The sequence below is a fragment of the Micromonospora andamanensis genome, from assembly GCF_016863495.1.
Classification (GTDB): Bacteria; Actinomycetota; Actinomycetes; order Mycobacteriales; family Micromonosporaceae; genus Micromonospora; species Micromonospora andamanensis.
On sequence record NZ_BOOZ01000007.1, the window covers coordinates 115,344 to 172,764 of the forward strand.

Annotated in this window: 52 protein-coding genes (2 of these 52 only partly in view); 23 read left to right on the forward strand and 29 right to left on the reverse strand. The window is 71.7% G+C overall.

Annotated elements, in window-relative coordinates:
• From Van01_RS08885 to Van01_RS08910, 6 genes are all read right to left on the reverse strand, one after another.
• Positions 1–113 carry the 5' end (the start) of a hypothetical protein gene (locus Van01_RS08885; RefSeq protein ID WP_204003591.1) on the reverse strand. It extends 520 nt beyond the left edge of the window, so the window shows 113 of its 633 coding nt (coding positions 1–113); the start codon lies at positions 111–113; its stop codon lies beyond the left edge, outside the window.
• Between the two features lie 119 nt (positions 114–232).
• Positions 233–829, reverse strand: coding sequence for a hypothetical protein (locus Van01_RS08890; protein ID WP_204003593.1), 597 nt, complete (start codon positions 827–829; stop codon positions 233–235).
• On the reverse strand, positions 826–1,332 hold the full coding sequence (locus tag Van01_RS08895) for a sigma factor-like helix-turn-helix DNA-binding protein (RefSeq protein WP_204003603.1): 507 nt from the start codon (positions 1,330–1,332) through the stop codon (positions 826–828). The genes Van01_RS08890 and Van01_RS08895 overlap by 4 nt, the downstream gene beginning before the upstream one ends.
• 337 nt (positions 1,333–1,669) lie before the next feature.
• Complete coding sequence (gene purD, locus Van01_RS08900) at positions 1,670–2,920, reverse strand: phosphoribosylamine--glycine ligase (protein ID WP_204003608.1); 1,251 nt, start codon at positions 2,918–2,920, stop codon at positions 1,670–1,672.
• 85 nt (positions 2,921–3,005) lie between these two features.
• On the reverse strand, positions 3,006–3,944 hold the full coding sequence (locus tag Van01_RS08905; protein ID WP_204003610.1) for a type IV toxin-antitoxin system AbiEi family antitoxin domain-containing protein: 939 nt from the start codon (positions 3,942–3,944) through the stop codon (positions 3,006–3,008).
• 194 nt (positions 3,945–4,138) lie between these two features.
• Positions 4,139–5,428, reverse strand: a complete 1,290-nt coding sequence (locus Van01_RS08910; protein ID WP_204003613.1) for an adenylosuccinate synthase — start codon at positions 5,426–5,428, stop codon at positions 4,139–4,141.
• Positions 5,429–5,553: 125 nt separating this feature from the next.
• Between Van01_RS08910 and Van01_RS08915 the strand changes: the two genes are divergently transcribed.
• The gene (locus tag Van01_RS08915) at positions 5,554–6,552 is read left to right on the forward strand and encodes a diacylglycerol kinase family protein (protein WP_204003616.1); all 999 of its coding nucleotides are present in this window, start codon (positions 5,554–5,556) and stop codon (positions 6,550–6,552) included.
• Positions 6,553–6,628: 76 nt separating this feature from the next.
• Complete coding sequence (locus tag Van01_RS08920; protein ID WP_204003619.1) at positions 6,629–8,632, forward strand: MinD/ParA family ATP-binding protein; 2,004 nt, start codon at positions 6,629–6,631, stop codon at positions 8,630–8,632.
• Between the two features lie 63 nt (positions 8,633–8,695).
• Here Van01_RS08920 and Van01_RS08925 read toward each other — a convergent pair whose 3' ends face one another.
• Positions 8,696–9,124 carry a DUF3151 domain-containing protein gene (locus Van01_RS08925; protein WP_204003623.1) on the reverse strand — a complete coding sequence of 143 codons (429 nt, stop codon included), beginning with the start codon at positions 9,122–9,124 and terminating at the stop codon, positions 8,696–8,698.
• A 251-nt stretch (positions 9,125–9,375) separates the two neighbouring features.
• On the opposite strand from Van01_RS08925, the gene Van01_RS08930 reads away from it, so the two are divergent.
• Positions 9,376–10,623, forward strand: coding sequence for an LOG family protein (locus tag Van01_RS08930; protein WP_204003626.1), 1,248 nt, complete (start codon positions 9,376–9,378; stop codon positions 10,621–10,623).
• A gap of 57 nt (positions 10,624–10,680) precedes the next feature.
• Here the strand turns inward: Van01_RS08930 and fbaA are convergent, their stop codons facing one another.
• Together fbaA and Van01_RS08940 are read right to left on the reverse strand one after the other, a co-directional pair.
• A complete protein-coding gene (gene fbaA, locus Van01_RS08935; protein ID WP_099848177.1) occupies positions 10,681–11,706 on the reverse strand; it encodes a class II fructose-bisphosphate aldolase in 1,026 nt (341 codons plus the stop codon).
• A 223-nt stretch (positions 11,707–11,929) separates the two neighbouring features.
• The gene (locus Van01_RS08940; protein ID WP_239098954.1) at positions 11,930–12,313 is read right to left on the reverse strand and encodes a phage holin family protein; all 384 of its coding nucleotides are present in this window, start codon (positions 12,311–12,313) and stop codon (positions 11,930–11,932) included.
• Positions 12,314–12,481: 168 nt separating this feature from the next.
• Here Van01_RS08940 and Van01_RS08945 point away from each other — a divergent pair, with 168 nt between their 5' ends.
• The 5 genes from Van01_RS08945 to Van01_RS08965 all read left to right on the forward strand — a co-directional run bounded on the left by Van01_RS08945 (position 12,482) and on the right by Van01_RS08965 (position 19,725).
• Positions 12,482–12,694 carry a hypothetical protein gene (locus tag Van01_RS08945; RefSeq protein WP_204003631.1) on the forward strand — a complete coding sequence of 71 codons (213 nt, stop codon included), beginning with the start codon at positions 12,482–12,484 and terminating at the stop codon, positions 12,692–12,694.
• Positions 12,695–12,807: 113 nt separating this feature from the next.
• Positions 12,808–14,382 carry an LPXTG cell wall anchor domain-containing protein gene (locus Van01_RS08950; protein ID WP_204003634.1) on the forward strand — a complete coding sequence of 525 codons (1,575 nt, stop codon included), beginning with the start codon at positions 12,808–12,810 and terminating at the stop codon, positions 14,380–14,382.
• 355 nt (positions 14,383–14,737) lie between these two features.
• On the forward strand, positions 14,738–16,171 hold the full coding sequence (locus Van01_RS08955; RefSeq protein ID WP_204003645.1) for a 3' terminal RNA ribose 2'-O-methyltransferase Hen1: 1,434 nt from the start codon (positions 14,738–14,740) through the stop codon (positions 16,169–16,171).
• Positions 16,168–18,693 carry a polynucleotide kinase-phosphatase gene (locus Van01_RS08960; RefSeq protein ID WP_204003657.1) on the forward strand — a complete coding sequence of 842 codons (2,526 nt, stop codon included), beginning with the start codon at positions 16,168–16,170 and terminating at the stop codon, positions 18,691–18,693. Before Van01_RS08955 ends, Van01_RS08960 begins: the two co-directional genes overlap by 4 nt.
• A 96-nt stretch (positions 18,694–18,789) precedes the next feature.
• Positions 18,790–19,725 (forward strand): DUF368 domain-containing protein, encoded by a 936-nt coding sequence (locus tag Van01_RS08965; protein ID WP_204003658.1) that lies wholly within the window; start codon positions 18,790–18,792, stop codon positions 19,723–19,725.
• 53 nt (positions 19,726–19,778) lie between these two features.
• Here the strand turns inward: Van01_RS08965 and Van01_RS08970 are convergent, their stop codons facing one another.
• The 9 genes from Van01_RS08970 to clpB form a co-directional block, all read right to left on the reverse strand.
• Positions 19,779–20,156 carry an ArsR/SmtB family transcription factor gene (locus Van01_RS08970; protein WP_007454255.1) on the reverse strand — a complete coding sequence of 126 codons (378 nt, stop codon included), beginning with the start codon at positions 20,154–20,156 and terminating at the stop codon, positions 19,779–19,781.
• Between the two features lie 57 nt (positions 20,157–20,213).
• Positions 20,214–20,744 (reverse strand): orotate phosphoribosyltransferase, encoded by a 531-nt coding sequence (locus Van01_RS08975; RefSeq protein WP_204003659.1) that lies wholly within the window; start codon positions 20,742–20,744, stop codon positions 20,214–20,216.
• Between the two features lie 167 nt (positions 20,745–20,911).
• The gene (locus tag Van01_RS08980) at positions 20,912–21,730 is read right to left on the reverse strand and encodes an SDR family NAD(P)-dependent oxidoreductase (RefSeq protein WP_373306227.1); all 819 of its coding nucleotides are present in this window, start codon (positions 21,728–21,730) and stop codon (positions 20,912–20,914) included.
• Positions 21,730–22,419: a hypothetical protein gene (locus Van01_RS08985; RefSeq protein WP_204003661.1), complete on the reverse strand. Its 690-nt coding sequence runs from the start codon at positions 22,417–22,419 to the stop codon at positions 21,730–21,732. The genes Van01_RS08980 and Van01_RS08985 overlap by 1 nt, the downstream gene beginning before the upstream one ends.
• 154 nt (positions 22,420–22,573) lie before the next feature.
• A complete protein-coding gene (locus tag Van01_RS08990; protein WP_239098955.1) occupies positions 22,574–23,344 on the reverse strand; it encodes a hypothetical protein in 771 nt (256 codons plus the stop codon).
• Positions 23,345–23,475: 131 nt separating this feature from the next.
• Positions 23,476–24,078 (reverse strand): DUF4178 domain-containing protein, encoded by a 603-nt coding sequence (locus Van01_RS08995; protein ID WP_204003662.1) that lies wholly within the window; start codon positions 24,076–24,078, stop codon positions 23,476–23,478.
• Between the two features lie 73 nt (positions 24,079–24,151).
• Complete coding sequence (locus tag Van01_RS09000) at positions 24,152–25,273, reverse strand: hypothetical protein (protein ID WP_204003664.1); 1,122 nt, start codon at positions 25,271–25,273, stop codon at positions 24,152–24,154.
• A 69-nt stretch (positions 25,274–25,342) separates the two neighbouring features.
• Positions 25,343–25,723, reverse strand: a complete 381-nt coding sequence (locus Van01_RS09005; RefSeq protein WP_204003666.1) for a hypothetical protein — start codon at positions 25,721–25,723, stop codon at positions 25,343–25,345.
• A gap of 68 nt (positions 25,724–25,791) precedes the next feature.
• Positions 25,792–28,383: an ATP-dependent chaperone ClpB gene (gene clpB / locus Van01_RS09010; protein WP_204003669.1), complete on the reverse strand. Its 2,592-nt coding sequence runs from the start codon at positions 28,381–28,383 to the stop codon at positions 25,792–25,794.
• Positions 28,384–28,569: 186 nt separating this feature from the next.
• On the opposite strand from clpB, the gene Van01_RS09015 reads away from it, so the two are divergent.
• Positions 28,570–29,646 carry a Fic family protein gene (locus tag Van01_RS09015; protein ID WP_204003683.1) on the forward strand — a complete coding sequence of 359 codons (1,077 nt, stop codon included), beginning with the start codon at positions 28,570–28,572 and terminating at the stop codon, positions 29,644–29,646.
• Here the strand turns inward: Van01_RS09015 and Van01_RS09020 are convergent.
• Positions 29,627–30,760 (reverse strand): glycoside hydrolase family protein, encoded by a 1,134-nt coding sequence (locus tag Van01_RS09020; protein ID WP_204003686.1) that lies wholly within the window; start codon positions 30,758–30,760, stop codon positions 29,627–29,629. The two genes, Van01_RS09015 and Van01_RS09020, sit on opposite strands and share 20 nt — an antisense overlap.
• Before the next feature lie 31 nt (positions 30,761–30,791).
• Here Van01_RS09020 and Van01_RS09025 point away from each other — a divergent pair, with 31 nt between their 5' ends.
• From Van01_RS09025 to Van01_RS09035, 3 genes are all read left to right on the forward strand, one after another.
• A complete protein-coding gene (locus Van01_RS09025) occupies positions 30,792–31,292 on the forward strand; it encodes a cation:proton antiporter regulatory subunit (protein ID WP_099848204.1) in 501 nt (166 codons plus the stop codon).
• Positions 31,293–31,299: 7 nt separating this feature from the next.
• Positions 31,300–32,511: a cation:proton antiporter gene (locus tag Van01_RS09030; protein ID WP_204003689.1), complete on the forward strand. Its 1,212-nt coding sequence runs from the start codon at positions 31,300–31,302 to the stop codon at positions 32,509–32,511.
• Positions 32,512–32,683: 172 nt separating this feature from the next.
• Positions 32,684–33,112, forward strand: a complete 429-nt coding sequence (locus Van01_RS09035; RefSeq protein WP_093403754.1) for a hypothetical protein — start codon at positions 32,684–32,686, stop codon at positions 33,110–33,112.
• A gap of 55 nt (positions 33,113–33,167) precedes the next feature.
• Here the strand turns inward: Van01_RS09035 and Van01_RS09040 are convergent, their stop codons facing one another.
• The 5 genes from Van01_RS09040 to dnaK form a co-directional block, all read right to left on the reverse strand.
• On the reverse strand, positions 33,168–33,404 hold the full coding sequence (locus Van01_RS09040) for a hypothetical protein (protein ID WP_204003692.1): 237 nt from the start codon (positions 33,402–33,404) through the stop codon (positions 33,168–33,170).
• Between the two features lie 178 nt (positions 33,405–33,582).
• Positions 33,583–34,020: a heat shock protein transcriptional repressor HspR gene (locus Van01_RS09045; RefSeq protein WP_099848212.1), complete on the reverse strand. Its 438-nt coding sequence runs from the start codon at positions 34,018–34,020 to the stop codon at positions 33,583–33,585.
• Positions 34,021–34,047: 27 nt separating this feature from the next.
• The gene (gene dnaJ / locus Van01_RS09050) at positions 34,048–35,223 is read right to left on the reverse strand and encodes a molecular chaperone DnaJ (protein WP_204003695.1); all 1,176 of its coding nucleotides are present in this window, start codon (positions 35,221–35,223) and stop codon (positions 34,048–34,050) included.
• An 85-nt stretch (positions 35,224–35,308) separates the two neighbouring features.
• Positions 35,309–36,070 carry a nucleotide exchange factor GrpE gene (grpE, locus tag Van01_RS09055; protein WP_099848216.1) on the reverse strand — a complete coding sequence of 254 codons (762 nt, stop codon included), beginning with the start codon at positions 36,068–36,070 and terminating at the stop codon, positions 35,309–35,311.
• 46 nt (positions 36,071–36,116) lie between these two features.
• A complete protein-coding gene (dnaK, locus tag Van01_RS09060; protein ID WP_204003708.1) occupies positions 36,117–37,994 on the reverse strand; it encodes a molecular chaperone DnaK in 1,878 nt (625 codons plus the stop codon).
• A gap of 220 nt (positions 37,995–38,214) precedes the next feature.
• Here dnaK and Van01_RS09065 point away from each other — a divergent pair, with 220 nt between their 5' ends.
• The 3 genes from Van01_RS09065 to Van01_RS09075 are packed head-to-tail and all read left to right on the forward strand — an operon-like array spanning position 38,215 to position 43,034.
• Positions 38,215–40,080: a GTPase domain-containing protein gene (locus Van01_RS09065; RefSeq protein ID WP_239098956.1), complete on the forward strand. Its 1,866-nt coding sequence runs from the start codon at positions 38,215–38,217 to the stop codon at positions 40,078–40,080.
• A 5-nt stretch (positions 40,081–40,085) separates the two neighbouring features.
• The gene (locus Van01_RS09070) at positions 40,086–41,762 is read left to right on the forward strand and encodes a GTPase (protein WP_204003715.1); all 1,677 of its coding nucleotides are present in this window, start codon (positions 40,086–40,088) and stop codon (positions 41,760–41,762) included.
• Positions 41,763–41,813: 51 nt separating this feature from the next.
• Positions 41,814–43,034 carry a hypothetical protein gene (locus Van01_RS09075; protein WP_204003716.1) on the forward strand — a complete coding sequence of 407 codons (1,221 nt, stop codon included), beginning with the start codon at positions 41,814–41,816 and terminating at the stop codon, positions 43,032–43,034.
• An 8-nt stretch (positions 43,035–43,042) separates the two neighbouring features.
• Here Van01_RS09075 and Van01_RS09080 read toward each other — a convergent pair whose 3' ends face one another.
• Entirely contained in the window at positions 43,043–43,960 is a 918-nt protein-coding gene (locus tag Van01_RS09080) for a hypothetical protein (protein WP_204003717.1), read from the reverse strand.
• 521 nt (positions 43,961–44,481) lie between these two features.
• Between Van01_RS09080 and pdhA the strand changes: the two genes are divergently transcribed.
• The 6 genes from pdhA (at position 44,482) to Van01_RS09110 (ending at position 53,416) form a co-directional block, all read left to right on the forward strand.
• Positions 44,482–45,657, forward strand: coding sequence for a pyruvate dehydrogenase (acetyl-transferring) E1 component subunit alpha (gene pdhA / locus Van01_RS09085; protein WP_204003718.1), 1,176 nt, complete (start codon positions 44,482–44,484; stop codon positions 45,655–45,657).
• Entirely contained in the window at positions 45,657–46,646 is a 990-nt protein-coding gene (locus Van01_RS09090; protein ID WP_204003719.1) for an alpha-ketoacid dehydrogenase subunit beta, read from the forward strand. The genes pdhA and Van01_RS09090 overlap by 1 nt, the downstream gene beginning before the upstream one ends.
• A 5-nt stretch (positions 46,647–46,651) precedes the next feature.
• Positions 46,652–48,154: a dihydrolipoamide acetyltransferase family protein gene (locus Van01_RS09095; RefSeq protein ID WP_204004461.1), complete on the forward strand. Its 1,503-nt coding sequence runs from the start codon at positions 46,652–46,654 to the stop codon at positions 48,152–48,154.
• 219 nt (positions 48,155–48,373) lie between these two features.
• A complete protein-coding gene (locus Van01_RS09100) occupies positions 48,374–48,511 on the forward strand; it encodes a hypothetical protein (RefSeq protein WP_165437957.1) in 138 nt (45 codons plus the stop codon).
• A gap of 343 nt (positions 48,512–48,854) precedes the next feature.
• Positions 48,855–51,338, forward strand: a complete 2,484-nt coding sequence (locus Van01_RS09105) for an LppU/SCO3897 family protein (protein WP_204003722.1) — start codon at positions 48,855–48,857, stop codon at positions 51,336–51,338.
• 242 nt (positions 51,339–51,580) lie between these two features.
• Complete coding sequence (locus Van01_RS09110) at positions 51,581–53,416, forward strand: NHL domain-containing thioredoxin family protein (RefSeq protein ID WP_204003725.1); 1,836 nt, start codon at positions 51,581–51,583, stop codon at positions 53,414–53,416.
• 10 nt (positions 53,417–53,426) lie between these two features.
• Here the strand turns inward: Van01_RS09110 and Van01_RS09115 are convergent, their stop codons facing one another.
• The 3 genes from Van01_RS09115 to Van01_RS09125 are packed head-to-tail and all read right to left on the reverse strand — an operon-like array spanning position 53,427 to position 55,697.
• Positions 53,427–54,176, reverse strand: coding sequence for a LamB/YcsF family protein (locus Van01_RS09115; protein WP_204003728.1), 750 nt, complete (start codon positions 54,174–54,176; stop codon positions 53,427–53,429).
• Entirely contained in the window at positions 54,160–55,017 is an 858-nt protein-coding gene (locus tag Van01_RS09120; RefSeq protein WP_204003731.1) for a 5-oxoprolinase subunit C family protein, read from the reverse strand. The genes Van01_RS09115 and Van01_RS09120 overlap by 17 nt, the downstream gene beginning before the upstream one ends.
• Positions 55,014–55,697: a 5-oxoprolinase subunit B family protein gene (locus Van01_RS09125; RefSeq protein ID WP_204003733.1), complete on the reverse strand. Its 684-nt coding sequence runs from the start codon at positions 55,695–55,697 to the stop codon at positions 55,014–55,016. The genes Van01_RS09120 and Van01_RS09125 overlap by 4 nt, the downstream gene beginning before the upstream one ends.
• Before the next feature lie 107 nt (positions 55,698–55,804).
• Between Van01_RS09125 and trhA the strand changes: the two genes are divergently transcribed.
• A complete protein-coding gene (gene trhA, locus Van01_RS09130) occupies positions 55,805–56,482 on the forward strand; it encodes a PAQR family membrane homeostasis protein TrhA (protein WP_204003745.1) in 678 nt (225 codons plus the stop codon).
• A gap of 62 nt (positions 56,483–56,544) precedes the next feature.
• On the opposite strand, the gene Van01_RS09135 is transcribed toward trhA, so the two are convergent.
• Positions 56,545–56,832 (reverse strand): DUF6458 family protein, encoded by a 288-nt coding sequence (locus tag Van01_RS09135; RefSeq protein WP_204003748.1) that lies wholly within the window; start codon positions 56,830–56,832, stop codon positions 56,545–56,547.
• Between the two features lie 117 nt (positions 56,833–56,949).
• Here Van01_RS09135 and Van01_RS09140 point away from each other — a divergent pair, with 117 nt between their 5' ends.
• Positions 56,950–57,421 carry the 5' portion of a SixA phosphatase family protein gene (locus Van01_RS09140; RefSeq protein WP_204003751.1) on the forward strand. Its footprint extends 68 nt past the window's final position, so 472 of the gene's 540 nt are visible here — the first part of the coding sequence; its start codon is at positions 56,950–56,952; the stop codon falls past the right edge of the window.

Sequence of the window (57,421 nt, forward strand, 5' to 3'; positions counted from 1 at the left end):
CCGAGATCCAGCACGCCTGTCAATACCAGCAGCCAGTAACCGACGACGACAACCAGGAGGAAGCTGAACAGCACCGTCGGGAAGCTGAGCGCCGCGCCGAGAAAGTTGGTCACCGCGTCCTCCTCCCCGTCCCGGTGGGTCCTGACCAGCCACCGGCACGATGATCGTGACACGGGGTGTCAACGACCGGCGGTGGCCGATCGGCTGATCCAGGCGGCCTGACCGGTCAAGGTCAACGGAGATTGGCTTCGATGAGCGCGTCAAGCGTCGACGACCGGATTTCAGCCTCGGCCGCCGTGACCGCCATGAACCAGCTGCGCCCGTCCGGCGCCCAGGCCGAGAGGTACGCCGTGGAGGTGGCCGGTTCATCCGTGGCCAGCACCTCAGCGCGGGTCGACACGGTCACCTCACGGGGCGTACCGGGCAGGCCCAGCGGCGCCTCGAAGTCGAACACCACCACCAGCCGGGCCACCGGGCCGGTCCCCTCGTACGCCGACCGGGTGCCCGTCGGCACCACCTCCGGCCGAGCCATCCGCAACACCGCCTCGGTGGCGTCGACAGGTCGCAGATCGGGCGGCAGGCCCCGCAGCTCGGGCACGACCGGGCTGGCAGGTGGCCCGGCGACGGGAGGTGACGGTGTGCCGTGCCGGGCGGTCGCGGCCATGAAGACCGCCAACCCGACAACCGCGCACGAGGCGAGCGCGGCGGTGGTGGCCCGTACCTTCCGGCGGCGACGCAGGCGGGCCCGCACCGCCGGCACCGGGTCCCGGGCGGGCGGACCAGGGTCGGCGGTCCAGATCTCCCGCAGCGCGTCCCGGATGTCGGTCATCCCGCCACCTCCGATTCCGCGCGTACCCGGGTGGGCGGCAAACCGGCCCGTACGGTGCCGAGGGCGCGGTCGCGCAGCGATCGGACGGTCGCCGGTCGACGCCCGACCGCTGCCGCTATCGACTCGTCGTCCAGGTCGTCGAGATAGGTCATGACCAGCACCACCCGCTGCAACGGAGGAAGCCCGGCGAGCAGTCCGCGCAGTTGACTGTCGTCCTCCCGGCCCACCTCGCCGCCAGCCACCACCGGCGCGGTTGCCGCGACCTGCCGGGCCCGGCGGAGGATCGCCCGCAGCGGGCTCGTGTGCAGTCGGACCATCGTGACCTTGGCGTACCCGAGTGGGCCACGCCCGTCCAAGAGGCGATCCCAGGCGGTGGCCATCCGCACGTAGGTCTGCAGGAGGAGTTCCTCGGCGTGATCCGGATCGGCGGTGACCGCACGTGCGTACCGACGCAGCACCGGTGCGGAATCGCGTACGAACGTCTCGAACTCGTAAGCGTCCATCCCACCTCCTCACCGGTAAATAACGCCACCACCGGTGCGCCGAGTTGCAGTGCCGCCCCCGCGGTTTCGCCGACGGGCGGTACGACTCGCGACAGTGCGGGGATGAGCACCATCAGTGCCGAGTCGACAGTCCTGGCGGTCTGCCTTCTCGACCTGGGCAGACGGTAGCAACGTTCAGGCCCGGTCCATCACCCCGAGAGGCATACGCGTCAATGTCGGCATGCGCCCCCTATGGCGCACAGCACGGCCACCCCGCCGAATCGTGGTGAAGCAACACCAAAGTGGACAGTCGGCCGGGGTGCCGCCAGCGGCCGGAGAGCGTCCCCCGTGGACCTGGTCAGACGGGCAGGGCGATCTGGCCGTCGATCGCGGCGGCGGCGATGTCCCGCCGGTGATGCGAACCGGACAGGGTGATGCCGCGTACCACCTGGTAGGCGGCGTCCCGGGCGGCGGCCAGGTCCGGGCCGGTGGCCGTACCGCAGAGGACCCGACCGCCAGCGGAGAGCAGGGCGCCGTCGGCGGCCCGGCGGGCGGTGCCGGCGTGGATCACGCCCGGCTGCTCCCCCCCGGTGATCACGTCACCGGTACGTGGACCGGCCGGATAGCCCTCGGCCGCGACCACCACCGTCACGGCGGCACCGGAACGCCAGCGCAGCGGCGGATGGTCGGCCAGCGTGCCGGTGGCTGCGGCGTGCAGCAGCCCACCCAGCGGCGTCTCCAGCAGCGCGAGCACCACCTGGGTCTCGGGATCGCCGAAGCGGGCGTTGAACTCGATCACCCGAGGGCCGTCGGCGGTGATCGCCAGCCCGACGTAGAGCAGGCCGGAGAAGGGTGCACCCCGGCGGCGCATCTCGGTGAGCGTGGGGTGCACCACGTCACGCATGACCTCGTCCACCAGATCGGCAGGCGCCCACGGCAACGGCGCGTACGCCCCCATGCCGCCGGTGTTCGGACCGCTGTCGCCGTCACCGACCCGCTTGAAGTCCTGCGCCGGCAGCAAGGGCACCGCCGTCTCGCCGTCGGTCACCACGAACAGCGAGACCTCGGGACCGGCGAGATACTCCTCGATCACCACCCGGCCGCACTCGCGCGCGTGCGCCTCGGCAGTGGCGCGATCGTCGGTGACCACCACGCCCTTGCCGGCGGCGAGCCCGTCGTTCTTCACCACGTACGGCGGGTCGAACCGGTCCAGCGCGGCGGCCGTGCTCGCCTCGTCGGAGCAGGTGTACGCGCGTGCCGTGGGGACGCCTGCGGCGGTCATCACCTCCTTGGCGAAGGTCTTGGAGCCTTCCAGCCCGGCCGCCTCGGCCGACGGCCCGAAGACCGCGATGCCCTTGGCCCGGACCGCGTCGGCCACCCCGGCAACAAGCGGTGCCTCCGGCCCGACCACGACCAGGTCCGCGCCCACCTCGACGGCGAGCCCCGCCACCGCCACCGGATCGACCGGATCGACAGCCCGCAGCTCAGCCACCGCCGCGATCCCCGGATTACCGGGCGCCGCGATCAGCGCCTCAACGGACGGATCATCGGCCAACCCCAGCGCGAGCGCATGCTCCCGCCCTCCACCACCAAGCAAAAGAACCCGCACGCCGAGCAATCCTACCGACCCCCATTCTCAACCCCGTTGATCATGAAGTTATTGCTCCCGACACGCCGTAGGGCGGGCAACAACTTCATGATCGGTCACGACTGACGGCTACCTGCATCGCTTGTCGAACGGTCCAGGGGATGTAGTCGGGGTGGAGTGTGTCGGCCCAGGTGAAGCGAAGGACCGCCCAGCCTGCGTTGAGCAGCCGGTTCTGCCTACGGCGGTCAGCGAAGACAGCACCGGGGACATCGTGTGCCCCCTTCCCGTCGGCCTCCGCGATGATCCGGTGCCGCCGCCAACCCAGGTCACCGATGGCCAGCAGATAACCATCGTGGTCTCGTACTTCCATCTGGAGGACATCGGGCGGGACCCTGCCGTCAACACACCGCAACCGGGTACGCGTCTCCAGCGGAGACTGTGCCCGGCAATCCGCCTCGGTCAGGTAACCACGGGCCGCCACCGCCCCGCGCCGTCCCCGGATGAGGCGATGAACGTCTGACAGATCCGCATCTCTGACCAATCCCCGGTTCAGCGCTGAGTCGACGAGGCACACCGCCGGATAGCGGGTCAGCCTCAGGATGAGATCGGCGACGGTGCGTACCGGCTTCGTGGCGGGGATCCCGTTGACCGCCCCGATCTCTGTCGGCTTGATCGCGAGTTGGTGCAGCGTGACCCGAGGATCGGTCGGTCTCGTCGGTCTCGCGGCGACACCCGGAACCGAAACATGGATCTCTTCCGACCTGCGGACCCCTGCGATGTCGTGCAACTCGGCGGCCGTCGCCAGCACCGCGGCGGCATCGGGGCCGAATGACGCCACCGCCGCCCTGATCCGCGCCCGACGTGGCACTCCCTCGTGCAGCTCAGCATCCACCAGGTAGACACCTCTGGCGACCACGCGCCACCGGCCCGCACGGCAGAGACGCTGCACCTCGTGCACTGTCAGACCGGCGGCACGCGCCTGAGCCAGCGTGATCACCGAGTCCTGTGTGGCCGCCACCCGTCGCACCACAGTCAACGCATCCACCCAACTGACTGTCCCGGGCCGCGGTGATCGACTAAACCCCCTGTGGAAAACCAACCCCCACCTGTGGATAACTCCACCGACCCGAAGCGTTGATCATGAAGTTATTGCTCCGGACACGCCGTAGGGGTGACAACAACTTCATGATCAACGCGGGAGGTCAGGGGGGTGGGGGTGGGTGGGTGGGGGGTGGGGGTTTAGGGGAGGAGGGGGTGGCGGGTTACGTTTTCTTCGCGGCCGGGGCCTACGCCTACGACGCTGACGCGGGTGCCGCAGAGTTGTTCGATGCGGGCGATGTAGCTGCGGGCGTTCTCGGGGAGATCGTCCTCGGTGCGCGCCTTGGTGATGTCCTCCCACCAGCCGGGGTGCTCTTCGTAGACCGGAACGGCGTGGTGGAAGTCGGTCTGGGTCATCGGCATGTCGTCGACCCGCTTGCCGTTGATCTCGTAGCCGACGCAGATGGGCACGGTGGGCAGACCGGTGAGCACGTCCAGCTTGGTGATCACCAGATCGGTGACACCGTTGAGGCGGCAGGCGTACCGGGCGACGACCGCGTCGAACCAGCCGCACCGGCGCTCCCGGCCGGTGGTGGTGCCGTACTCGTGGCCGACCTTGCGCAGGTGCTGGCCGTTGTCGTCGAACAGCTCGGTCGGGAACGGTCCGGAACCGACCCGCGTGGTGTACGCCTTGCTCACCGCGATCACCTTCGTGATCGCGGTCGGCGGGATGCCGGTGCCCACGCACGCCCCGCCGGCCGTCGGGTTCGACGAGGTGACGAAGGGGTAGGTGCCGTGGTCCATGTCGAGCATGGTGGCCTGGGCACCCTCCAGCAGCACCGTGTCGCCACGGTCCAGGGCGTCCCAGAGCATCGCCCGGGTCTCCGCGATGTACGGCCGCAGCCGCTCCGCGTACTCCAGGTACTCCTCGATTGTGGCGTCGAGGTCGATCGCCTTGCGGTTGTAGACCTTGAACAGCACCTGGTTCTTCTCGCGCAGTGCGAGCTCCAGCTTCTTGCGCAGGATGCCCGGGTCGAGCAGATCCTGCACCCGGATGCCCATCCGGGCGACCTTGTCGCCGTACGCGGGGCCGATGCCGCGTCCCGTGGTGCCGATCCGCGAGCTGCCGAGGTAACGCTCGACCACCCGGTCCAGGGCCCGGTGGTGCGGCATGATCAGATGCGCGTCGCCGGAGATCCGCAGCCGGGACACGTCGACACCCCGCTCGGCCAGACCGTCGATCTCGCTGAGCAGCACCTTCGGGTCGACCACCACGCCGTTGCCGATGACGATCACGGCGTTCGGGGAGAGCGCGCCCGACGGCATCAGGTGCAGCGCGTACTTCTGCCCGTCCGGGGTGATCACGGTGTGGCCCGCGTTGTTGCCACCCGAGAAGCGGACGACGTAGTCGACCCGCTCACCCAGCTGGTCGGTAACCTTGCCCTTGCCCTCGTCGCCCCACTGAGCGCCGATGAGCACGATCGCTGGCATCTTCTCGCCTCCAGAAGGCTCGGGTGCCAGATGGCGACCGGTCAGCGAGCCCGGGGTGTCAGGTTAACAAGTAGTGACGGCACGGCCGGCAGGGGTCGCGTCGGGAACAGCAGGAGGAGCTACCCGTGTACGACGTGGTGCTGCTCACCCTCGGCTCCGAGCGGGACGCTCCGGGAGCCGGGTGTGGCAGCGGCGGAGCCTGCTGTGGTGGTGGCACCGACACCGCAACGGATCGCGAGGAACGCTGCGAGACCCCGCGCGTACCGGTACTGACCTGCGCCGATGCGCTGACGGCCCGGGGCGCCAGGGTCGAGACGGTGACCGCCCGGTCGGACGCCGAGATCGACGAGGTGCTGGCCCGGCTGGACGGGCCGCCGCGCCCCGACGGCCTCACCTGGCCGGACGCCGATGCCAAGACCCGGCTCGTGGTCGCCGTGGCCGGTGACGCACAGTTGCGCGCCGTGCTACGCCGGATGGTCCGGCGGTACGCGCCGCCGCCCAGTCGTCGCCCGGACGACCTGGCTGGCAACCGGACCGTGCCGGACCTGCCACCGGTAGGCGTACTGCCGCTCGATCCGGCCCGCAGCACCACGCACCGCGACCTCGCCGCGCAGCTCGGGCTGCCCCGCGATCCGGTGGCGGTGGCCGGTGCGGTGCTGGACGGCACGCCGCGCCGGCTCGATCTGCTGCGTCATGACGGCGGTTCGGTGACGTTGGACGGCGCGCTGCTCGGCGCGGCCGGCGACGACGGCACCCCACTGCCCTGGCGTGGTCGGGTGGAGGTGGACGACGCCGTGCTGTCGCACGGCGACGAACCGCTGCTGGCCTGCGCGATCGGCAACGCGGGTGGGTACGCCCGGCTCGACGACGTGACGTTGCTCGCCGGGCCGGACCCGACCGACGGGCTTGTCGAGGTGGCGGTGGCCGTACCGGTGGTCACCCGGTCGCGGTTGGGCCGCCGCCGGGTACGCCTGGAGGTCCGGCGGGCCCGGGGCCGGGCCGCGTCGGTGCTGCCTCGGGACGAGGCGACGCTGCCGTACCTGGACGACGGTGTGGCGGGACAGCTGACGCGCAAGCGGTCCTGGTGGACCGAGCCGGGTGCCTGGGCGGTCTGGACGCCCTGACCTGACCCGGTCGGCGCACCGCAGGCCGGGGTCGGCCACTGGGCCTATCCTCGTCAGGAGGAATGGGGAGGACACCGTGGTGGACGACAACGCCGACCGGGTGCACGTGCCCGGTCAGCACGGGATGCCGGAACGGGACATCGAACCACTCTGGCCACCGGAGCAGCTCGACAGCTTCGGCGCGCCCGCGTGGGATGCTCCGCCACCGGCGCCGCCGGCCGTGCCGCCTCCACCGGCGCATCCGTCGCCCGGGCAACCGACCGCCCCGCCCCCGCACCCGGGGCCGCCCCCCACCGCAACGGGGCCGACGCAGCCGCCGGGCCGGCCGGCACACGCGCCCGGTACGCCTCCGTCGCCCGCGGACTACCCGTCGTTGACGAACGGTGCGCCGACCGCCACCGGCTGGGAACCGGCACCGCGCCCCGGGCCCGGCCAGGTCGACCTGGATCTGCCGTTCACCCTCGACCCCTCCACCGCCCTGACACCCGCCCGCGACGGTGGGCCTGTCGACTCGGCAGCCCAGGGCCCGGCGGACGAGCCGACGGCCGCCGCCGACGACGAGGCCGACAACGGTGCGCCCCCGTCGGTGGCTCGACCGGCCGAATCGCCGTGGGCGCATCCGCCGCAGCGTTCCGGTGAGCTGGCCGCGCCCGCCGACACGTCGGCCGGCGCCTCCCGGCCCACCTGGGCCGGGCCGGCTCAACCGCTACCACCGATTCCGCAGCCGCTGCCGCCCCAGCAACCCGACCCGTTCCCCTTCGCCGCACCGCCGACGCCGCAGCACGGCAGCGCCCCAGTACCACCGCACGGCAGCGCCCCCATGCCACCGCACGGCAGCGCGCCAGTGCCACAACCGGGCGCGCCGCTGCCGCCCGTGTCACCCGAGGCCGGTACGCCGCCCGCGTCACCGCCGCCCGGTCCGCTACCGGCGGATGCCGGGCCGGCCGCACCGCCCGAGCCGATGCCCGTTCAGCCGCCGTACCCGGCAGCGCCGCCCGGTCCGTTCCCGCCGCAGCCGGCCTGGAACCCCGCGCCCTGGCAGCAGGGCCCGCCGCCGGTGGCACCGCCGGCACCCCAGCCCTACCCGCCGACGAACACCGCCTCGCGGGTGCCGTCGGCGTACGCGGAGCCGGCCTGGACCCCGGAAGCAGGTGCCGCGCCCACCGCCGAGGACTTCGCCCGCCGTCGCCAGGTACGCCCGGCCGACCCGGTCGCGACGACCGGGCTTCGTGCCGTGGTCAACAAGACGGGCCTGGTCAAGCTCCCGCCGGGGCGCCACGAGCTGGAGCGCAAGCGGGACATCGAGATGGTGCGTCGCAACTTCGGTGGGCTGCGGCAGGTGACGGTGGTCAACCCGAAAGGCGGTGCCGGCAAGACGGTCGCCATCCTGCTGCTCGCGATGACCTTCGGTCAGAATCGCGGCGGATACGTGCTGGCCTGGGACAACAACGAGACCCAGGGCACCCTCGGCATGCGCGCCCAGCAGGACTTCCACTCGCGTACGGTGCGGGACCTGCTCCGGGATCTCGGTCAGTTCCACGGTGCCCAGGGGCGGGTCGGCGACCTGTCCCAGTACGTCCGTTCGCAGGGCGAGGGGATGTTCGACGTGCTCGCCTCCGACGAGTCGGCCACCGGCGGTGAGATGCTCACCGCCGCCGCCTTCGGCGAGATCCGCGAGGTGGTCAGCCGGTTCTACAAGTTGATCTTCGTGGACACCGGTAACAACGTCCGGGCGCAGAACTGGCAGGCCGCCATGGACGCCACCGACCAGCTGGTGGTCACCATGTCCGCCCGTAACGACTCGGCCGAGACAGCCGCCCGGATGCTGGACCACCTGGAGCAGAGTGGGCGGCAACGGCTGGTCCGGCAGGCGGTCACAGTGGTCTCCATGCCGCCGTCCCGCAAGGAGATCGACCTGCCCGCGATCCAGGAGCACTTCGCCGCCCGTACCCGGGCGGTGCTGCTGGCCCCGTACGAGCGGCTCATCGACACCGGCGAACCGCTCCGGTACGCGCAGCTCTCGGCGGCCACCCGGGACGCCTGGCTCAAGATCGCCGCCTCGGTGGCCGAGGGCCTGTAGCGACGGTCTGTCGGCGCGCCGTCGATCCGAGGGTCGACGGCGCGCCCGCAGGTCGGCCAGATGTCAGTTACTGGCCAGGGCGTCAGCGGCGGCCGGGTCGCAGTCGCGGAGGAACTGGGCGCAGCGGGCCGCCTCGTCCGCCTCGCCTATCGCGTCCGCCGCCCGGGACAGCACGTACAGGCAGCGCAGGAAGCCACGGTTCGGCTCGTGCGACCACGGCACCGGCCCATGCCCCTTCCACCCGCTGCGCCGCAGCTGGTCGAGACCCCGGTGGTAGCCGGTGCGGGCGTACGCGTACGCCGGCACGACCTGGCCCTGCGCGAACGCCCGGGCGGCGAGCGCCGCCCACGCCCCGCTGTGCGTCGGGTACCGGGCCGCCACCTCGGCGAACGCCTCGTCGGTGCCGGCCTGCTCAGCTGCGACGAGCGCGGAGTCGGCCTCGACGTGCGCAGGCAGGAGCGTGGCGGGCGGCTCAGGTAGGAGGTTCTGCATCGCCCCATTCAACCCGCTTCGCACGGCAGCCCGCGAGGGGGTCCGGGGAGCCGGTCGGCTGAACGGCCGAGAGGTCTGTCACGCCTGCGGCCCATGCCGGCGTCGGGTCGGATCCATTACAACTATGGATCCGGAGCCTCCCCAGGAACCGGAAGTGCGGGAGCCCGGCCAGGCCGCCGGGCTCCCGTCCCATGACCGGTGATGTCCGGGGTGACGTCCAGGGCGTCGCGCCGGCCCGGCAGGATGACCCGATGCCGACTCCACCCCCCGCGGACGTCATCGAGCCGCACACCTGGACAGACGAGATCCAGACCCGGGCGGAGTTCGACAGGCGGCTGGCCACCGGCAGCCTGGTCGGACTCACCGTGCAGGGGCTCCGACTGGATCTGGAGCCGGTCCCCGACCTAACCGAGGTCGAGGTGACCGGGACGCTCTTCGTCGGCTGCCGCTTTGCCGCCCGGCAGGTCGGCGCCGACCTGGTCCGCCGGGGCGCCAACGTGGTGCCCCCATTCTCCGGGCTGCCGTACCCGACCCAGCCGTCCCACCTCTACACCCCTGAGGAACTCGCCGCCGGCTTCGCCGAGGGCGGCTTCGCGGCGATGTACGACACCCGGGTGTACGCGCACTTCCGCGCGCACGGCGGGGCGTTGCCCGATGTTCGGGAGGCGCTCGGCCAGCGGCTGCACGACCACGGGGTGGACAACGCGCTCGCCGACGCCACCCGCGCCTGGCTGACCGCCCACGGGCCGCAGTCGGTGGTCGGGGTGATGGGTGGGCACGCGGTCCGTCGCGGCAGTGAGCCGTACCGGATGGCCGCGGTGCTGGGTCGGGAACTCGCGCGGGCACACCGGCTGGTGGTGACCGGGGGCGGCCCGGGGGTGATGGAGGCCGCAAACCTGGGTGCGTACCTGTCGACCCGACCGGACGAGGACCTCACCGCAGCCGTCGACCTGCTCGCGACCGCGCCGGACTACACCGATCACGACCGCTACACGGCGGCGGCGCTACGGGTACGGGAGCTTTTCGGGCGGTCGGTCACGCCCCCGGTCAACGGCACCGAGCCGGTGACCGCCTATCGGGCGGACTCGGCCGCGTTGACCACGGGTGACCTGGACTGGGCCGGCTGCGGTGGGCTCGCCGTGCCGACCTGGCTGTACGGGCACGAACCGGCGAACCTGTTCGCGGGCCGGATCGCCAAGTACTTCTCCAACGCGATCCGGGAGGACACCATCCTGCGGTTGGCCCGGGGCGGCATCGTCTTCGCCCCCGGCCGGGCGGGGACCGTGCAGGAGGTGTTCCAGGCGGCCACCAAGACCTACTACGGTACCGACGGGGTCAGCGGCGCCTACGTCTTCCTGGACCGTGCGTACTGGACTACGGAACTGCCTGTGGAGTCGCTGCTGCGCCCACTGCTCGCCACCTCCCCCTTCGGTGACCTGTCCGGCACCGTGCACCTGACCGACGACGTGCACGAGGCCGTCCGCCTGCTCACCAGGTGAACGACGGCGGCCGGCCCCGCGTACGGGACCGGCCGCCGTCAGCACGACGTCAGGACGTCACTTGGTCATCGTGGTGCCGGTGGAGCGCAGGTGCTCGCAGGCCTCGGCCACCCGGGCGGCCATGCCGGCCTCGGCGGCCTTGCCCCACACCCGGGGGTCGTACATCTTCTTGTTGCCGACCTCACCGTCGACCTTGAGCACGCCGTCGTAGTTGCGGAACATGTGGTCGGCGACCGGGCGGGAGAAGGTGTACTGGGTGTCGGTGTCGATGTTCATCTTCACCACGCCGTAGTCCAGCGCCTCGCGGATCTCCGAGAGCAGCGAGCCGGAACCACCGTGGAAGACCAGGCTCAGCGGCTTCTCCTTGCCGTGCTTGGCGCCCACCGCCTCCTGGATCTGGTTGAGGATCTCCGGGCGGAGCTTGACGTTGCCCGGCTTGTAGACGCCGTGCACGTTGCCGAAGGTCAGCGCCGCCATGTAGCGGCCCTTCTCGCCCAGGCCGAGCGCCTCGACCATGGCCAGGCCGTCCTCGACCGTGGTGTAGAGCTTGTCGTTTATGGCGTTCTCGACGCCGTCCTCCTCGCCACCGACGACGCCGACCTCGATCTCCAGGACGATCTTGCCCTTGGCTGCCTCGTCGAGCAGCTGGGCCGCGATCTCCAGGTTCTCCGCCACCGGCACGGCCGAGCCGTCCCACATGTGCGACTGGAACAGCGGCTCCTGGCCGGCCTTCACCCGCTCCTGGGAGATGGCCATCAGCGGCCGGACGAACTTGTCCAGCTTGTCCTTGGGGCAGTGGTCGGTGTGCAGGGCGATGTTCACCGGGTACTTCTTGGCCACCTCGTGCGCGTACGCGGCGAACGCCACAGCGCCGGTGACCATGTCCTTGACCGAGGGGCCCGAGAGGTACTCCGCGCCACCGGTGGAGACCTGGATGATGCCGTCGCTCTCCGCGTCGGCGAAGCCCTTGAGCGCCGCGTTCAGCGTCTGCGAGGACGTCACGTTGATCGCCGGGTACGCGTACCGGCCGGCCTTGGCGCGATCCAGCATCTCGGCGTAAGCCTCGGGGGAAGCGATGGGCATGTCGAACGCTCCTTACTTGCCGCTGTCGGCCGTACGGCCGCTGTTCTCCGTAGGGGCCCGGCCGTGCGGCCACCTGTCCTACCTTGGGGGCCGGCCGTGCGGCCGCCTGTCCTACCTTGGGGGCCGGCCGTGCGGCCGCCTGTCCCACCTTGCTGCGCCGGACCGCGCTGTCCTCCGCGGGAAGTATCCCGTAGCGGAACCGGCCGGGCACAACCGGGCCGGTTCACCGCCGGTCCGCTGGATCCGGCACCGCCACGCTGATCAGCCAGGTGACCACCGCCATCACGATGGCCCCCCAGAAGGCGGCCCAGAAGCCGTCCACCTGGAACGGCAGATCGAGCGCTCGGGCGATCCGGTCGGTCAACAGGAACAACAGGGCGTTGACCACGAGTGCGAACAGGCCGAGGGTCAGCAGGTAGAAGACGCAGCCCACGACCTTGATGACCGGCTTGAGCACCGCGTTGACCAGGCCGAAGATCAGCGCCACGACGATCAGGGTGAACGCGGTGTCGTAACCGGTCCGCCCGGTCACCTCGACGCCGGGCACGATGAGCGTGGTGATCCACAGTGCGATGGCGGTCGCCGCCAGCCGGATGAGGAAACCCACGGCACCATCCTGGCACCGGCGACAGTCGCCGGTGGGTCGATTCGGCCGACTCGGGTGCGCCCTCGGCGTACCCTCAGCGGCTCGGTGGCCGGCCGGTTCCCAGCACTGCGCCGACACACCCCGTACGGTGGGTGGGTATCCCGTCCACCGACATCCCGGAGGCATCGAATGGGCCAGCCCGACGAGGACTTCGCCCCCGGCGACCACCTCAGCCCGGAGGAGCGCGACCTGGAGACCGAGCCGGCCGACGCCGTGGAGCAGGCCGCCGTGGTCGACCCGAGCCAGGTCGAGGTCGAGCCGCACCGCGGCCTGGAGGTCGACGACTGGGACGCCATGGAGCAGGCCCGCGTGGTCGGTGCCGACGAGGACGACTACCGCTGATCAACCTTTCGGCCGGACTTTGCCCGGGACTGTCGGTACGGGCAGCGAGGATCTTAAGGATTCCTTAGCATCCGGGGGCTTCACCTGCACCCCTCACGGGAGGACCCCCCTCAATGCTCACCCACTCCACCCGGCGCCGGCTGGCCGGGTTGGGCGTGGCCGGCGCGCTCATCGCCGCCGTCGCCGCCCCTGCCACCCCTGCCTCGGCCGACGAAGCCGAAATCTCGCTGGGCGTCTACTTCGGCGACAACACCCTTGCCGCCGGCTCGCCCGGGAAGATCGACAGTCCGATCCTGTTCGCTTCCTCCACGGTGGTGGTGCACGACCTCACCGTGCGCTACGACTTCACCGACCTCGCGGGTAAGGCCACCGTGACGTCGGAGTACGACTCCAGCTACTGCTCGACGCCCGAGCCGAACGTCCTGCTCTGCACGGATCCGTTCGAGGTCGAGCTGTACGAGGGCGGCTTCGGCGGCCGCTACTCGGTGGTCATCGCGCCCACCGCGGACGCGAAGGACGGCGACGAGGGCACCGTCAAGGTGAGCCTCAGCGCCACCGGCTACGCGCCGGTGACCCACGAGGCGCGGGTACGGATCGGCGAGGGCGTGGACCTGGCCGCTGGCCCGGAGACGGAGCGCTCCGGCAAGCCGGGCTCGGCGTTCACCATGCCGCTGCGGGTCGGCAACCCGGGCGACACGGTCGCGAAGGGCGCCGTGGCCGTGTTCTACAACGACTACGGAATTCAGCCCGCCAAGCAGTACGCCAACTGCACCTATGAGGGCACCTTCCTGCGCGCTTGCCACTTCGACCGCCCGCTGGAGCCGCGTACCAGCTACGTCACCACCCTCGCCTACCGGATCGCCAAGGACGCGTTCGCGCCGGGCTTCGACTACGGCGAGATCCTCTGGATGACTCCGGCGGAATTCGAGGACTACGAGGCGTACGTGAAGAGCCGGGGTGCCACCACCGGCAAGCCGGGCACCGGCGGAAGGCTGGGGCTGGACGAGGCCGGCCCGAGCATCGCGGCGCGGAGCTTTCAGGCGGACACCCAGCCGGACAACAACTGGTCGAGCCTGGCGGTGACGGTCACCGGGAAGAACAGCACCGACCTGGCGGCGGTCGGCGACGAGGTCTCCGGTGCGAAGGGCGACGAGGTGGTGGCCACCGTCGGCTTCCGCAACAACGGCCCGGCCACCCTGGACTACGGCCGTTCCGGTTCCTCGGTCACCCACATGCAGGTCGGAATTCCGAACGGCACCACTGCGGTCAAGGTGCCCGAAAACTGCTCCCCGGTGCGCGGCGAGAACGAGTGGGGCGAGCCGGGCGAGCCGGGCGCCCGCCTGTACCGCTGCTACACCAGCTGGTTCATCAAGGCAGGTGACGAGGAGATCGTCGAGTTCGGGCTCCGGATCGACAAGGTTGTCGCGAACGCCACAGGCGATGTCAAGGTCAACGTCGCCTGCCAGTGCGACGGCGGCTTCTACGCCGACCTGAAGCCGGCGAACGACATCGCCAAGCTCGTCGTGAACCCGAGCGGCGGCCAGGGCGGCGACGGCGGTGACGGCGGCGAGTTGCCGATCACCGGCGCCAACACTGCGCTGATCGCTGGCGTCGGCGGCGTGCTGCTCGCCGCCGGTGCGGCCGGCTTCGTACTGGCCCGCCGCCGCCGTACCCACTTCACCGCGTAGTCCCGAACACCCGAACCGAAAGCACCACAGGTGCCCCGCCGACCACCCTCGGCGGGGCACCCCCCTTTCCACCCCCACCGCCGTCACCCCGGCCACCTCCCACGGTCGCCGCCACCGTCCCCGCACCCGCCGCCCAGCCCACCCCACCAACCCTCGCCGCCGCTGAAAGCCGGCACTGCCGCGGGAAGCTGGACACCGGCGGTTTGCGGGGCAGCCCCACCCGCGCAGGGATCAAGCCTGACCGCCCGGAGCGGGTGGGGCTGCCCCGCAAACCCCACCGCAACCACCGAAGAACCCACCGCAACCACCGAAAAACCGGACGGCACAAGATCGAGAGAGCTGACACCATGGGCGGGTGCTGCTCACCCTCACCACCACGCACCAGCCGGCGACGGACCTCGGTCACCTGCTGATCAAGCACCCTGACCGGGTGCAGACCTTCGACGTGCCCGTGGGCACCGCGCACGTCTTCTACCCGGAGGCCGACGAGCAGCGCTGCACGGCTGCGCTGCTGCTCGACGTCGATCCGGTGAAGCTGGCCGCCGCCCGGGGTCGCGGCCGGAAGTCGACAGCGACCCCGGAGAGTTTCACCCTCGGGCGGTACGTCAACGACCGGCCGTACGCCGCGTCCAGCCTGCTCGCCTCGGCGCTGTCGAAGGTGTATCGCTCCGCGCTGCGCGGTGCGTCAAAGGAACGTCCCGAGCTGGCTGCCCGGGCCATCCCGCTGGAGGTCCGGGTTCCGGTGCTGCGCTGCCGTGGTGGTGCCGACGTCGCCACCCGGGTGTTCGGGCCGCTCGGCTGGGCGGTCACCGCCACCGCCATCCCGCTTGACGAGTTGCACCCGCAGTGGGGTGACAGCCGCTACGTGGACCTGACCCTCACCGGCACGCTGCGGGTGGCGGACGCGCTCAACCACCTCTACGTGCTGCTGCCCGTGCTGGACGACGCGAAGCACTACTGGGTGGCCCCGGACGAGGTAGACAAGCTGCTGCGGGCCGGCGCGGGCTGGTTGGCTGACCATCCCGAGCGCGGACTGATCATCCGCCGTTACCTGGCCCACCGGCGGGCGTTGGCGGGTCAGGCACTGGAGCGGCTGGACGCCCAACGACCCACCGACGAGCCGACCGCCGACGACGCGGTGGCGGACGCGGTGCCGGACGGATCGGTGCCCCGGGCCCCGCTGGCGGCCCTGCGCCGGGACGCGGTGCACGCCGCACTCGTCGCCGCCGGTGCCCACCGGGTACTGGATCTGGGCTGCGGCGGGGGCGCGCTGCTGGCCACGCTGATCGGTGATCGCCGGTTCACCGAGATCGTCGGTACCGACGTCTCCACCCAGGCCCTCACCCTGGCCGCCCGGCGGCTGCGGTTGGACCGGTTGCCGGAACGTCAACGCACCCGCGTGATGCTCCGGCAGTCCGCGCTCACCTACCGCGACGAGCAGCTGCGCGGGTACGACGCGGCGGTGCTGATGGAGGTCATCGAGCACGTCGACCCGCCCCGGCTGCCGGCGCTTGAGGATGCCGTCTTCGGCTTCGCCCGGCCGACGACGGTCGTGGTGACCACGCCGAACGTGGAGCACAACGTGCGCTTCGAGGGGTTGCCTGCGGGCGCGCTCCGGCACGCCGACCACCGGTTCGAGTGGACCCGCGCCGAATTCGCCGAATGGGTACGGCGGGTGGGCGCCACGTACGGCTACTCGGCGGTGGTGCACGGCGTCGGTACGGACGACCCGGAGGTCGGAGCACCCACCCAACTGGCCGTGTTCACCCGTGCGGAGGCACCGCGATGACCGTCCTCGACATTCCCGAGCTGGCCCTGGTGGCACTTGTCGGGATCTCCGGCTCCGGCAAGTCGACATTCGCCGGCCGACACTTCACGCCGAGCCAGGTCCTCTCCTCCGACGCCTTCCGGGCGATGGTCGCCGACGACGAGAACGACCAGTCGGCTTCGGCGGAGGCTTTCGACGCGCTGCACTACGTGGCGGGCAAGCGGCTGCGCGCTGGCCGGCTCACCGTTGTCGACGCGACGAATCTCCAGCCTCACGCCCGAGCCGCCCTGATCAGGCTCGCCCGCGAACACGACGTGCTGCCGGTGGCGATCGTCCTGGACGTGCCCGAGGACCTGGCCTGGGCACGGACCGAGGCCCGGTCCGACCGCACCTTCGGCCGGCAGGTGCTGGGCCGGATGTCCCGGGACCTGCGGCGTAGCTACGCCCAGCTGGCGCGGGAGGGTTTCCGAAAGGTGCACGTGCTGCGCGGTGTCGACGAGATCGAGGCCGCCGAGATCCACTACGAACGGCTGTTCAACGACCGGCGCGAGCTGACCGGCCCGTTCGACATCGTCGGTGACGTGCACGGCTGCCGGGCCGAACTTGAGACGCTGTTGACCCGGCTGGGTTGGCGGTTGCACCACGACGACGCGGGCCGGGCGGTCGACGCGACACATCCGTCGGGGCGTACCGCCGTGTTCGTCGGTGACCTGGTGGACCGCGGCCCGGACTCCCCCGGGGTGCTCCGCCTGGTGCGGGGCATGGTCACCGCCGGGCACGCGCTCTGCGTGGCCGGCAACCACGAGCAGAAGCTGCTGCGCAAACTGCGCGGCCGCAACGTCAAGGTGGCCCACGGACTGGCCGAGACGTTGGCGCAGCTGGACGCGGAGCCGACCGAGTTCACCGCCGAGGTGGCCACCTTCGTCGACGGACTGATCAGCCATTACGTGCTTGACGGCGGCCGGCTGGTGGTGGCGCACGCCGGGTTGAAGGAGGAGTACCAGGGCCGGGCGTCGGGGCGGGTCCGCGCCTTCGCGTTGTACGGCGAAACCACAGGCGAGACCGACGAGTACGGCCTGCCGGTGCGCTATCCGTGGGCCCGGGAGTACCGAGGCTCGGCGATGGTCGTCTACGGCCACACCCCCACGCCGGAGCCGGACTGGGTCAACAACACCATCTGCATCGACACCGGCTGCGTCTTCGGTGGTCGGCTCACCGCGCTGCGCTACCCGGAGCGGGAACTCGTCTCGGTGCCGGCGGAGCGCGAGTGGTACGCCCCGGTCCGGCCGCTGACCGCCGCGCCGGCCCGGCCCGACGAGGTGCTGGAGCTGACCGACGTGACGGGCCGGCGGCACGTGGAGCACGCGTACGGTTCGCTGACCGTGCCGGCGGAGAACGCCGCCGCGGCGTTGGAGGTGATGAGCCGCTTCGCGGTCGACCCGCGCCGGCTGGTGTGGCTGCCGCCGACCATGGCGCCCTGCTCGACGTCAACGTTGGACGGTTACCTGGAGCATCCGGCGGAGGCATTCGCCGACTACCGGGCGGCCGGCGTGGACCGGGTCGTCTGCGAGGAGAAGCACATGGGCTCGCGGGCCGTGGTGCTTGTCTGCCGGGAGCCGGACGGTGGCCCGTTCGGGCCCGGCGGCGGGGTGGTGCACACCCGCACCGGCCGCCCGTTCTTCGGCGACCCGCTCGACACCGAGCTGCTGGCCCGGGTACGCGCGGCGGTGACAGCTGCTGGGCTCTGGGACGAGTTGGCCACCGACTGGCTGCTGCTCGACTGCGAGCTGCTGCCGTGGTCGGCGAAGGCCGCCGGGCTGATCCGCGAGCAGTACGCCGGGGTCGGTGCGGCCGGCCGGGCCGGCCTGCCGGCGGCCCTGGCGGCGCTTGACTCGGCGATCGGTCGCGGGCTGGACGTGACCGATCTGCGGGACCGCACCGCTCGCCGTCTTCACGATGTCTCGGCCTACACCGCGGCGTACCGGGCGTACGTGGGACCTACCGACGGGCTGCGCGGGGTGCGGCTCGCGCCGTTCGCGGTGCTCGCCGGGGCGAAGGCCAGCTACGGGGACCGCGATCACGGCTGGCATCTGGCGTTTGCCGACCGGCTCTGCGCGGCCGACCCGGAGTTCTTCACGCCCACCCGGCGTCGGGTCGTCGAACTGTCCGACACCGAGTCGGTGCGGGAGGCGACCGACTGGTGGCTGACCCTGACCGGGGCCGGCGGTGAGGGCATGGTCGTCAAACCGTACGCGGGCCCGGCCGCCCGTGGTGAGCGTGGCTCGCTGCTCCAGCCGGGGATCAAGTGCCGGGGCCGGGAGTACCTGCGGATCATCTACGGTCCGGAGTACACCGAGCCGGAGCAGCTCGCTGCGCTGCGACGCCGGTCTCTGGGTCGCAAGCGGGGCCTGGCGCTGCGCGAACACGCGCTCGGTCTGGCTGCCCTGGACGCCCTGGTCGAGGGTGCCCCGCTCTGGCGTCGCCACGAGTTGGTCTTCGCGATCCTGGCCTGTGAGTCCGAACCTGTCGACCCGCGTTTGTGACCTGGCCGGTCCGGTGGCGTCCACCCCGGTAGCCTGGGCGGCCGTGGCGGACGCCACCGGGGCCGGAGATCGAGCAATTCACGGAACGGAATCTTCATGGCATTTGGTGAACGGGTAGGCCACGTCCTGCGCGGCGCGGCCATCGGCGTGGCCGAGGCTGTGCCAGGGGTCAGCGGCGGGACGATCGCGCTGGTGACAGGCGTCTACGAGCGGGTCATCGCGTCCGCCGGGCATCTGGTTAACACGGTGCGGTACACGGCGTCCGACGTCCCGCGCGGGCGTGGTTGGACGCGGGCGGGGCACCAGCTACGGCAGGTGCACTGGGAGGTGGTGATCCCGCTGCTGATCGGTATGCTGCCCGGCCTGCTGATCGCGGCGAAGCTGCTCGAACCGCTGCTTGCCGACCATCCGGAGCAGACCAGAGGACTCTTCCTCGGGCTGGTCCTCGCCTCGGTGCTGGTGCCGATCTCAATGGTCGGCAAGCCCTGGCGGGGGCTGGAGGTGTTCGCTCTGGTGATCGCCGGGGTCGCGGCGTTCGTGCTGACCGGGTTGCCGCAGGCGTCCCTCGAACCGCATCCGCTGGTCGTACTTGTCGCGGCGGCGGTGGCGGTCTGCGCCCTGGTGCTGCCCGGGATCTCCGGGTCGTTTCTGCTGCTGACCGTCGGTCTGTACGAGCCGACCATCAGCGCCGTGAACGACCGTGACTTCGGCTACCTGGCGGTCTTCGCCACGGGCATGGTCATCGGCCTGGCGCTCTTCGTCAAGCTGCTTCAGTGGCTGCTCGAACGGCATCGCCGGATGACCCTGGCGGTGATGGCCGGCGTCATCCTGGGCAGTCTGCGGGCGCTCTGGCCGTGGCAGTCCGAGGATCGCGCCCTGCACGCACCGGGAGACCACGTCCCGTCCATTGTGGCGCTGTTCCTGGTCGGCGTTGCCGTGGTCACGGCAATGATCATCGCCGAGCGTCGCCGGCTGCGCCGGGCCGCCCGGGACCTCACCGAGGAGACGTACGAGACGCCGCACGTCCGCTGACGCCCACCGCTTGGTGGCTGCCCGGGGTTGGGCGGCCACCAAGCGGTTCCGGTTCAGCGAGCCTTTTTGGTGGCCCGCTTACGCGGCGGGGTCAGCAGGTCGGCGATCGTGGCGATCGCGCTCGGGACCAACCGGTAGTAGGCCCACACACCGCGCTTCTCCCGCTCCAGCAAGCCGGCCTCGGTGAGGATTCGGAGGTGGTGGCTGACCGTCGGCTGGGAGAGGCCGAGCGGCGCGGTGAGATCACACACGCACGCTTCGCCCTCGGGGGCCGACTGGATCAGGCTGAGCAGCCGCAGCCGAGCGGGGTCGGCAAGGGCCTTGAGGACCCCCGCCAGCCGCTCGGCGTCGGCGCGTTCGATCGGCTCGCCGGCAAGCGGCGAGATCTGAGGCATAGTCATTTCGGCCAACGCAGTTCCCACGTATTCCATCCTTCCACCAGCAGCATCGATCCGCCTGCATATCAGCAGATCCGAATCGGCAGACTTTTACGCCACAAGGCCGAGGTCAGCCAACGTATAGGCCGCCCGATAGGGCAATCCGGCGGCTCGCACCGCGTCGCCGGCACCACGATCAACGATAACCGCCACCCCCACGACCTCGGCCCCGGCCTCGCGAAGCGCTTCGACAGCGGTCAACACACTTTCCCCGGTGGTGGAGGTGTCCTCCACCGCCAGCACTCGACGACCCGCCACGTCGGGCCCTTCGATCCGACGTTGCAGCCCGTGCGCCTTGCCCGCCTTGCGGACCACGAACGCGTCCAGGGGACGCCCGCCGGCGTGCAGCATCGCGAAGGCGATCGGGTCGGCCCCCAGGGTCAGGCCACCGACCGCGTCGTACGACCAGTCGGCGGTCAGCTCCCGCATCACCCGTCCCACCAACGGTGCCGCCCGGTGATGCAGCGTGACGCGACGCAGATCTACATACCAGTCAGCCTCCCGCCCTGAGGAGAGCACCACCCGGCCATGGACCACAGCCAGGTCGGAGATGAATTTACGCAGGTCGTCGTGGTCCCCCATGGCGATAGAGGGTACTGCGCAAGTCTGTGTGCCACGTGTGCGGGCCACCCCGGTCAACCCTTCCGAGGGACCGATGAGTGGCAATGTCCGGTTACGCTACGTCGATCATGCTGACGGATCGAGTGATGTCACGATCACCGGTGCACGGTGGACCGCCCCGCCGCCGGTCAACGACGATCACGGCCGATGCGCCCGCGGGTGTCCCGGGAGACCACCTCGAGCAGCCGGCGCGGCGCGTGCCGTAATCCCGCCACAGCCAGCTTGTACTTCCAGGAGGGAACGCTCACCGACCTGCCTTTGTGCAGGTCACGCAGGGCCTCGTCGACGACATTCGACGCGTCCAGCCACATCCACTCGGGGGTTTTCGACATGTCGATGCCGGCTCGCTTGTGGAATTCGGTGCGGGTGTAACCGGGGCAGAGCGCCATCACGCGTACACCGAAAGGGCGGGCCGACTGTCCGACGGACTCGCTGAAGTTGGTGACCCACGCCTTGCTCGCCGAGTACGTCGATCCCGGCATCACCGCGCCGAAACCCGCTACGGAAGAGACATTAATCACTGCCCCACTGCGCCGCTCGGTCATCGTGGCCAGCGCGGCGAGGGTCAGCCGCAGCACCGCGTGCACGTTCAGTCGCAGCAGTCGGGTCTCCTCCTGGACCGACGACCGGAGGAACGGCTTGTTCAGGCTGATGCCTGCGTTGTTGACCAGAAGTTCGACGGGCGGCCCGTCGGCCAGCCGTCGTTCCACAGCGGCACAACCGTCGTCGGTGGACAGATCTGCGGTGATGGTCTCGGTTTCCACACCGTGTCGGCCGGTCAACTCGGCGGCCTGACCGGCCAGCCGGGTCGCGTCCCGGGCGACAAGCACCAGATGCCATCCGTCGGCGGCAAGCCGGGTCGCGAACGCGGCCCCGATACCGGCCGTCGCCCCGGTGATCAGTGCCCATCGGTCGCTCGTCGTCCGGTCGGGCGTCACGCGCTTCATCACCTCGGCGGGTACGGGGGCGACGTCGGCGCCCCGGGCGGCGGGTAGGGCTGGTACGGCGGTGTCGCCTGCGGGTTCCCGAACGGTGGGGTGGGTGGCTGGTACGGGGAGGCCTGTGGCCGGGGTGCCGGCCGACGCCGGAACCAGGCGTTGGCCGCGGGCAGGGCCAGCAGCACGGCTACCACAAGGTAACCGAGCACCTGGGCGATCGAAAGAGCGGCGGTGAGCGGAATCCACCAGGACGGATGGGCATCCGGGACCAGCGCGAGCAACTCGGCGGTCTCCCGGTCGTCGCCGAATTCCAGGGGCGTCGCCAGCTGCAGGACAAGGGTGGCGACACCACCACACCCGCAGCACACGCCCAGCCCGGCCACCACCCAGGTCGCCACCCTGGCGAAAGGCTGGCCGGCGGCCAGGCCCAGCGCCAGGCCGACGAGGAGCAGCCCGGCGACAATGCTCAGCACCGCCGACACCACGACTGAGGCGCGCAGCAGCGCCACCACCGCGTCGACCTGACCGGGGTCGGCCCCGGCGCCGGCCGCCGTGCGGAACCGGTCCACCGTGCCGCCGACGGACGCGAGGCCGGCCAGCGCGTACGCGAGCGCACCGAGCGCCATCACCGCGAGCGTCACCACGGCCAGCACGACCACGGCCGGCCGACGAGCCGGTGCCTGTTCGGGGTACGACACGACGAGTCCCTCCGGTAGGCGTTCGGAAGCAACCTACTCGGAGGGACCGTCGCGGTCGTGCCTTACGCGTGTGTCGACGTCCTGAGGCGAGCCGAGGCGGAGCTCGGGCGACGGCCGGTCAGGGACATCGACACCCGGACCACCTGACCGAAGGTCAGCCGGGGCGGTCCGTCGGCGGCTGCGTACCGGGCTGGTCCGGGCCGTCGGCGGGCTGGCCGCCCTGGTCGCCGGCCGGAGGCTGGCTGCCGGTGGCCGGGTAGCCGGGCTCGGCCGGTGAGGTGCCCGGGTAGCCCGGGGCCGGCGGGTAGCCGGGCTGGCTCGGGTAGGCACCGCCGGGCGTCGGCGGCTCCCACTGCTGCGTCGGCTTGCGGAAGAACTCGTTGGCCTTCGGTAGGGCCAGCAGGATCAGGGCCGCCAGCAGCGAGATGAGGCTGATCACCCCGAGCAGGATGCTGACCGGCGTGGTCCAGCTCGGCAGCGCCTCCTCCAGCCGACGCTGGATCTCCTCGCCACTGGGCATGTCACCGCTGCTGTCGCCGGGCGCGCTGAAGTTGCCGGCGAACCCGCTGAGCAGACTGAAACCGGTGCAGCAGAAGAGGATGCCACCGACGATCCAGGTGGCGATCCGGGAGCCGTTCTTGCCGCGCAGGTTCATCAGCCCGAGGCCGAACAGCGCGAACGCCACCACCAGCAGGAAGATGGCCGTACCGACGCCGATCACGACAGTGATGTCGGCGACGTTCTGCGCCCCCTCGACTGTGGAATCCCGGTAGGCCTCCTCCATCACCTCGCGGACGGTGCCGATGGTGGCCAACGAGATGATCACGCTGATCAGCTGACAGATCGCGAACAGCAACAGCAGGTAGGTGGATATCGTCACCACGCCCGGTCGCGACCGGGTCGAGGTGTTCTGAGGATCGGCCATTTCTCTCCCTTCCTGGAACGCGCTTCACCGTATCGGCAACGGGCCATTCCGGCACGACGCGACGCCGAGCGGTGGGCACGTCACCGGCCGCCCAGCCGGCCGGCATCGATCGGACGGGCCGGTGTCCCCGCTCAGGACCCGCTCTGCGGGTGGACTGTCACCTCGTCACTGTCCAGCCGCTCGCCACGGGCCATCTCCCAGCCCGCCTCGCCGTACGCCTCGAAGGTGAGCCGCGCGCCGCCCGGGGCGCGGTAGTCGTGGTAGCGCATGGTGCCGCTCGGTGTCAGCTCGGTGGCTCCGGACGCGGTGTACCGGGCCTGACCGGATTCGTGCCAGCTGTAGCGTCGGCCGCCGGACTCCACCACCGGCGCGCCCGGCGTGACCGAGGCGTCGCGTGGTGCCGACTCCCACATCACCAGCTCGAATGCGGGACTCTCCGCCACCGAGAGTCGGCGTCGACCGCCGTGCTCGTCGAGGTCGTCGAGGAGGTGCTCGGCCCACCGCCACTCGCCTTCGACCAGCCGGATGGAGCCCCGGACGGAGTACGTGTCGTCCCCGATCTCGACGAGGTCGCCGACCTCGATGCGGCGCGGGTCGCGGCGCTGCTCACCGCCGTACCGCTGCTGCCGACCTGTCGGCGCTCCTGGCCGGTTGCGCCACCGGCGCAGCGCGTACCCGGCGACGACCACCCCGACCAGGCAGCCGACCGCCAGGTACGCCGATGTCCCGTCCACCCGGTCACCTCCCGAGACAGTTAAGCGGGGACGCCGACCATGATCCGGGCATGTGGTGCCTCCCGCCAACCGGCTACCTGTCGACCTGGTCCGGCCCGCCGGGGGCGGCAGCGCCCGGTTCGCCGCCACCGAAGGCGGCGGTGTCGCCGCCCGAAGCGGTAGGGCCGTCCGTCCCGGACGGGGCAGCCGGTGCCTGCGGTGTCTCCGGGACGGTCGGCGAGGCCGCCTGGTACGGCAGATACCCGGCCGGATCCGGGCCGCCCACGGCACCGGGAACGGGATACCCGGGCACCGCATACCCCGCACCGGGCACGCCATACCCGGGCGGCACCGGATAGCCGGCCGGCGGCGGATAACCAGGCGGAAACCCGGGCTGCGGTGGGTACCCCGGCGGCACCGGGTAGCCGGGAGTCATCGGATAGCCGAGCGGCGCGGGGTAGGCGGGATAGCCCATCGGCACGGGATAGCCGACCAGGTGGGCGTTCGGGATGTCGCCCCCGGCCGGCGGCCAGCCCGCCGGCGGCTCGGCACGAGGCACGAACCACCTGTGCGCCGGCGGCAACGCCAGCAGCAGCACCACCGCCGCCGTGAGCAGGAACACCAGCAGCACGCCGAGGCCCGCCAGCGGGAAGAGCAGGTCGAACGGGCTCGGCTGGCCGTAGAGCGCCTCGGCGAAGTCCGACTCCTGCCAGAAGTCGTCGCCCGGTGGCGGCACGTCCTCCGGGTAGGTCTCGTCGACGTACGGTTCGTCGACATACGGTGCGTCGGACACCGCGACCGCCAGACCGAACGGGATCATGAACGCGCCGATGCATCCCTGGACGGCGCAGAGCAGCAGTTGCAGGCCACCGGCCACGAAGACCATCGTCCGGGCGGTGTTGCTGCCCGCGCGTACCCGGGGCGCGGTCAGGCCCAGCCAGAGCGCCAGCAGCAGGGCGGGCACCCCGAGCACCGCCGTCATCGTGAGGCTGCTCCAGCGTTCCGCGCGTACCTCGCCCGGGTCCGCGTCGGGCACCCGCCGCACGGCGCGGTCGATCGCGGCATCCCACTGAACCGCCTCGATCACCAGCAGGGCGATCAGGCCGAGCAGGATCAGCACGGTGGCGAGTTGCAACCAGAAGGCCACGGTGACGGTGCCGGGGCGGGGCGGACGGGGCGGGGGCACGGCTGCCGGTGCTTCGGCGGTCGCGGTCATACCGCGGACGGTACGGGCCGACCGCAAGCCCCGGCAGCACCGTTCAGGTGGACCCGAACGGCGTACGGATCATGCGTCGCCGAGCCGCTCGGCGGCGTACTCCCCGACGGTGGTGCTGCCCATCACGCAGCCCGTCATGGTGTTCAGTTCGGCCTCATCCCCGCGCAGCGTCGTCCAGGCCGCCCGCCCGACCGCCGGATCGAGCCGCTCCAGCAGGGTCGCGGCGTACACCCGACCTGCGGGGGCACCACTGCTGAGCAACCGGTCGAGCAGGTCGCGTACCTCCTCGGGGTGGTCGGCCACGGCCGCCGCGACGCGTTGGTACGCCTCGGTCTCGGGCAGCAGCGTGCCCGCGATCCCGACCCCGCCGAACGCCAGCGTGTTGGCCCGGCCGAGGTCCGCGACGGCCCTCGCCAGCTCCGACTCCTTCTTGCGCCGTATCCCGAACATGTCTCCATCCTCGCCCCGGGCGTCCGCCGCCGCCCGTCGGAGGCGGCGGACGCCCGGGCCGGCGCGGCTCAGCCGGAGGTGACCGACAGGCCGTCCTTGCTCTCCCGGAGGTCGACCCGGACCGTGTCGCCGTCGCGGACCTCACCGGCGAGCAGGGCCCGCGCCAACTGGTCGCCGATCGCCGACTGGACCAGGCGACGCAGCGGGCGGGCACCGTAGATCGGGTCGTACCCGTGCTCGGCGAGCCAGCCGCGGGCGTCCTCGGTGACGGCGAGCGTCAACCGGCGGTCCGCGAGACGCCGGCCCAGCCGCGCCAACTGGATGTCCACGATGGCCCGCAGGTCGTCACCGTGCAGGGCGGCGAAGACCACGATGTCGTCGAGCCGGTTGAGGAACTCCGGCTTGAAGTGCGACCGGACCACCGCCAGGACACCCTCGCGGCGCTGCTCTTCGGCGAGGGTCAGATCACTGATCACCGCCGAGCCGAGGTTCGAGGTGAGGATCAAGATGGCGTTGCGGAAGTCGACGGTACGCCCCTGGCCGTCGGTGAGCCGACCGTCGTCGAGCACCTGGAGGAGGATGTCGAAGACGTCCGGGTGAGCCTTCTCCACCTCGTCCAGCAGGATCACCGAGTACGGCCGGCGCCGCACCGCCTCGGTGAGCTGGCCACCCTCCTCGTAACCGACGTAGCCGGGTGGGGCACCGACCAGGCGGGCCACCGAGTGCTTCTCGCCGTACTCGCTCATGTCGATGCGGACCATCGCCCGCTCGTCGTCGAAGAGGAACTCGGCAAGCGCCTTGGCCAGCTCGGTCTTGCCGACACCAGTCGGCCCGAGGAAGAGAAAGCTGCCGGTCGGGCGGTCCGGGTCGGCGACTCCGGCACGCGCCCGGCGTACCGCGTCGGAGACCGCGGCGACCGCCTCGGTCTGGCCGACCACCCGCCCGCGCAGCGACTCCTCCATCCGCAGCAGCTTGGCGGTCTCACCCTCCAGCAGCCGGCCGGCGGGAATGCCGGTCCAGGAGGCGACCACCGCGGCGATGTCGTCCGCGCCGACCTCCTCCTTGAGCATCGCGCCGGCGGACTGGAGCCGGGCCAGTTCCTCCTCGGCGGTGGCCAGTTCGGCCTTCAGCGCGGGGATCCGGCCGTACCGCAGCTCGGCGGCGCGTTCCAGCTCGCCGTCGCGCTCGGCCCGCTCGGCCTCGCCACCGAGCCGCTCCAGTTCCTCCTTGGCGGTGGAGAGCTTGGTGATGTGGCTCTTCTCCAACTGCCAACGCTCGGAGAGGGCGGTGAGCTGCTCACGCTTGTCGGCCAGTTCCTTGCGTAGCCGTTCCAGGCGTTCGGCGGACGCCGCGTCCGGCTCCTTGGCCAGCGCCATCTCCTCGATCTCCAGCCGGCGCACCGCCCGCTCGATCTCGTCCACCTCGACCGGCCGCGAGTCAATCTCCATGCGCAGCCGGGACGCGGACTCGTCGACCAGGTCGATCGCCTTGTCCGGCAGGAACCTGTCGGTGATGTACCTGTCGGAGAGGGTGGCGGCGGCGACCAGGGCGGCATCGGTGATGCGTACGCCGTGGTGCACCTCGTAGCGTTCCTTGAGCCCGCGCAGGATGCCTATGGTGTCCTCCACGGTGGGCTCACCGACGAGCACCGGCTGGAAGCGCCGCTCCAGTGCCGGGTCCTTCTCGATGTGCTCGCGGTACTCGTCGAGCGTGGTCGCACCGACCATGCGCAGCTCACCACGGGCCAGCATCGGCTTGAGCATGTTGCCGGCGTCCATCGAGCCCTCGCCCTTGCCGGCACCCACGACCGTGTGCAGCTCGTCGAGGAAGGTGATGACCTGCCCGTCCGAATTCTTGATCTCCTCCAGGACGGACTTCAACCGCTCCTCGAACTGGCCCCGGTACTGGGCACCCGCCACCATCGCGCCGAGGTCCAGCGAGACCAGCTTCTTGTCGCGCAGCGACTCCGGCACGTCACCGGTCACGATGCGCTGGGCCAGGCCCTCGACGATGGCGGTCTTGCCGACGCCCGGCTCGCCGATCAGCACCGGGTTGTTCTTGGTACGGCGGGACAACACCTGGATCACCCGGCGGATCTCGGAGTCCCGGCCGATGACCGGGTCGATCTTGCCGTCCCGCGCGCTCGCGGTCAGGTCCACGCCGTACTTGGTGAGCGCCTGGTAGGTCTGCTCCGGATCGGCGGTGGTCACCCGGCGGTCCCCGCCGCGCACCGTCGGGAAGGCCGCCACCAGGCTCTCCTCGGTGGCACCGGCGGCCTTGAGCGCGGCGGACACGGGTCCGCCGACCCGGGCCAGCCCGGCGAGCAGGTGCTCGGTGGAGGTGTACTCGTCGCCCAACGGGCGGGCGATCTGCTCGGCGGCACCGATGGCGTTGACGAACTCGCGGGCCAGGGTCGGCTCGGCGATGCTGGAGCCACGGGCAGCGGGCAGCGCGTCGACCGCCCGCTGGGTGGCCCGGCGCAGCTCGGCCGGGTCGGCCCCGACGGCGCGCAACAGGCCGGCAGCGGTGGAGCCCTCGGTGTCCAGTAGCGACAACAGCAGGTGCCAGGGCTCAACCGTGGCGTGGCCCCGCTGGTTCGCCAGGGCGACAGCGCCGGTGATGGTCTCGCGGCTCTTGGTGGTGAGGCGTTCGGTGTTCATGGGCTCCCCTGGATCGGTGTGTCCACTGGTACCGACAGAACCAGAGTTGAGCCTATTCCACTCAACCTCTGCCATGTGATCTACAGCACACTCACCGCAGTCGCGGCGAGTCGGAACTACCCAACCAAGTAGATAATCTATATATCGAGTTCGGTTCTTAGATAGTTTCTGGAGAGCGGGAACGCGATGCGGAGCTTCGCTGATCTGGACCACAGCATCGGTCACGTGCCGGGCACGATCGTGGCCGCCCTTCGTACCGTGGACGTGGGGCGCGGATCCGAGGCGCTGTATCGGGATCAACTGCCCGGTCTACTCAGCCATCTGGCCAACCGGGCACGGGTGACCAGCATCACGGCGTCGTCCGCGATCGAGGGCATCGTCGTCGCCGACCACGCCAGGGCGGATCGCATCCTGGCCGGACGGGTCACCAACCTCAGGAACCGCAGCGAACAGGAACTCGCTGGCTATCGCGACGCGCAGGACTACCTCTTCCAACAGCCGTGGCAGCCGCTGAACCCAGGACTCCTGCTCCATCTGCACAAGCTGCTGTTCATGCATACAGCGAGCCAGGGCGGTCGGTTCAAGAGCGAAGACAACCTGGTCGTGGATCGCGCGCCGAGCGGCGAGCTAACCGTCCGGTTCCGAACCGTACGCGCCTCGGAAACACAGTTCTTCGTGGCCGAACTGATCGACCGCTACCTCGCTGAGATGGCGACGGACCGCCATCATCCGGTCCTCCTGGTCGGGCTGTTCGCCCTCGACCTACTCGTGGTCCACCCGTTTGAGGACGGCAACGGCAGGGTGACTCGGGCCGTCACGAACGCTCTTTTAATGGAAGCGGGCTACTCGGTCTCGCGCTACATCAGCCTTGAGCAGCAGATCGCCGCGAGCGCGGACGACTACTACCAGGCCCTGCTGGACTCCACCCACGGTTGGCATGACGGGCGGGCCAACCCCTGGCCATGGCTCAGCTACTTCGTGGACATCCTGGCCACCGCGTACCGCACCTTCGCCGAACGTGCCGCCTACGACCGGGCGGACGGTTCCAAGCAGGAGCGGGTACGCGACTACGTGCTCAATCACGCGCCGGACACCTTCCGGATGGCGGACATCCGCACGGCACTTCCGGGCATCAGCGACCCCACAATCCGCGTCGTGCTGGACCGCCTGCGGCGGGCGGGCAGCATCGCCTCGGAGGGTCTGGGCAGGGCCGCGTCATGGCGACGCATGCCCACTGATCATTTCAGTCGCCCACCAGGTTGATCGCGACCCAGCTTCGCTCGGCGTACTGACCGGTGCCGAGCAGGACGCCCTGCGGCCCCACCGCGAACAGCGTGCCGTCGGGCAGCAGTCGGAGGGAGTGCTCGGCGGTGACCGGCCAGGGCAGGTCCAGGTACCGGCCGCCGACGACGGCACCCGCGCCGCGTGGACTGATCACCGCCGCCGTGCTGCCACCCAGCGGCACCACCCGCCCTGACTCCGGGTGGCCCTCGGCGTACACCCTGAACCAGTTGCTACTGCCGGTGCTGCGCCACAGTGCCGGGAAGCCCGTCCGGTCGGGCCGCTCGCCGATCAGCCACCACTCGTCGGGGCGCAGCAGCAATCGGAGCACGCCCACCTCGCCGTCGGCCGACAGCGGTTCCCCCGAACGCCAACTCCGCCCCTCGTCCCAGGACTCCGCGACGCGCGGCCTGCCGTCACCGGACAGCCCGGTCGCCACCAGCGGCGCGTGGAACTCGGTCCCGTCCGGTTTCCGGATCAGCGTGTCAGCGACGGCGACCGTGTGTATCGCGGACAGCGGCGGCTGGGTGGGCAGTGGGCGCAGCCGGCGACCGTCCCACCGACCCGCTTTGCCCGATTCCTCGATGACCTGGAACCGTCCCTGAGTCGCCTGCCAACTGGCCGGAGCCGCTTCACCTGGACTGTGCCGGAAGGTCTCGCCGCCGTTCGTCGACGTCCACCAGCCGTGCGGCTCGGCCCAGAGGGCGAGCACCTCGACGGTGGCGTACAACTGCTGGTTCTCCGCCACCGGTTTCGGGTGGCGCAGCGACTGCCAGGACCGGCCTCCGTCGCCTGTCGACCAGAGCAGGGCGGGGCAGTCAGACCCACCGGGTGGGCGGCCGTCACAGGCGGCGAAGAGGGCGTACCCGCGTTCGGCGTCGACGAATTCGACGTACGGCTGGTCGTACCGCTCGGCAACGGCGAGGCGGGTGGTCCGGGTCTCCGCGACGGTCCTCGGGACCGGCGGCGGGGAGGCGCTGTCCGACAGCGTCGGCTCGGGTGCCGGCGCGGTCCGACGCACGTCGCCTATCGAACAGCCGGCAAGAGCCACCACCAGCGCTAACAGGGACAGCGAGCGGAGCTGACGCATGGTCATCCGGCCTCCGTCGCGAGAGTAGCCTGAGCGCGTGCGAGTACGTGTCGAACAGACGGCCTTACCAGGGATCGGCGTACGTCATGACATGATGACGGAATCCGGCCGGCGGTTGGGGGTCGTCTCCCATCGCAGCGGTCGCCGCGACCTCGTCCTGTACGACGCAGACGACCCGGACGGCTGCTCGGCCGACATCCCCTTGACCGACGACGAGGCGGAGGCGCTCGCCGACATCCTCGGTGCGTCACTGATCCTCGGGCAGCTCTCCGGGCTGCGCGAGCAGGCCGCCGGGCTGCTCACCGAGCAGATCCCCGTTCCGGCCGCCTCCGCCTACGTCAACCGGCCGCTGGGCGACGCGAAGGTACGCACCCGGACGAGCGCCTCGATCGTGGCGATCCTGCGCGCCGGAGAGGTGATCGTTTCACCGGGGCCCAGCTTCCGACTCGAAGCCGGCGACGTGCTCGTCATCGTCGGCAACCGGCAGGGCCTGGACGGCGCCAGCGCGATCTTCGCAGCCGACGATCCCGCCGGCTGAGGCCCCGATGCACGACTTCAGCAACCTGCTGGTCCAGGTCGGCGCACTGCTGCTCCTGCTCGGGCTGCTCGGCCGGGTCGGTCGCCGGGTCGGACTCTCCCCGATCCCGCTGTACCTGCTCGCGGGACTCGCCTTCGGCCACGGCGGGATCCTGGAGCTGAACGCCGGCGAGGAGTTCTTCGCCATCGGCGCCGAGATCGGCGTGATCCTGCTGCTGCTCATGCTCGGGCTGGAATACTCCGCCGACGAACTCATCGGCAATCTGCGAGCGGCCGCACCTGCCGGTCTGCTCGACGCGGTGCTGAACGCGCTGCCCGGCGCCGCGTTCGCGCTGCTGCTCGGTTGGGGCTGGACGGCCGCAGTGGTGCTCGCCGGCATCACCTGGGTCTCCTCCTCCGGGGTGATCGCCAAGGTGCTGTCCGACCTGGGCCGGCTCGGCAACCGGGAGACCCCGGTGATCCTCTCCGTGCTGGTGGTCGAGGACCTGGCCATGGCCTTCTACCTGCCGGTGGTGACCGCGCTGCTCGCCGGCGTCGGGGTGGTGAAGGGTGGCGTGGCGCTCGGGGTGGCGGTGCTCACGGTGATCGTGGTGCTTGTCGTCGCGCTCCGCTTCGGCAACCTCGTCTCCCGGACGATGACAGCCGACAATCCCGAGGCGCTGCTGCTCGGCGTGCTTGGGCTCACCCTCCTGGTCGCCGGGTTGGCCGCGAAGTTGCAGGTGTCGGCGGCGGTGGGCGCGTTCCTGGTCGGCATCGCGCTCTCCGGGCCGGTCGCCCACCACGCCACCGAGTTGCTGACGCCCGTGCGTGACCTCTTCGCCGCCGTGTTCTTCGTCTTCTTCGGGCTCGCCACCGACCCGGGGCACATTCCGCCGGTGCTGCTGCCCGCGCTGCTGCTCGCGGCGGTCACCATGGCCACCAAGACGCTTACCGGCTATCTGGCCGCCCGACGGGCCGGCATCGCCGAACCGGGGCGCTGGCGTGCCGGCCTGGCGCTGGTGGCGCGGGGCGAGTTCTCCATAGTCATCGCCGGGATCGCGGTGGCCTCCGGCATCGTCGCGCCGAAGCTGGCGGCGCTCGCCGCGACGTACGTCCTGATCACGGTCGTCACCGGGCCCATGCTGGCCCGGCTGCCCGACCTCGCCTGGTTCAAGGGGTGGCTACGGACGCGGGCGGCGGCCCAGCGGGCCCGGATTGCCGCCGCTTCGAACCGGACGTGAGCCTCGGACCTGCCGATTCGACCGGCCGGAGGACCCTCGCCGACCAAGAGATGCCGAATTGCTTCCCGTAGGGTCTACCGGTACTCACCGGTACCGCGTTAACGTGTCGCCCCAGCAGCCAGGGTTCGCGGTGGGCGTACGGCCCCCGCGGGCGAGAGCGGAAGGTTGGCCGGTGAGCGTGCAGGAGTCAGCGTTCCACGGCTTCGCCAACCCCGTCGACCCGACCCCGGCGGAGTTGCGAGCGTGGGCTTATCACCCGGATTCGGTCCCGTTGACGTCGATGCCGCCCGACTGGGACCTGCTGGTCTCCGGTGACCGGCTGGTGACGACGCTGTTCGATCTCGCCATGGACACCCGTTGTCCGGCTCGTCGGTTCGCGCTGCACTGCCTCTACATCTACGCCGCCGACGGTATCCGGACGAACTTCCGGGCCCACCCGAAGCGTCGCTTTCGCAAGCTCGTCGACCAGGCCGAGCGCAACGGTGACGAGATGATGCGCACCTGGGCGCACAACAGTCGGGTACTGCTGACCCGGCCGGAGTTGTTCGTGTACCGGGAATGGTGCGAGGGCGGCCTGGTGCGGGAGAACCGCCGGCTCTGAGCAGCCGAACGGGCCGGGACCCCCCGTGGCTCCCGGCCCGCACGTCGGCGGCTCGTCAGCGCGACCCGCCCCGCTCGCGACGGTGCTGGTCGCTGCGCACCTGGCCGGCACCACGACCGACCCGTGGGCTGTCCGTGGCGACCTGATCGCCCCGGCCGCTGAACCGACCGGCCTTGATCTGGTCCGAGAACCGCCCCTTGGTGAGCCGGTCGAACCGCTGCCGGACGTTCTCAGCCAGGTCGTCGAGGCGGTGCTCCGTCTCCTCGGCCACCTTTCTCGCCGATTCCGTCATGGCTCCCCCCGCCAGATCGGAGTCCGGATTGAGATGGTTTAGACCTGATTACTGAAGGCTAATCGAGACAACCCGTCCACCGCTCGGGTTTGCCGAAATGCGAGCGGACCAGACGCCGGAAGCAGGAAGGGGTGTGGCCCCAACTCTCGGGGCCACACCCACATGTCACCGCGGCGCGTCAGCGCCCGGGGCTACGCCGGGGCCGCCAGACCACCAGGGCGGTCGAGGTCTGGCTGGTCGGGACGAGATCACGGCCGGGAAAGCGGGCCAGCGACTCCAGCTCGGCCATCCGGCGGTACGCGGCGTCGAGTTCCGCCTCCAACTGGGCGACCCGCTGCTGCGCCTGCTCCAACAGTCGCTCCAGCCCGATGATCCGCTTGATCCCGGCGAGGTTCACGCCGTCGTCCTGGCTGAGCCGCTGCACCTCGCGCAGCAGCACCACATCCCGGACGCTGTACCGCCGCCCACCACCGGCCGCCCGACCGGCCTGCACCAGGCCGAGCCGGTCGTACTGGCGCAGCGTCTGCGGATGCATGCCCGCCATCCGCGCCGCAACCGAGATCATCAGCACCTTGGCCTCGTATGCCGGGTCATCCGAGCCGACGAACCCGTCCATCCCGCTCACCTCCGCACCGCAACACGATCAACCGAATCGACGCACCCGCGCGTCGAGATGTTCCCGGGCCGCCGGCGAGGTCTGCTCGGCGAACGTCTCCAGAGCTGCCCGTGCCTCGTCCGAGATCCTCGCCGGTACCACCACGTCGAGAGTGACCAGCAGATCACCGCTCTGTCCGTCCCGGCGGCTGACGCCCTTGCCCCGGGCCCGCAGGATGCGGCCGCTGGGCGTACCAGGCGGCACCCGCAGGGTCACCGCGCCGTCCAGGGTCGGTACCCGCAGATCGGTGCCGAGGACGGCTTCCGCGAACGTGATCGGAACAGTCAGGGTGAGGTCGTCGCCGGTGCGCCCGAAGACCTCGTCCGGCCGGACCTTCACGTGCACGAACAGATCACCCGCCGGACCGCCGCGCTCGCCCGGCTCGCCTCGGCCGGCCAGCCGGATCCGCTGGCCGTCGGCCACCCCGGCGGGGAAGCGGACGTTGAGCGTACGGGTCTTGGTGACTCCGCCGGTGCCCTGGCACTCCGGACACTTCTCGTCGACCACCGTGCCCACGCCCTGACAGTTGCGGCAGGGCTCGGAGAAGCTGAACGCCCCCTGGTTCCGGTTGGTGACCCCGGCGCCGTGGCAGACCGGGCAGGTGCGGGGCGCCGTCCCGGGCTTGGCGCCGTTGCCGTGACAGGTGTCGCAGACACCCGGTGCCCGCAGCGTCAGCGGCAGGGTCACGCCGCGTACCGCGTCGTCGAAGTCGAGCGCCACCTCTGTCTCGACATCGCGTCCCCGGGCCGGACCAGGCGCGCCGCCGGCCCCTCCGCCACCCGAGAAGATCGAGCTGAACAGGTCGGAGATGTTGCCACCGGCGAACCGGCCGCCACCTGACTGCGCACCGCCGAACAGGTCGGAGACGTCGAACGGGACGCCGCCCGGCTGGCCGGCCTGGCGGGCCCCGCGCCGGAACGCGCCGGAGCCGAACAGCGAGCGCATCTCGTCGTACTCGCGGCGCTTCGCGTCGTCGCCGAGCACCGCGTACGCCTCGGACACCGCCTTGAAGCGTTCCTCGGCCTTGGCGTCGCCGGGATTGTGGTCCGGGTGCGACTCGCGGGCCAGCTTGCGGTACGCCTTCTTGATCTCATCAGCCGGAGCGGTCTTCGCCACGCCCAGGACCGCGTAGTAGTCCTTCTCGATCCAGTCCTTCGAACTCACCCGTACACCTCCTCCCCACCTCCGGGCCCGGTCCGCCCCGCCCACCGGGTCTCGGCGAGCGGGGCGGCCAGGTCACCGTCACGCACTATTCCGGATCGGCCACCGCGACCATCGCGGGCCGCAGCAGTCGCTCACCGATCTGGTAGCCCCGACGCATCACCTGCACGCAGGTCGGCTCGGTCACGTCGGCCGAGGTCTGGTGGGCCACCGCCTCGTGCCGCGTCGGGTCGAACGGGTCGCCCTGCTCGCCGAACGGGGTCAGCCCGAACTTGCCCAACGCGGTGACGAGCTGCTCGGCCACCGAACCGAACGGGCCGACCAGGTCACCGTGCTCCCGGGCGCGGTCGAGATCGTCCAGGATCGGCAGCAGCGCGGCGAGCACGGAGCCGGTCGCCTGCTCGGTGACCAGGCCACGGTCGCGCTCGACCCGCTTGCGGTAGTTGGCGTACTCGGCGGACACCCGCTGCACGTCGCGGGTGCGCTCGTCCAGCTCGGCCCGGAGTGCCTCCAGCTCGGCACCCAGCCCGCCGGCAGCCGGCTCGGACGGCTCGCCGACCGGCTGGGCCGGCGCGTCCACGACCGGCGGACCTTCGGTGGACGCGTCGCTGAGCGCGCTCGCCTCGACCTCGATCGAGTCGACCACGACCTCGGCCTCCTCGACCAGGCCCTCCGCCGGCACGTCCGGACCGGCGTCCGCCGCCGTGCCGTCGGGCTCGCGGATCTGACTGATCTTGCGGTTGTTTCGGATGACGACCCGCGGCGCGTCGCCGGTGGCCGGCTCGGACGCCGAGCCACCCGGCACCGACCCGGTGTCACCCGGGTCGGCGGCTCGTGGCTTCTCCGTCATACGACTACCTCATCCCTCTGCCGGTGAGCTCGGGTGGCCAGGACCGTCACTTCTTGTCCTCGTCCACGATCTCCGCGTCGACCACGTCATCCGCGCCGGGCCGCGCGCCGCCGGTCTGCCCGCCGCCGGTCGCGCCGGCACCACCTGCCGTACCGGCACCAGCCTCGCCGCCCTCCTGGGGCTGCTCGGCCTGCTGGGCGTAGAGCAGCGAGCCCGCCTCTTGGGAGACCTGCGCGAGCCGCTCGTGCGCCGACTTGATCTTCTCGATGTCGCTGCCACCGAGAGCGCCGCGCAGCTCACCGAGGGCCTCGTTGAGCTTCTCGCGGTTCTCCGCGGGGAGCTTCTCACCGTTCTCGGCGAGGAACTTCTCGGTCTGCCACTGCAGGGCCTCGGCCACGTTGCGGGTCTCGGCCTCCTCGCGGCGGCGCTTGTCCTCCTCCGCGTGCTCCTCGGCGTCCCGGCGCATCCGCTCGATGTCGTCCTTCGGCAGCGAGGAGCCGCCGGTGATGGTCATCTTCTGTTCCTTGCCGGTGCCCAGGTCCTTGGCGTGGACGTTGACGATGCCGTTCGCGTCGATGTCGAAGGTGACCTCGATCTGCGGCACGCCGCGCGGGGCCGGCGGGAGGCCGGTCAGCTCGAAGGTGCCGAGCTTCTTGTTGTACGCGGCGATCTCACGCTCACCCTGGAAGACCTGGATCAGCACCGACGGCTGGTTGTCGTCGGCGGTGGTGAACACCTCGGAGCGCTTGGTCGGGATCGTGGTGTTGCGCTCGATGAGCTTGGTGAAGATGCCGCCCTTGGTCTCGATGCCCAGGCTCAGCGGCGTCACGTCGAGCAGCAGAACGTCCTTGACCTCGCCCTTGAGCACACCGGCCTGAAGGGCGGCGCCCACGGCGACGACCTCGTCCGGGTTGACGCCCTTGTTGGGCTCGCGACCGGTGAGCTGCTTGACCAGGTCGGTCACCGCCGGCATCCGGGTCGAGCCACCGACCAGGATCACGTGCTCGACGTCGGAGACCTTGATCCCGGCGTCCTTCACGGCCTGCTCGAACGGGCCCTTGCAGCGGTCCAGCAGATCCTGGGTCATCCGCTGGAACTCGGCCCGGCTGAGCGTCACGTCCAGGTGCAGCGGACCGGCGGCACCGGCGGTGATGTACGGCAGGTTGATGTTGCTGGTGGTGGCGGCGGACAGCTCGATCTTGGCCTTCTCGGCGGCCTCCTTGAGGCGCTGCATCGCCATCTTGTCCTGCGACAGATCGATGCCGTGCTCGCCCCGGAAGGTCTTCACCAGGTGGTCGATGATCCGCTGGTCCCAGTCGTCGCCGCCGAGCAGGTTGTCACCGCTCGTCGACTTGACCTCGATGACGCCCTCGGCCAGCTCCAGCAGCGACACGTCGAAGGTGCCGCCGCCAAGGTCGAAGACCAGGACGGTCTGCTCCTTGGAGCCCTTGTCGAGCCCGTACGCCAGCGCGGCCGCGGTCGGCTCGTTCACGATCCGCAGCACGTTGAAGCCGGCGATCTCACCGGCCTCCTTGGTGGCCTGACGCTGGCCGTCGTTGAAGTAGGCCGGGACGGTGATCACCGCGTCGGTGATCTGCTCGCCCAGGTACGCCTCGGCGTCCCGCTTGAGCTTCATCAACGTCCGGGCCGAGATCTCCTGCGGGGTGTACTTCTTGCCGTCGATGTCGACGGACCAGTTGGTGCCGATCTCCCGCTTGACCGAACGGATCGTCCGGTCCGGGTTCGTCACCGCCTGGCGCTTGGCGACCTCACCGACGAGCACCTCGCCGTTACGGGCGAACGCGACGATCGACGGGGTCGTCCGCGAGCCCTCAGCGTTGGCGATGACGGTGGGCTCACCGCCCTCCAGAACGCTGACGCAGGAGTTCGTCGTGCCGAGGTCGATACCGACCGCACGTGCCATCTTCGCTTCCTCGCTTCGTTACGTTGAGCAGGTGACGGGCCCTCCCGTCGCGCTGAGCGGCGGTTGCCGCCCCCAGCGCCCCCACCTCAAGTTGAGTGAACTTGACTCAATAGTGCCACGCCTCCGGCAATCGTCAAGTCAGGGTTGAGTCGGATCGGCGCAACTCGTCAGTCCTACTGACCGGTTGTCTTACCTTGTGTCGGTCGGGCACGCTTTAGCGGTGACGACGCACGGCGATTCCGCCTCACTGTCCGGCGCGCCCGCCGTCGCAGCCCGCACCGGGTCCACCGGCGCCGGGGAGGACCGGCCCGCGGCCACCGGGGACGACACCCTGCCAGACGCCCTGACCGGCCTGCGTGCCGCGATCGGTGAGGCCCGGTTCCCACTGGCCCTGCCCTCGGCCGAGCCGGCCGCGCGTAACGTCGCCGCCCTCGCCGACCAGCTCGACGACTACCTGCTGCCCCGCCTGGCCCGCCTCGACGCACCGCTGCTCGTGGTGGTCGGCGGCTCCACCGGCGCCGGCAAGTCGACACTGGTCAACAGCCTGGTGCAGGCCCGGGTCAGCGCTGCCGGGGTGCTGCGGCCCACCACCCGGTCCCCGGTGCTGGTCTGCAACCCGGCCGACTCGGCCTGGTTCCGCCGTGGGGAGCTGCTGCCCGGCCTGACCCGCACCAACCAGCCCGGCGACGATCCCCGCACCCTGCACCTGGTCACCGCCCCGGCGCTGCCACCGGGGCTGGCCTTCCTGGACGCCCCCGACATCGACTCGGTGGTCGACGCCAACCGGGCACTGGCCAACCAACTGCTCGCCGCCGCCGACCTCTGGCTCTTCGTCACAACCGCCGCCCGTTACGCCGACGCCGTCCCCTGGGAGTTGCTGCACGGCGCGCGGTCCAGAGGTGCGGTGCTCGCCCTGGTGCTCAACCGGGTGCCGGCGGAGGCGACCGACGAGGTGGCCACCCACCTCGCCGAGATGCTCGCCGAGCAGGGTCTCGACTCGGCGCCACTGTTCGTGCTCCCGGAGACCTGGGTCGACGGGCAGGGCCTGCTACCGGGCCGGAGCACCGCGCCGCTGGCGGACTGGTTCGCCCGGCTCGCCGCCGACGCGGACGCCCGCTCGGCGGTGGTCCGCCAGACGCTTGGCGGCGCGCTGGCCCTCCTGCACCCCACAGTCGAGAGCCTGGCCGCCGCCGTCGACGAGCAGGTCGCCGCCGCCGACGCGATGGACGACCGGGTACGTGCGGCGTACCGGGCCGCGAACCGGACCGTCGAGCAGGGGTTGCGTGACGGTCGGCTGCTCCGGGGCGAGGTGCTCGCCAGGTGGCAGGAGTTCATCGGCACCAGCGACATCTTCCGCACCCTCGAGGCGCGGATCGGCCGACTGCGGGACCGGGTCATGGCCGCCTTCTCCCGCCGTCCGGCCCCCGCCGCCGAGCTGCGGGACGCGATCGAGTCGCAACTCGTCACCCTGCTGCGGGGCGTGGCCGCCGAGGCGGCCGAGCACGCGTACACCGGATGGAAGGCGCACCCGGCCGGCGCGGCCCTGCTCGAACCCGATCTCGCCCACCACTCCGCCGACCTGCCGCAGCGCGCCGAGCGGCTGGTCCGGGACTGGCAGCGCGGCGTGCTGGAGCTGGTCCGGGCCGAGGGTGGCGACCGACGCTTCGTGGCGCGGACGGCGGCGTACGCGGTGAACGCCACAGGGCTGGCCGTGATGATCGCGGTCTTCGCCTCCACCGCCTTCATCCCGACCGGGCTGGAGGTCGCCACCGGAGCCGGCACCACCCTCGCCGGACAGGCGGTCCTCCAGGCGATCTTCGGCGATCAGGCAGTGCGCACGCTTGCCCGCAAGGCCCGGGAGGATCTGCTGGAGCGGGTGACCGTGTTGCTGGACGAGGAGGCGACCCGCTATCTCGCGCGGACCCGGCAGGCCCGACCGGTGGCCCGCAGCGCGACGGCGCTGCGCCAGGCGGCCGAACGGGTGGAGGCGGCCCGGCTGCGCAGCGGCTTCGCCGACGCCGCACCCGTGCTCAGTGTCCAGCCGGCCGGCGGCGACGCCCCGGTGACCGATGGGGAGCGGCAGTGACAGGCATGGGCGGGCGCCTCCGTGAGGCGTTGCGGATCGCCGACGGGCGGGTGGACGCCGACCAGCTGGTCGCCAGGCTGGAGGCGGTACGACGGTTCCTCGGCATCGTCGACGGGCACCTGCCGGACACTCCGCTGGTGCCGGCACGCACCCTTGTCGAACGGGCCGGCACCCGGCTGGCGCTGTCGCGCGATCACACAGTTGTGGCGTTGGCGGGCGCGACCGGCAGCGGCAAGTCGAGTCTGTTCAATGCGATGGCCCGGATGGATCTCTCACCCGTCGGGGTACGCCGGCCCACCACAGGTGTCACCCACGCCTGCGTATGGGGCCCGCTCGACGGTGGCACCCGGCTGCTCGACTGGCTCGGCGTGCTCCCCCGCCACCGGTTCGTGCGGGAGAGTCTGCTCGACGGCGACGACGAGTCGACGCTGCACGGGCTGATCCTGCTCGACCTGCCCGACTTCGACTCCGTCCAGCACTCGCACCGGCTGGAGGTGGACCGCCTGCTCGGCCTCGTCGACCTGGTGGTGTGGGTGGTCGACCCGCAGAAGTACGCCGACCGGGTGATGCACCGCAGCTACCTCCGCGAGTTCCGCAGGCACCGGGACGTGACAGTGGTCGTGCTCAACCAGACCGACCGGCTGCCCCCCACCGAGGTACCCCGGGTGCTGGCCGACCTGCGCCGCCTGCTCGACGCCGACGGCCTGGACGGGGTGCCCCTGCTGGCCACAAGCGTCGCCGATCCGGACGGCCCGGAGCGGTTGCGGTCCGCGTTGGAGCGCACCGTCGCCGAACGACAGGCCGCGCTGCGCCGTCTCTCCGGTGACGTGGACGCCGTCGTCGCCGCGCTCGACGACATGGTCGGTTCACCCCGCACCGCGCTCGCCGCAGACGATCCGGCGGTCGCCGCGCTGGACCGCGCCCTCTGCGCGGCAGCCGGAGTGCCGACCGTGGTGGCGGCCGTCGAGCAGGCGTACCGGCATCGCGCCGCAGCGGCCACCGGCTGGCCGTTGCTGCGGCTCTGGCGGCGGCTGCGGGCCGACCCGCTGCGCCGGCTGCACCTGCCCGACCGACGGATCGGCGGCGATCCGGAGGAGAGCCTGGTGGCCGCCACCTCCGTACCGGAGCCCAGCGCGGCCGACAAGTCCGCGCTGGCGCTGGCCCTGCGGACGGTGGCCGAGCGGGCCGGGGCCGGGCTGCCGAATGCCTGGCCCGACGCGATGGCCGCGGCGGCCCGGTCCCGCCTCGGCGACCTGCCGGACGCCCTGGACGAGGCGCTCGCCGGCACCGACCTCGGGATGAGCCGCCCCCGCACCTGGTGGCGGCTGGTGGGCGGGGTGCAGTGGCTGGTGACGCTCGCCGCGGTGGCCGGGCTGGCCTGGCTGGCCCTCGGTTACGCGGTGCGCGCGCTGGGGTTGCCGGAGCTACGACATCCGATGGTCGGTGAGGTGCCGGTGCCGACCCTGTTGCTGCTCGGTGGACTGCTGGCCGGGCTGCTCGTCGCCGCCCTGACCCGCCCGTTGGTGAGGTGGGCCGCCCGCCGGGCCCGCCAGCGGGCGGAGGCGCGGCTGATCCGGGCCGTGGCCAGCGTCGGCGAACAGCATGTGCTGGAGCCGGTACGTAACGTGATCGCCGCCCACGCCGACGCACGCACCGTCCTTGAGGTCGCCCGACATCGCTGACCCGGCCTGTGAACGTTCCTGGACGCCGCACGATCGGCGTAGGGTCGGGTCATGGCCACGCCACAGACCCCTTACGACGCGGTGCTGCACGCCGCACGCGACGTGACCAAGCTCGACTCGGCCTTCGACGCGGAGATGCTCGGTGCCGCGCTGCTGGGCAGCGTGTACGAGGTCGCCGAGACGGACCGGGAGGCCGCGGTACGGGACTTCGTGGCCGGCTTCCTCGCCGCCACCTCGCGACGGCGGGCGGTCGCGGCGACCACTGTCCGGGCCGTCTTCGCCGCCCTGGTGCCTGACGCGGCCGGCGCGGACCGGGTCCGGCCCGGCGCGACCGCACCGGCCTGGTCCGGGCAACTCGGCAAGGTACACCTCACCGGCACCTGGGCGTACGGCGACGTGTACGGCGACCAGACCTCCTACCTGGCCACCTTCGCCTATGACGACGCCAGCGGAGGGCCGGAGCACGCCCTCGTGGCCCTGATCGACCACAACATCGGCATCACCAAGGACGTTTTCGTCGGCGGTCCGGCGGACCGGATCCTGGAGCAGGTCCGGCAGTTGTGCGCCGAGGACGAGTTGACCTGGTTCCGGGAGGAGAGCCCGACCCGGATGCGCGACCAGGTGAGCCGACACCTGGCCGTCACCGACCATCTGGGCCAGCTACCCGGTGCCGCCTCGCTGGCCACCGACCGGGCGCTCGTCGGGGCCCGCCTGGCGGTCCTACCGGCCGCGACCGCGCCACCGCCCCGGCAGGCCGACGACCCGTTGCCCGACGCTGCACGGGCCGCCGAGATCCGCCGCTTCCTGGCCTCACCGGACGCCGCGCGGGCTGGACTGGACGCCGTCGACGGCGCCGAACTGGCCTCGCTGCACTTCTGTCTGGGCCTGCTGCTGGATCACGCGGCCACCTTCCCCGACGCCGATCCGCTGCGGTGGAGTCCGACAGTCGCCGGTCTCTTCCTGCTGGACTGGGTGCACCGCCGGGCCGTGCTCGACATGGACGACGCGGCGATGCTGCCCCGGGTGCTGCGCGCCTGGGCCGGGTACGCGGCCCGCCGGCGTGGGCTGCCTGACTCGGCCGGCACCGCGACGGACAGCGCGATCGAGGAAATGGTGCCGGAGTTCGTCCGGCTCTACGCCACGGGCGAGCGGCGCAGCCCGGCTACCGCCGCGGTGGCCCAGTTGATGGCGGACGGCATCGACCCGGACGACCCGGCGGCCCTGGACGCCTGGATCGAGGCCAACCGGCACCGCCTCGCCGACGACGGCTGAGCCGCACGTCACCGGACCGTCGACCCGGCGGCGGATCGGCACCTGTCGCGCCGGCGGATCCGGGCCCGGGATCGGGCGCTGCCCTTGCGTTCCGCCGTGCCGGGCAGCACCGGTTCGGTGAACGCCATTGACGGCGAGGAGTCCGACGTGGGCTCGTCCGGGTCGACCGACGGACCAGCCGAAGCGCTCGGCGAGGCGGAGGCGGACGGCTCGCCCGAGGGGTTCGGGTCCGAGGTCGGCGGCGGATCACTCGACGCGCTCGGATCGACGGAAGCGGAGGGATCGCTCGACGGGCCCGGGTCCGAGGTCGGCGGCGGATCACTCGACGCGCTCGGATCGACCGGGTCACTCGGATCGGCCGACGCGGTAGGTGGGTCCGGATCGCCTGTCGGGGAGGGCGAAGCGCTCGGCGGGGCCGGTGAGGGCGATGGCGTACGGGTCGGAGTGGGTGCCGGGCGCGGGGCCGGCGTGTTCGTGGGCGGCCGGGGAGCCGGTACGGTCGCCGGTGCGCCGGGGCGGCGGGCCGGCGCATGCTCGACAGGCTTGCCGGCGGTCGCCAACCGTGACGTAGGCACCAGCGGGCTGACCGGCGGTGCCGCGGGCTCGACCGACGGCACCGCGGTGACGGCGGCCGTCGGAGCACTTGTGGGTGGCGGCAGGACCACCACCGGTCCGATGGAGGGCGTCGGGATGAACGGCGTGCCGCCGTCCGGCAGCGCGGTGCTGCCGACCGTCGCGGAGCCGGTGCTGATCGCGGCGAGGACCGGCATCGAGGCGGTGCCGGCGAGCAGCGCCACGGTCAGCAGATAGCCCCGGGTGGGCCCGGCGTTGGGCGCGGCCCGGTGCGCACCGACCACCCGGCGGTAGCCGGACGCCCGGTGCCGGCCGAGGATCGGCGTCCCGGGACCTTCACCTGGTTCGGACACCACGCACTCCTCGTCGTCGCCCCTGGTCAGGGTCGCCCGACGGCAACCCCGCCGGGCCGGCGGAAGCTGGTTCCGGCCCGTGCGATCAGCCTGGGCCAGTAACTCTGAGTCAGCCAACCCCGCACAGCGTGTCGACACGCGTATCTGGCCGAATGGTGACGAACCACCACCGGATCGGTCGCGCGTCGTTCGACCCGACACTCCGGCACTTCGGGTAACGAAGCGGGCCGGCCAGCGGATGCGGGGCGGGCGGGGTGTGGGACGCCTCACCTCTGATGCGAAACTGGAGCCACGGCGGCAGCGCAGCCGCGACCTCCGCGCACCCACGCGGTAGGCGCGACTGGGCGTCGGCGCTCCCGAACCGGGTTCGGCCATGAATCCGGCTCAGGCCGCGCGGCAACCCCCACCGGGGTCAGGCGCGGTCGCCAGGAACCGGTCCCGGCACCAGCCGGGATCGGGCGCACGAGTCGCGCGGCCGGGTGACCCCCCGGTGCCGACGCAGACACGACAGGGAGAGACGGATGGCAAAGGGCGACCCCGGGGGCCCCACGCGCGGCCGGCGCGCCGCGCCCCGATCCAGGAAAGCCACGACCGGCGATCCGGAGCTGGTGCAGCTGCTCACCCCCGAAGGTGAGCGGATCGAGAGCGTGACCGGCCCGGACGGCACCGAGTACCGCGTCGACTTCACCGACGAGGAGTACCGCGGTCTCTACCGCGACCTGGTGCTGGTCCGGAAGCTGGACGCCGAGGCGACGGCCCTGCAACGGCAGGGTGAGCTGGGCATCTGGGCGAGCCTGCTCGGCCAGGAGGCGGCGCAGGTCGGTTCCGGCCGGGCCCTGCGTACGCAGGACATGGCGTTCCCCACCTACCGCGAGCACGGCGTGCTCTACTGCCGTGGCATCGACCCGATCATGCCGTTGGGCCTGTTCCGCGGGGTCGACCAGGGCGGCTGGGACCCTAACGAGTTCAAGTTCAACATGTACACGATCGTGATCGGGGCGCAGACCCTGCACGCGACCGGTTACGCCATGGGCGTCGCGATGGACGGCAAGACCGGCACCGACGACGGCGAGGCGGTGATCGCCTACTTCGGCGACGGCGCCACCAGCCAGGGTGACGTCAACGAGGCGTTCGTCTGGGCCGGTGTGTTCAACTCCCCGTTGGTGTTCTTCTGCCAGAACAACCAGTACGCCATCTCCGAGCCGCTGGAGCGGCAGACCCGCATCCCGCTCTACCGGCGGGCGGCCGGCTTCGGCTTCCCGGGCATCCGGGTCGACGGCAACGACGTGCTTGCCACGTACGCGGTGACCCGGCACGCGCTGGACAACGCCCGGCACGGGCAGGGCCCGAGCCTGATCGAGGCGTACACGTACCGGATGGGCGCGCACACCACCTCCGACGACCCGACCCGCTACCGGATCGCCAGCGAGGTCGAGGCGTGGCAGGCCAAGGACCCGATCGCCCGGATGAAGGCGTTCCTGGACCGGGAGAAGGTCGCCGACGCCGGCTTCTTCACCGAGGTCGACGAGCAGGCCCGCCGCGAGGCGGTCGACCTGCGTGAGCGGGTGCTCGCGATGCCGAACCCGGAGCCGGGCACCATGTTCGACCACGTCTACCCCAACGGGTCGCCGCTGCTCGACGAGCAGCGCGCACAGTTCAGCAGGTACTTCGAGTCGTTCGAGGGGAGCGCGCACTGATGGCCACGGAGACGCTCACCCTCGGCAAGGCCCTCAACGTGGGCCTGCGCAAGGCACTGGAGAACGACCCGAAGGTCGTCATCATGGGCGAGGACGTCGGCAAGCTCGGCGGCGTCTTTCGGATCACCGACGGGTTGCAGAAGGACTTCGGCGACCAGCGCGTGATCGACACCCCGCTCGCCGAGTCCGGCATCATCGGCACCGCTGTCGGTCTGGCCATCCGGGGCTACCGGCCGGTCTGCGAGATCCAGTTCGACGGTTTCGTCTACCCGGCGTACGACCAGATCGTGTCGCAGGTGGCGAAGATGCACTACCGGTCGCGGGGCAAGCTCAACATCCCGATGGTGATCCGGATCCCGTTCGGCGGCGGCATCGGCGCTGTGGAGCACCACTCGGAGTCGCCCGAGGCGTACTTCGCGCACACCGCCGGGCTCAAGGTGGTCTCCTGCGCCAACCCGCAGGACGCCTACGTGATGATCCAGCAGGCCATCGCCTCGGACGATCCGATCGTGTTCCTGGAGCCGAAGCGGCGTTACTGGGAGAAGGGGCCCGTCGACCTGGACGCCCCGCTGTCCGGGGCGTACCCGCTGCACTCGGCCCGGGTGGCGCGGGCCGGCACCGACGCCACCCTGCTCGCGTACGGCCCGATGGTGCGTACCTGCCTCGACGCGGCGACCGCCGCCGCCGAGGACGGGCGGGACCTGGAGGTCATCGACCTGCGCACGCTCTCCCCGCTGGACCTCGGCGTGGTGTACGAGTCGGTGCGCCGTACCGGTCGCGCGGTCGTGGTGCACGAGGCACCGTCGAACGTGGGTCTCGGCGCGGAGGTCGCCGCCCGGATCACCGAGGAGTGCTTCTACTCCCTGGAGTCGCCGGTGCTGCGGGTGGCGGGCTTCGACACCCCCTACCCGGCGGCCCGGGTGGAGGAGGAGTACCTTCCCGACCTCGACCGGGTGCTCGACGCCGTCGACCGCACCTTCGGCTGGTGAGCGGCATGTCGCGGATCAAGGAGTTCAACCTGCCCGACCTGGGCGAGGGCCTGACCGAGGGTGAGATCCTCGCCTGGCTGGTCAAGGTGGGCGACACGATCGAGTTGAACCAGCCGATCGTCGAGGTGGAGACGGCCAAGGCGGCCGTGGAGATCCCGGCGAAGTGGGCCGGCCAGGTCCAGGCGATCTTCCACCCGGAGGGCACCACAGTCGAGGTCGGTACCCCGATCATCGCGATCGACACCGACCCGGGCGCGGGCCCGGTCGAGCAGTCGACCACCGGTGCGCCCGCCGCCGACCTGCCCACCCCGTCGGCGGCGTCATTGGCCGCCGTCGAGGTCGCGCCGGCCGAGGGTGCGGTCGAGCCCGGCCTCATCGGCGGTCCCGCCCCGGGCGGCCGTACCGCCGTTCTGGTCGGTTACGGGCCGCGCACCACGGCGGCCAAGCGTCGCCCCCGCAAGGCCACCGGGCCGGCCGGCAACACGGCCGTACCGACGGCGCCGGTCCAGCCGACGCCAGCACGGATCGCTGCGGCACCGGTCACCCCTACGCCTGCGCCTGCGCCTGCGCCTGCGCCTGCGCCTGCGCCTGCGGTGAACGGCAACGGGCGGGCCGGCGGACCGGTGCTGGCCAAGCCGCCGGTCCGCAAGCTCGCCAAGGACCTCGGGGTCGACCTGGCCACACTCATCGGGTCCGGGCCATCGGGCTCGATCACCCGCGAGGACGTACAGCGGGCGGCGGCGGCCCCGGCGGCGGCCGAGCCGCTGACGGTCACCACAGTGGCCACCTCGGCCGCGAGCTTCGGAGCGGACCGCGAGCAGCGCATCCCGGTCAAGGGGGTACGCAGGCTCACCGCGGAGAACATGTCCCGCTCGGCCTTCACCGCCCCGCACGTCACCGAGTTCCTGACCGTGGACGTGACCCGGGCGATGAAGGCGCTGGACCGGCTGCGCGAGCGGCGGGAGTGGCGCGACGTACGGGTCTCGCCGTTGCTGCTGGTCGCCAAGGCGGTGCTGCTGGCGGTCCGGCGACACCCGATGGTCAACTCCAGCTGGGCCGGCGACGAGATCGTCGTCAAGGAGTACGTCAACCTCGGCATCGCGGCGGCCACCGAGCGCGGCCTGATCGTGCCGAACATCAAGGACGCCGGCCGGTTGACCCTGCGCGAGCTGGCCGACGCGATGACCGACCTGGTGCAGACCGCCAAGGCCGGCAGGACCTCGCCGGCCGACATGTCCGGCGGCACGCTGACGATCACAAACGTCGGGGTGTTCGGGGTGGACACCGGTACGCCGATCCTGCCCCCGGGTGAGTCCGCGATCCTGGCCTTCGGTGCGGTACGCGAACAGCCGTGGGTCCACAAGGGCAAGGTCAAGCCGCGCCTGGTCACCACGCTCGGTCTCTCCTTCGACCACCGGATCATCGACGGTGAGCTGGGGTCGAAGTTCCTCCGCGACATCGGCGACTTCCTCGCCGACCCGGAGGCGGCGTTGCTCGCCTGGACCTGATCCGCGACGACGGCGACGGCCGGTGTGCCAAGGGTTGACGCCCGGCACACCGGCCGTTTGCCGTTCGGCGAAGAATGAGTCGACACACGGGGTCGGTTACCTAAGATTCTTAGGCTGGTGGCTCAGCTCACCTTATAATCGCTGGCAATCCATGCAGCACTGCGCTTCAATGGAGGGGACGACGGGACGACAACCGAATAGCCCAGGAGGAGAGACACCATGAGCATGATCGAGCGAATCCGCAACCGCCGCGACGCCAGCCGCCGCGCCCGCGCCATCGAGCGGGCACTGCGCTCCGCCAGTTCGCCTGCGGTCCGCGACGAGATCCTCGCCATCGCCCAGCGTCACATGCACTGACGCCACACGACGTTATCCGCCTCCTCCAGATCGACGACCCGCCCGGGCAACCCGGGCGGGTCGTCGGCGTTACGACCGGCCCCTGACACCGGGATACCGCCCCGCCGCAGCGCCCGGTACGGTGGGGCTCGGTCGTCGTCCGCGCTCGGAGGCAGGCCGAGGCGATAGAAGCACCTCGACACCGCCCGGCGACGGACAGTGACGATTGAAGCTCCCCGGAAGCCCACCAGCGGCTACCGGGATACGGTGCGGGGAGCCGGCACGGCCGGTACGCCGGCACCGCCGGCTGCCCTGCCGAGACCATCGGCGACGGCGGCCGACATGTGATGGAGGAGGCGCACGCATGACGTCCGAGGGCCCGCACCGCCCCGGCCAGGAGCCGGACGAGGTGCCGCCGGGCGGCGGCGGACCGGCGCCGTACGGCGACCGACCGGCTCAGCCGGACAACGGGTACGGCGCATCCGCCCCTGACCTCGGTTGGGCTCCCCCGCCACCCGCCCGCCCGGATCCGTCCGCGCCAGCCTGGGCGAACCAGCAGGGCAACGCGTGGGGCAGCGCCCAGGCGACCCGGCAGGCGGAAGCCGCGACGCCCGGCAGTTGGGACCAGCCCGCCGGTAACCAGCCGGCCTGGGCGTCCCAGGGGGACCAGCCGCAGCAGCCCGCGCCGGGATGGGCGCCGGCCGGACCGCCCACATCGGATCAGCCTGCCTGGGCCAACGGTGCTCAGACCGGGCCGGCCTGGGCCACCGATCCACCCAATGGGGACACCGCGCGGCCGGCCGACTGGACGCCGGCCCAGCCGGCCACGAGTCAACCCGACTGGGCCGCCAACCAACCGGCCGCGAGCCAGCCCGACTGGGCCGGAGGGCAGCCCGCCCCCGCCCAGTCGAACGTGGCGGCATCCGGTGGATGGTCCGCCGGTCAGCAGCCGGACTGGGCCCAGGCACCCCGTACCGACGACCCGGCTCCGGGCTGGGCTTCGACCGCAGGGCAACCCGAGCCGGCCCAGCCGGCCTGGGCGCAGACCGACCAGCCGCCACCCGCGCGCGAGCCGGCAGCTCGGGCCAGTGCACAGGTACCGGCCCCCGACGCCGGCCAGCAGCGGCCTGCCGACGGGTCGTCCCGTGCCGAGGCATGGCCGACCGAGCAGCCGGAACAGCCCGGCTGGGCGACCGGCCAGCGGCGGGAGTCTGCCGCTGGTGCCTGGGCCAACGAGCAGGCCGTGGAGGGCTGGCACGCGGGCGGTGACCGGCCGGGGCAGCCGGACTGGGCCACGCCGCCACGGGAGGAGCCGACCGGCTGGGCCGGCGGGAATCCGGCGGCCGGACCGCCGCCGTCCTGGAGCCCGTCAGCCGAACCGCTCCCGTCGCGTACCGCCGCCGACCGATCCCCCTCGCCCGACATCCAGCCGTGGGCGGCCGGTGAGGCGTGGGGCCAGGCAGCGGCGGAACCGGCCGCACCTCGGCCCAACCCGGAGCCCGACGCGGCTCGGTCCGATGACGCCCCGGCCTACCAGCCCGCACCAGCGCCGGGCATCTCCCCGGCCAACATGGTGCCGCTGCCGCCGCAGGAGCAGCGGGTGCCGGGCGCCAGCCTGGCCGCCACACCCCCCGCCGACTTCGCCCCCACGCCGTTCACCGACGACCAGGCCGGATCAGCCGGTCGCCCGGTCGCCGACCAGCCGGCCGGCGGCATGGCCTGGGGCCAGCCCGACCCCCGGCACGACGATCCGCAGCCACCGGCCATCCCGGCACCGCGCACCTCACCGGAGGCCGAGGGCCGGGTCACTCCGCCAGCCGGCGGCGGGGTCGCGGCGAGCGCCTCCGTACCGCTGTCCAGTCGGGTCATGCCCCCGGCCGACCACCCGGTTCGTCCGGCCGGCTCGCCCACGCCACAACCCCGGGTGTACGGCCGACCGGCCCGGCCCGAGAACACCGAGGAGCCGGCCCAGGAGCACGGCGAGCAGCCGCTGGTGCCCCGCTTCGACCAGAGCCCGGGTCGGTTCGACTTCGACCAGGCTGCGGAACGCGGCGATCAGGGTCCGGAACGGTTCGAGCAGGCCCCGGAGCCCCGCTTCGACCCGCCGATGGGCGGGCCGAACGCCTTCGCGGGCCCAGCCGCCCCGGCTTCGCCGGCCGCCCCGCCCGCCTTCCCGCCGGGGATGCCGTCCTTCATGGACGCACCACCGACCAACCGGCCGGTCAACGGGGTACGACCGCACGCCGAACCGGAACGCCCCGCCGATCCGTTCGGCGGTGGGCCGCGTGACCCGTTCGGCGGGCCGGGCGGCGACCCGTTCGGCGGGCCGTCCGACCGCCCGGGCGGTGCCTACGGTTCTCCCGTCCGCTCCGAGCCGGGCAGCGAGCACAATTCGGCGTTCCCCCCGCCACCGCAGTCCGCGCCACCGTGGAGCCCCGGCCCGGGCAGTGGGTCGGGCGAGTCGGAGCAGGGCCGCTTCGACGCGTTCAAGCCGGTCGCCGAGCCCGCTCCGGAAACCCCGACCCCGAAGGTACGCAACGGGCGGGTACTCGCCGCGGTGCTTGTCGCCGCGGTGCTGATCCTGGCCATCCCGCTCGGCCTGCTGATGCTCCTCGGCATGATCGGTGGGTCGGACGACGCGAACGCCTTCGACCCGCCTGTCGGTTCCTGCGTCAAGCGCTCCGGCACCACCGCGGTGGCCGCCGAGTGCACCGAGCCGGAAGCCTTCAGCGTGGTGTCCAAGGTCGAGTCGAAGGACAAGTGCCCCGACCCGGCCATGCCGCACGTCGATCTCCGTGGTGCCACCGCCAACCCGGTGCTCTGCCTCAAGGAGGCGACCGGCGGCTGATCTGCCGCACAGTCGACGGCGGGGTCACGGGCAACCGTGGCCCCGCCGCGTGCTACCCGTCCGACTCCAACAGGAGTCGGCAACTCCCGGCCCGGCAGGCCGCCGGCTCGGCAGCGTTCGCGGTTTGCGGCATGTCGCGCTGTCCCGGGCCCGGTAACGGCCAGGATCCCGCAAACCGTGGCCGACCGCCCGGCCTCCCCCTTCGCGCCGGCTGGCATCTGCCGGTAAGGCACGATGGGGTCATGAGCGCACGCGTACGGGCTCCCGAGCTTCGGGGTCGGGCCTGGTTGAACACCGGCGGGCGAGAGCTGACCCTCGCCGACCTGCGGGGCAAGATCGTCATAGCGGACTTCTGGACCTTCTGCTGCATCAACTGCCTGCACGTGCTTGACGAGTTGCGTCCCCTTGAGCAGAAGTACGCCGATGTCCTCGTGGTGATCGGCGTGCACTCGCCGAAGTTCGAGCACGAGAAGGACCCGGACGCGCTGGCCGCCGCCGTGGAGCGGTACGGCGTACACCACCCGGTGCTGGACGACCCAGAGCTGGACATGTGGCAGCAGTACGCGGCCCGGGCCTGGCCGACCCTCGCGGTGATCGACCCGGAGGGGTACGTGGTGGCCACCATGGCGGGTGAGGGGCATGCCGACGGGCTGGCCCGGCTCGTCGACGACCTGATCGCCACCCACGAGACCAAGGGCACGCTGCACCGGGGAGACGGTCCGTACGTGCCGGCCGCCGAGCCGGACACCACCCTCCGCTTCCCGGGTAAGGCGGTGGCCCTGCCCGACGGCGGCCTGCTGGTCTCCGACTCGGCGCGGCACCGCCTGGTCGAGCTGGGCACCGACGGGGAGACAGTCGTCCGGGCCATCGGCACCGGCGAGCGGGGCCGGACCGACGGCGCCGCCGGGGCCGCGACCTTCTCCGAGCCGCAGGGGCTGTGTCTGCTTCCGCAGCAGGTGGCCGAGGTCTGCGGCTACGATCTGGTGGTCGCCGACACCGTCAACCACCTGCTGCGGGGCGTACGGCTGGCCACCGGCGAGGTGCTCACCGTCGCCGGCACCGGGCGGCAGTGGCGGTCGACTGTCGACGACCACGCGCACGACGCCCTCTCGGTCGACCTCTCCTCGCCCTGGGACCTCGCCTGGTACGACGGCAAGGTCGTCATCGCCATGGCCGGCATCCACCAGCTCTGGTGGTTCGACCCGATCAAGCGCACCGCCGGCATGTACGCCGGCACCACTGTGGAGGCGCTGCGTGACGGGCCGCTGGATGAGGCGTGGCTGGCCCAGCCGTCCGGGCTCGCCGTCTCCACCGACGGCCGCCGGCTCTGGGTCGCCGACAGCGAGACCAGCGCCATCCGGTACGTCGAGAACGGCGTCCTGGGTACCGTAGTGGGTCAGGGCCTGTTCGACTTCGGCCACGTGGACGGCCCGGCGGCGCAGGCCCTGCTCCAGCATCCGCTCGGCGTCTGCGCCCTGCCCGACGGCTCGGTCCTGATCGCCGACACGTACAACGGCGCGGTCCGCCGGTACGACCCTGCCAGCGATCGAGTGGCCACCGTCGCCACCGGTCTGGCCGAGCCGAGTGACCTGGTGCTCACCGCCGACGGCGCGGTGCTGGTGGTGGAGTCGGCGGCGCACCGGGTCACCCGGCTGGCGCCGGGTGCGCTCTCGGCGGCCGGTGCGGAAACCGTCGACGGTCCCCGGCACCGTACCGAGCGCAAGCCGATGGACCTGGCCTCGGGCGAGGTCGTGCTGGATGTCGTCTTCACCCCGGCCCCCGGGCAGAAGCTGGACGACACCTTCGGACCGTCCACCCGGCTCGTCGTCTCGGCGTCGCCGCCGGAGCTGCTGGTCGAGGGTGCGGGCACCGGTACGGAGCTGACCCGCCGCCTGGTGATCGACGCTTCGGTACCCGACGGGGTGCTTCAGGTGACCGCGCAGGCAGCGACCTGTGACGCCGATGTGGAACACGCGGCCTGCCACCTGACCCGGCAGGACTGGGGCGTACCGGTGCGGGTGGTCGACGGCGGTGCCGGCCGACTGCCGTTGGTCCTGCGGGGCATGGACGCCGGCTGAGGTCGCGGGTTCAGCTGAACGGGGTGGGGGTGACCCCGGCGTCGACGAGGGCGGCGCGGACGAGTTCCGCGGCGGCCACCGCGCCGGGGCTGTCGCCGTGCAGGCACACCGACTCCACGGTGCACGGGACCGTCGTGCCGTCGACTGTCACCACGACCCGTTCGGTGGCCATCCGCACCGCCCGGCGGGCCACCTCCTGCGGGTCGGTGACCAAGGCGTCAGGCGAGCTGCGTGGTACCAGACGCCCGTTGGGCAGGTAGTTCCGGTCGGCGAACCCCTCGGCGACCACCCGGATGCCGGCGCCCTGCGCGAGCTGGGCCAGCACCGACCCGGGTGGGCAGAGGACCGGCAGCTCCGCGTCATAGTCCTCGAGCGCGGCCAGCAGGGCCGCTGCCGGCATCTCCTCGCTGGCCGCCGCGTGGTAGAGCGCTCCGTGCGGCTTGAGGTAGCGGACCCGGGTGCGGTACGCCCGGCAGAACGCGTTGAGCGCGCCGAGCTGGTAGAGCACCTCGTCGCGCAGGTCCGCGAACTCGTACTCGATGTGCCGTCGGCCGAAGCCGGCGAGGTCCCGGTATCCGACCTGGGCTCCAACGGCGACTCCCCGCTCCGCGGCGGCGGCGCAGACCCGGCGCATCGTGGCCGGGTCCCCGGCGTGGAAGCCGCAGGCGACGTTGGCGGAGGTGACCAGGTTCAGCAGGGCCTGGTCGTCGCCGAGACGCCAGATGCCGAAACCCTCGCCGAGGTCAGCGTTGAGGTCCATGAAACCTCACCGTAGTGCCTGGACGGGCCTGCGCGAGTGGGGTCACGTCGTCCACCACCGCGATGACCGGGTATCCGCCGGTGGTGGGATGGTCGGCGAGGAAGACGAGTGGTTGACCGTCGGCCGGCACCTGGACCGCGCCGAGGACGAGTCCCTCGCTCGGCAGTTCCCCGGCCACCGCGCGGGGGAGCGGCGCGCCGCTCAGTCGCGCGCCGACCCGGTTGCTCAGCGGACTCACCTGGTACGCCGTGCCGAGCAACAGGTCCACTGCCGCCGGGGTGAACCAGTCGTGCCGGGGGCCCAACCGCACGGTCAGCCGCAGGTCCGTCGGGAGCGGCCCGGGCACTGTGACGTCGACCGGGGCGGGCGGGCCGGTGGGGGTGCCGAGTGGCAGCAGGTCGCCGTCGCGCAGCGGGGCCGGCCCGATCCCGGCGAGGGTGTCGGTGGAGCGGCTGCCCAGCACCTGTGGGACGGCTATCCCACCGGCCACCGCGAGCCAGCAGCGCAGGCCCCGTCGGGCGGGACCGATGCGGAGCACCGCCCCGCCCGGTACGGCCAGCGGACGGCCGGTGTCGCCGGGGCGGTGACCGATCCGCACGTCGGCCTCGGCGCCCACCACTGCGACGGTTGTGGCCCGGGTGGGGCGCAGCTCGCAGCCGGTCAGGGTGATCTCCAGGCCGGCCGCGGGTTCCACGTTGCCGACCAGGCGGTTGGCCAGTCGCAGCGCCGCCGGGTCGAGTGCACCGGAACGGGGTACGCCGAGGTGCGCCCAGCCGGGTCGGCCGAGGTCCTGCACGGTGGTAAGCGCTCCGGCCCGGAGCACCTCGACGGTGCCGCTCACCGGTCCACCAGCCGGACCCGGGTGCCGGGGCTGAGCAGGGCCGGTGGGTCAGCCGTCGTGTCGAACAGGGTCAGTTCGGTCCGTCCGACCAGCAGCCAGCCGCCGGGGGACGCGGTGGGGTAGATCCCGGCGTACCGGCCGGCCAGGGCGACCGACCCGGCCGGCACCCGGGTACGGGGCGTGGCCAGCCGGGGCACTGCCAGCTCGGCGGGCAGCCCGGTGAGGTACCCGAAGCCGGGCGCGAAGCCGCAGAACGCGACCTGGAACTCGGTGTGGCGCAGGCGCCGCACGACGCCCGGCACGTCGGTGCGCCAGCGGTCGGCCACCCGGGGGAGGTCGTCCCCGTTGTAGGTCACGGGTATCTCGACGAGGCGGCCGGGTGTGGCGGTGGGCTCGGCGGCGACGGTGTCGGCGGGGAGTGCGGTGGCCGTCCAGGTGGCGATCCGGGCGGCGGTGGCCGGCGGATCGGGCACGCCGTCGAGCAGCACTGTGGCGGCGGCGGGGACGATCTCGACGGCGGACAGTTCACCCAACTCGCGACGCCGCCACAGCTCCGCCCGCCAGGCTTCGACATCGGCGGCCACGTCGGTTTCCCGCCGGGACGGGCCAGCGGGATCGGTGGCCTCCGCAGGGGCGAGGTCGAGCAGGAGAGCGTGCCTGCCGACCGGTCTGATCCGCATGTCCGCCATCCTCCCGGAACTGCTGACGCCTGCGCGTCGTCCGCTCGTCGGAGAGCGTGACCAGTTGCACTACCCGAAAGTAACCTACGCTGCCGTAACCTAAGGACGTGACCACCTCAGCACGCCCCCGGCTCAAGCCGGTCGACATCGGGAAACCCCGGATGCGCGGCTGGCTGCACACGTACGCGTTCTTCGTCGCCCTGGTCTGCGGCATCGTGCTCTGCTCGATAGCCGCCACCCGTCCGGGCTGGACCCCCCTGGTCAGCTCCGCCGTCTACAGCTTCACCGTCTGCGGTCTCTTCGGCACCAGCGCGCTGTACCACCGTCGGGTCTGGTCAACGCGCGGCTACGCGGTCATGCGCCGGATGGACCACTCGATGATCTTCCTGTTCATCGCTGGCACGTACACACCGTTCTGCCTGCTGTTGCTGGAGGCCCGGGCCGCCATCATGATGCTGTCGATCGTCTGGGGCGGGGCCCTGGGCGGCGTGGCGCTCAAACTGATCTGGCCGCACGCCAACCGTTGGATCTCCGCGCCGCTGTACCTCGCGCTGGGCTGGGTGTCCGTGGCGATGCTGCCCGACATCCTCCACCAGGGTGGAGTCACGGCCCTGGTGCTGCTCGCCGTGGGCGGCGGGATCTACACCGTGGGCGCGGTCTTCTACGCGTTGCGCCGCCCCAACCCGTGGCCCACCGTCTTCGGCCACCACGAGTTCTTCCACGCCTGCACGCTTGTCGCCGCGATCTGCCACCACATCGCCATCTACTTTGCACTTTTCGCCTGACCCTGTACGACGACAGTGGGGGTGGTGAGCCTCGTCGCTCACCACCCCCACCGGGATCAGGGTCAGATCGTGGGGCCGGGCCGGCGCACCTCGCGGTACTCCTGGACCACCCGGTCCTGCTGGACCGGCACGGCGTGTTCGGCCACCACCCGCTCCTCGCGCACCGGTGCTGCGACGACGGTACGCCGGCGCGAGTTCCAGAAGTAGAGGGTCACGATCAGCCCGGCGACACCGGCGAGCATCAGCACCCAGCCGACGACGCTAAGGTTGAGCCAGCCCAGGTCCGCCTCCACGGCGAACGCGAAGATCGCACCCAGCGCGATCAGGAAAATACTGCCACCGATGCCCATCTCGTCGTCTCCTTGGCTATCGAAGCTGGCATTCCACTCCGCCGCGGCCACGGATGAGGTTGCGGCACCGACCGACTTACCCCGGCAGGGAGATCGCCAATCGGGCAAGCTGGAGACATGACGGACAGCCCGCACCACGAGCGGACACTTGTGCTGCTGCGACATGCCAAGGCCGAACAGCCCACCTCGGACCGTCCGGACGTCGAACGCCCACTGGCCACCCGCGGTCGTGCCGACGCGGCGGCGGCAGGGGCATGGCTGGCCCGGCACGGGCTGCTGCCGGACGTGGTGCTCTGCTCGGCGGCGGTACGCACCAGACAGACGTGGCACGCCGTGCAGTTGGGGATCACCGGTTCACCACCGGAGAGTGGCCCCGCAGGTCCGGCTCCGGCGGTCAGCTACGAACCGGACGCCTACGAGGCTCATCCCGAGGACCTGCTGCACCTGATCCGGCAGGTGCAGCCGACCACGGCGACGGTCCTGCTGATCGCCCACAACCCCGGCATCTCGCTGCTGTCCGAACTACTCGATCCGGTCCGGGCGGACCCGGAAGGACTGCGTACCGGCGGTCTGGTGGTGCACCGGACGG

Coding starts and splice junctions, on each gene's coding strand:
- Van01_RS08890 (WP_204003593.1), bottom strand. CDS start 829: ATGACCGACATCCGGGACGCGCTGCGGGAGATCTGGACCGCCGACCCT.
- Van01_RS08895 (WP_204003603.1), bottom strand. CDS start 1,332: ATGGACGCTTACGAGTTCGAGACGTTCGTACGCGATTCCGCACCGGTG.
- Van01_RS08910 (WP_204003613.1), bottom strand. CDS start 5,428: ATGCCAGCGATCGTGCTCATCGGCGCTCAGTGGGGCGACGAGGGCAAG.
- Van01_RS08925 (WP_204003623.1), bottom strand. CDS start 9,124: ATGCAGAACCTCCTACCTGAGCCGCCCGCCACGCTCCTGCCTGCGCAC.
- Van01_RS08930 (WP_204003626.1), top strand. CDS start 9,376: ATGCCGACTCCACCCCCCGCGGACGTCATCGAGCCGCACACCTGGACA.
- fbaA (WP_099848177.1), bottom strand. CDS start 11,706: ATGCCCATCGCTTCCCCCGAGGCTTACGCCGAGATGCTGGATCGCGCC.
- Van01_RS08945 (WP_204003631.1), top strand. CDS start 12,482: ATGGGCCAGCCCGACGAGGACTTCGCCCCCGGCGACCACCTCAGCCCG.
- Van01_RS08950 (WP_204003634.1), top strand. CDS start 12,808: ATGCTCACCCACTCCACCCGGCGCCGGCTGGCCGGGTTGGGCGTGGCC.
- Van01_RS08960 (WP_204003657.1), top strand. CDS start 16,168: ATGACCGTCCTCGACATTCCCGAGCTGGCCCTGGTGGCACTTGTCGGG.
- Van01_RS08965 (WP_204003658.1), top strand. CDS start 18,790: ATGGCATTTGGTGAACGGGTAGGCCACGTCCTGCGCGGCGCGGCCATC.
- Van01_RS08970 (WP_007454255.1), bottom strand. CDS start 20,156: ATGGAATACGTGGGAACTGCGTTGGCCGAAATGACTATGCCTCAGATC.
- Van01_RS08975 (WP_204003659.1), bottom strand. CDS start 20,744: ATGGGGGACCACGACGACCTGCGTAAATTCATCTCCGACCTGGCTGTG.
- Van01_RS08980 (WP_373306227.1), bottom strand. CDS start 21,730: ATGAAGCGCGTGACGCCCGACCGGACGACGAGCGACCGATGGGCACTG.
- Van01_RS08990 (WP_239098955.1), bottom strand. CDS start 23,344: ATGGCCGATCCTCAGAACACCTCGACCCGGTCGCGACCGGGCGTGGTG.
- Van01_RS09000 (WP_204003664.1), bottom strand. CDS start 25,273: ATGACCGCGACCGCCGAAGCACCGGCAGCCGTGCCCCCGCCCCGTCCG.
- Van01_RS09005 (WP_204003666.1), bottom strand. CDS start 25,723: ATGTTCGGGATACGGCGCAAGAAGGAGTCGGAGCTGGCGAGGGCCGTC.
- clpB (WP_204003669.1), bottom strand. CDS start 28,383: ATGAACACCGAACGCCTCACCACCAAGAGCCGCGAGACCATCACCGGC.
- Van01_RS09015 (WP_204003683.1), top strand. CDS start 28,570: ATGCGGAGCTTCGCTGATCTGGACCACAGCATCGGTCACGTGCCGGGC.
- Van01_RS09020 (WP_204003686.1), bottom strand. CDS start 30,760: ATGACCATGCGTCAGCTCCGCTCGCTGTCCCTGTTAGCGCTGGTGGTG.
- Van01_RS09030 (WP_204003689.1), top strand. CDS start 31,300: ATGCACGACTTCAGCAACCTGCTGGTCCAGGTCGGCGCACTGCTGCTC.
- Van01_RS09040 (WP_204003692.1), bottom strand. CDS start 33,404: ATGACGGAATCGGCGAGAAAGGTGGCCGAGGAGACGGAGCACCGCCTC.
- Van01_RS09045 (WP_099848212.1), bottom strand. CDS start 34,020: ATGGACGGGTTCGTCGGCTCGGATGACCCGGCATACGAGGCCAAGGTG.
- grpE (WP_099848216.1), bottom strand. CDS start 36,070: ATGACGGAGAAGCCACGAGCCGCCGACCCGGGTGACACCGGGTCGGTG.
- dnaK (WP_204003708.1), bottom strand. CDS start 37,994: ATGGCACGTGCGGTCGGTATCGACCTCGGCACGACGAACTCCTGCGTC.
- Van01_RS09070 (WP_204003715.1), top strand. CDS start 40,086: ATGGGCGGGCGCCTCCGTGAGGCGTTGCGGATCGCCGACGGGCGGGTG.
- Van01_RS09075 (WP_204003716.1), top strand. CDS start 41,814: ATGGCCACGCCACAGACCCCTTACGACGCGGTGCTGCACGCCGCACGC.
- pdhA (WP_204003718.1), top strand. CDS start 44,482: ATGGCAAAGGGCGACCCCGGGGGCCCCACGCGCGGCCGGCGCGCCGCG.
- Van01_RS09090 (WP_204003719.1), top strand. CDS start 45,657: ATGGCCACGGAGACGCTCACCCTCGGCAAGGCCCTCAACGTGGGCCTG.
- Van01_RS09095 (WP_204004461.1), top strand. CDS start 46,652: ATGTCGCGGATCAAGGAGTTCAACCTGCCCGACCTGGGCGAGGGCCTG.
- Van01_RS09100 (WP_165437957.1), top strand. CDS start 48,374: ATGAGCATGATCGAGCGAATCCGCAACCGCCGCGACGCCAGCCGCCGC.
- Van01_RS09105 (WP_204003722.1), top strand. CDS start 48,855: ATGACGTCCGAGGGCCCGCACCGCCCCGGCCAGGAGCCGGACGAGGTG.
- Van01_RS09110 (WP_204003725.1), top strand. CDS start 51,581: ATGAGCGCACGCGTACGGGCTCCCGAGCTTCGGGGTCGGGCCTGGTTG.
- Van01_RS09115 (WP_204003728.1), bottom strand. CDS start 54,176: ATGGACCTCAACGCTGACCTCGGCGAGGGTTTCGGCATCTGGCGTCTC.
- Van01_RS09125 (WP_204003733.1), bottom strand. CDS start 55,697: ATGCGGATCAGACCGGTCGGCAGGCACGCTCTCCTGCTCGACCTCGCC.
- Van01_RS09135 (WP_204003748.1), bottom strand. CDS start 56,832: ATGGGCATCGGTGGCAGTATTTTCCTGATCGCGCTGGGTGCGATCTTC.